General features: G+C 41.1%; 42 protein-coding genes. 34 read left to right on the forward strand and 8 right to left on the reverse strand.

Features of this window, described 5'->3' with window-relative positions:
* The first annotated feature begins 249 nt into the window (after nt 1-249).
* Nucleotides 250-1332, forward strand: coding sequence for an alanine racemase (gene alr, locus ACPEH5_RS16035; protein WP_042848858.1), 1083 nt, complete (start codon nt 250-252; stop codon nt 1330-1332).
* Between the two features lie 65 nt (nt 1333-1397).
* Nucleotides 1398-2594 carry an aromatic amino acid transaminase gene (locus tag ACPEH5_RS16040; RefSeq protein ID WP_042848857.1) on the forward strand — a complete coding sequence of 399 codons (1197 nt, stop codon included), beginning with the start codon at nt 1398-1400 and terminating at the stop codon, nt 2592-2594.
* A 516-nt stretch (nt 2595-3110) separates the two neighbouring features.
* On the opposite strand, the gene uvrA is transcribed toward ACPEH5_RS16040, so the two are convergent.
* The gene (gene uvrA / locus ACPEH5_RS16045; protein ID WP_042848856.1) at nt 3111-5945 is read right to left on the reverse strand and encodes an excinuclease ABC subunit UvrA; all 2835 of its coding nucleotides are present in this window, start codon (nt 5943-5945) and stop codon (nt 3111-3113) included.
* Nucleotides 5946-6405: 460 nt separating this feature from the next.
* Between uvrA and ACPEH5_RS16050 the strand changes: the two genes are divergently transcribed.
* Nucleotides 6406-6930, forward strand: a complete 525-nt coding sequence (locus tag ACPEH5_RS16050; RefSeq protein WP_042848855.1) for a single-stranded DNA-binding protein — start codon at nt 6406-6408, stop codon at nt 6928-6930.
* Nucleotides 6931-7175: 245 nt separating this feature from the next.
* Here ACPEH5_RS16050 and ACPEH5_RS16055 read toward each other — a convergent pair whose 3' ends face one another.
* Together ACPEH5_RS16055 and ACPEH5_RS16060 are read right to left on the reverse strand one after the other, a co-directional pair.
* Complete coding sequence (locus tag ACPEH5_RS16055; RefSeq protein WP_042848854.1) at nt 7176-7583, reverse strand: helix-turn-helix domain-containing protein; 408 nt, start codon at nt 7581-7583, stop codon at nt 7176-7178.
* Between the two features lie 238 nt (nt 7584-7821).
* Nucleotides 7822-8994 (reverse strand): MFS transporter, encoded by a 1173-nt coding sequence (locus tag ACPEH5_RS16060; protein WP_042848852.1) that lies wholly within the window; start codon nt 8992-8994, stop codon nt 7822-7824.
* Between the two features lie 346 nt (nt 8995-9340).
* Here ACPEH5_RS16060 and ivbL point away from each other — a divergent pair, with 346 nt between their 5' ends.
* From ivbL to ACPEH5_RS16080, 4 genes are all read left to right on the forward strand, one after another.
* Nucleotides 9341-9430: an ilvB operon leader peptide IvbL gene (gene ivbL / locus ACPEH5_RS16065; RefSeq protein ID WP_105880933.1), complete on the forward strand. Its 90-nt coding sequence runs from the start codon at nt 9341-9343 to the stop codon at nt 9428-9430.
* 103 nt (nt 9431-9533) lie between these two features.
* Entirely contained in the window at nt 9534-11231 is a 1698-nt protein-coding gene (gene ilvB, locus ACPEH5_RS16070; protein ID WP_042848851.1) for an acetolactate synthase large subunit, read from the forward strand.
* A 2-nt stretch (nt 11232-11233) separates the two neighbouring features.
* Entirely contained in the window at nt 11234-11518 is a 285-nt protein-coding gene (ilvN, locus tag ACPEH5_RS16075) for an acetolactate synthase small subunit (protein WP_042848850.1), read from the forward strand.
* Between the two features lie 199 nt (nt 11519-11717).
* A complete protein-coding gene (locus tag ACPEH5_RS16080; RefSeq protein ID WP_042848849.1) occupies nt 11718-12380 on the forward strand; it encodes an alanyl-tRNA synthetase in 663 nt (220 codons plus the stop codon).
* Here ACPEH5_RS16080 and ACPEH5_RS16085 read toward each other — a convergent pair.
* Nucleotides 12377-12934 carry a helix-turn-helix domain-containing protein gene (locus ACPEH5_RS16085; RefSeq protein ID WP_042848848.1) on the reverse strand — a complete coding sequence of 186 codons (558 nt, stop codon included), beginning with the start codon at nt 12932-12934 and terminating at the stop codon, nt 12377-12379. The genes ACPEH5_RS16080 and ACPEH5_RS16085 overlap by 4 nt on opposite strands.
* Nucleotides 12935-13144: 210 nt before the next feature.
* Here ACPEH5_RS16085 and ACPEH5_RS16090 point away from each other — a divergent pair, with 210 nt between their 5' ends.
* Complete coding sequence (locus tag ACPEH5_RS16090; protein WP_206227517.1) at nt 13145-13897, forward strand: sulfite exporter TauE/SafE family protein; 753 nt, start codon at nt 13145-13147, stop codon at nt 13895-13897.
* Nucleotides 13898-14090: 193 nt separating this feature from the next.
* Entirely contained in the window at nt 14091-15287 is a 1197-nt protein-coding gene (locus ACPEH5_RS16095) for an MFS transporter (protein ID WP_048608645.1), read from the forward strand.
* Between the two features lie 45 nt (nt 15288-15332).
* Here the strand turns inward: ACPEH5_RS16095 and ACPEH5_RS16100 are convergent, their stop codons facing one another.
* A complete protein-coding gene (locus tag ACPEH5_RS16100; RefSeq protein WP_166685919.1) occupies nt 15333-17021 on the reverse strand; it encodes an ArnT family glycosyltransferase in 1689 nt (562 codons plus the stop codon).
* Nucleotides 17022-17683: 662 nt separating this feature from the next.
* Here ACPEH5_RS16100 and ACPEH5_RS16105 point away from each other — a divergent pair.
* The 3 genes from ACPEH5_RS16105 (at nt 17684) to ACPEH5_RS16115 (ending at nt 21897) form a co-directional block, all read left to right on the forward strand.
* A complete protein-coding gene (locus tag ACPEH5_RS16105; RefSeq protein ID WP_240133553.1) occupies nt 17684-19030 on the forward strand; it encodes an NCS2 family permease in 1347 nt (448 codons plus the stop codon).
* A gap of 260 nt (nt 19031-19290) precedes the next feature.
* Nucleotides 19291-20940: a Na+/H+ antiporter gene (locus ACPEH5_RS16110; protein ID WP_048608641.1), complete on the forward strand. Its 1650-nt coding sequence runs from the start codon at nt 19291-19293 to the stop codon at nt 20938-20940.
* A 57-nt stretch (nt 20941-20997) separates the two neighbouring features.
* Complete coding sequence (locus ACPEH5_RS16115; protein WP_187550701.1) at nt 20998-21897, forward strand: carboxylate/amino acid/amine transporter; 900 nt, start codon at nt 20998-21000, stop codon at nt 21895-21897.
* Here the strand turns inward: ACPEH5_RS16115 and metR are convergent.
* A complete protein-coding gene (metR, locus tag ACPEH5_RS16120) occupies nt 21782-22738 on the reverse strand; it encodes an HTH-type transcriptional regulator MetR (protein ID WP_042848842.1) in 957 nt (318 codons plus the stop codon). The genes ACPEH5_RS16115 and metR overlap by 116 nt on opposite strands.
* 108 nt (nt 22739-22846) lie before the next feature.
* Between metR and metE the strand changes: the two genes are divergently transcribed.
* On the forward strand, nt 22847-25120 hold the full coding sequence (gene metE / locus ACPEH5_RS16125; RefSeq protein WP_166687283.1) for a 5-methyltetrahydropteroyltriglutamate--homocysteine S-methyltransferase: 2274 nt from the start codon (nt 22847-22849) through the stop codon (nt 25118-25120).
* Between the two features lie 172 nt (nt 25121-25292).
* Nucleotides 25293-26984 (forward strand): carboxylesterase family protein, encoded by a 1692-nt coding sequence (locus ACPEH5_RS16130; protein ID WP_259672176.1) that lies wholly within the window; start codon nt 25293-25295, stop codon nt 26982-26984.
* 61 nt (nt 26985-27045) lie between these two features.
* On the opposite strand, the gene ACPEH5_RS16135 is transcribed toward ACPEH5_RS16130, so the two are convergent.
* Nucleotides 27046-27435, reverse strand: a complete 390-nt coding sequence (locus tag ACPEH5_RS16135) for a YidB family protein (protein WP_048608635.1) — start codon at nt 27433-27435, stop codon at nt 27046-27048.
* 392 nt (nt 27436-27827) lie between these two features.
* Between ACPEH5_RS16135 and ltnD the strand changes: the two genes are divergently transcribed.
* From ltnD to tatC, 17 genes are all read left to right on the forward strand, one after another.
* Complete coding sequence (gene ltnD / locus ACPEH5_RS16140) at nt 27828-28736, forward strand: L-threonate dehydrogenase (RefSeq protein WP_042848839.1); 909 nt, start codon at nt 27828-27830, stop codon at nt 28734-28736.
* Nucleotides 28733-30010, forward strand: a complete 1278-nt coding sequence (gene otnK, locus ACPEH5_RS16145; protein ID WP_042848838.1) for a 3-oxo-tetronate kinase — start codon at nt 28733-28735, stop codon at nt 30008-30010. Before ltnD ends, otnK begins: the two co-directional genes overlap by 4 nt.
* Entirely contained in the window at nt 30003-30644 is a 642-nt protein-coding gene (locus ACPEH5_RS16150; RefSeq protein ID WP_042848837.1) for an aldolase, read from the forward strand. The genes otnK and ACPEH5_RS16150 overlap by 8 nt, the downstream gene beginning before the upstream one ends.
* A gap of 10 nt (nt 30645-30654) precedes the next feature.
* Nucleotides 30655-31434 (forward strand): 2-oxo-tetronate isomerase, encoded by a 780-nt coding sequence (gene otnI, locus ACPEH5_RS16155; protein WP_042848836.1) that lies wholly within the window; start codon nt 30655-30657, stop codon nt 31432-31434.
* Nucleotides 31435-31446: 12 nt separating this feature from the next.
* The gene (locus ACPEH5_RS16160) at nt 31447-32214 is read left to right on the forward strand and encodes a DeoR/GlpR family DNA-binding transcription regulator (protein WP_042848835.1); all 768 of its coding nucleotides are present in this window, start codon (nt 31447-31449) and stop codon (nt 32212-32214) included.
* A gap of 63 nt (nt 32215-32277) precedes the next feature.
* On the forward strand, nt 32278-33237 hold the full coding sequence (gene denD / locus ACPEH5_RS16165) for a D-erythronate dehydrogenase (RefSeq protein ID WP_042848834.1): 960 nt from the start codon (nt 32278-32280) through the stop codon (nt 33235-33237).
* Nucleotides 33238-33247: 10 nt separating this feature from the next.
* On the forward strand, nt 33248-34624 hold the full coding sequence (locus ACPEH5_RS16170) for a GntP family permease (protein ID WP_042848833.1): 1377 nt from the start codon (nt 33248-33250) through the stop codon (nt 34622-34624).
* A gap of 290 nt (nt 34625-34914) precedes the next feature.
* Complete coding sequence (gene udp, locus ACPEH5_RS16175) at nt 34915-35673, forward strand: uridine phosphorylase (RefSeq protein WP_042848832.1); 759 nt, start codon at nt 34915-34917, stop codon at nt 35671-35673.
* A 277-nt stretch (nt 35674-35950) separates the two neighbouring features.
* Nucleotides 35951-36733, forward strand: a complete 783-nt coding sequence (locus tag ACPEH5_RS16180; RefSeq protein ID WP_166685925.1) for a tyrosine-protein phosphatase — start codon at nt 35951-35953, stop codon at nt 36731-36733.
* A 149-nt stretch (nt 36734-36882) separates the two neighbouring features.
* Nucleotides 36883-37413 carry a DedA family protein gene (locus tag ACPEH5_RS16185; protein WP_042848830.1) on the forward strand — a complete coding sequence of 177 codons (531 nt, stop codon included), beginning with the start codon at nt 36883-36885 and terminating at the stop codon, nt 37411-37413.
* A 112-nt stretch (nt 37414-37525) separates the two neighbouring features.
* Nucleotides 37526-38881 carry a DNA recombination protein RmuC gene (gene rmuC / locus ACPEH5_RS16190; protein WP_048608629.1) on the forward strand — a complete coding sequence of 452 codons (1356 nt, stop codon included), beginning with the start codon at nt 37526-37528 and terminating at the stop codon, nt 38879-38881.
* 75 nt (nt 38882-38956) lie between these two features.
* Nucleotides 38957-39712 carry a bifunctional demethylmenaquinone methyltransferase/2-methoxy-6-polyprenyl-1,4-benzoquinol methylase UbiE gene (gene ubiE / locus ACPEH5_RS16195; protein ID WP_042848829.1) on the forward strand — a complete coding sequence of 252 codons (756 nt, stop codon included), beginning with the start codon at nt 38957-38959 and terminating at the stop codon, nt 39710-39712.
* 1 nt (nt 39713) lies between these two features.
* Entirely contained in the window at nt 39714-40367 is a 654-nt protein-coding gene (locus ACPEH5_RS16200) for a ubiquinone biosynthesis accessory factor UbiJ (RefSeq protein WP_042848828.1), read from the forward strand.
* The gene (gene ubiB, locus ACPEH5_RS16205; protein ID WP_042848827.1) at nt 40354-41988 is read left to right on the forward strand and encodes a ubiquinone biosynthesis regulatory protein kinase UbiB; all 1635 of its coding nucleotides are present in this window, start codon (nt 40354-40356) and stop codon (nt 41986-41988) included. The genes ACPEH5_RS16200 and ubiB overlap by 14 nt, the downstream gene beginning before the upstream one ends.
* A 113-nt stretch (nt 41989-42101) precedes the next feature.
* Nucleotides 42102-42383, forward strand: coding sequence for a twin-arginine translocase TatA/TatE family subunit (tatA, locus tag ACPEH5_RS16210; RefSeq protein ID WP_042848826.1), 282 nt, complete (start codon nt 42102-42104; stop codon nt 42381-42383).
* Between the two features lie 3 nt (nt 42384-42386).
* Nucleotides 42387-42929, forward strand: coding sequence for a Sec-independent protein translocase protein TatB (gene tatB, locus ACPEH5_RS16215; protein WP_042848824.1), 543 nt, complete (start codon nt 42387-42389; stop codon nt 42927-42929).
* Between the two features lie 3 nt (nt 42930-42932).
* Nucleotides 42933-43694: a Sec-independent protein translocase subunit TatC gene (tatC, locus tag ACPEH5_RS16220; RefSeq protein WP_042848823.1), complete on the forward strand. Its 762-nt coding sequence runs from the start codon at nt 42933-42935 to the stop codon at nt 43692-43694.
* Between the two features lie 81 nt (nt 43695-43775).
* On the opposite strand, the gene rfaH is transcribed toward tatC, so the two are convergent.
* Nucleotides 43776-44270 (reverse strand): transcription/translation regulatory transformer protein RfaH, encoded by a 495-nt coding sequence (gene rfaH / locus ACPEH5_RS16225; protein WP_042848822.1) that lies wholly within the window; start codon nt 44268-44270, stop codon nt 43776-43778.
* A gap of 164 nt (nt 44271-44434) precedes the next feature.
* Between rfaH and pepE the strand changes: the two genes are divergently transcribed.
* The 3 genes from pepE to fre all read left to right on the forward strand — a co-directional run bounded on the left by pepE (nt 44435) and on the right by fre (nt 47457).
* Complete coding sequence (gene pepE / locus ACPEH5_RS16230; protein ID WP_042848821.1) at nt 44435-45160, forward strand: dipeptidase PepE; 726 nt, start codon at nt 44435-44437, stop codon at nt 45158-45160.
* A 112-nt stretch (nt 45161-45272) separates the two neighbouring features.
* Entirely contained in the window at nt 45273-46745 is a 1473-nt protein-coding gene (ubiD, locus tag ACPEH5_RS16235) for a 4-hydroxy-3-polyprenylbenzoate decarboxylase (protein ID WP_048608622.1), read from the forward strand.
* A 10-nt stretch (nt 46746-46755) separates the two neighbouring features.
* On the forward strand, nt 46756-47457 hold the full coding sequence (gene fre, locus ACPEH5_RS16240) for an NAD(P)H-flavin reductase (RefSeq protein ID WP_131680254.1): 702 nt from the start codon (nt 46756-46758) through the stop codon (nt 47455-47457).
* Nucleotides 47458-47613 lie beyond the last annotated feature (156 nt).

Raw genomic sequence — 47613 nt, forward strand, 5'->3', positions numbered from 1 at the left:
CGCGGTGTTGGCTTCATTCCCTAATCCTAGTCACATACTTATGTATGCTCCTAGGCTTAGCTCAATCGCCGCCTAGCGACAACCCAAACTATTTAGGCATTAGAGTTAGAGTATTAAAATTAAATGATCCATAAAAATAATATCGAATGGAAATTGATATTTTTTAGCGTATAACAAATAGAGAATATATTGAGCTGCCAACGTGCAGCTTAATTTTTGGCCAAATTAGAGAGAAACAACGAGGAAATAATGAAAGCGGCAACCGCATTGATAAACCGCCGCGCTCTGCGACACAACTTGCAACGGGTGAAAAGCATCGCTCCAAATAGCCAATTGATTGCAGTTGTTAAAGCAAACGCTTATGGTCATGGATTAGCTGGAGTCGGTATCGCAGTTCAAGAGCTGGTGGATGGCTTTGGCGTAGCGAGGCTCAATGAAGCTTTATTGCTCAGGCAGCATGGTATTACTAAACCTATTGTTTTATTAGAAGGTTTCTTCGAGCAATCTGACTTGCTTGTGATGGCTGCACAGCGTATCGATACTGTTATCCACTGTGTAGAGCAACTGGCAATGTTGGAAGCGGCCGACCTTCCACACCCACTGAAAGTTTGGATGAAGCTAGATACGGGAATGCATCGTCTTGGCGTGCTACCAAAAGATGCAGAAGGTTTTTACCAACGGCTGCAACGTTGTAAAAATGTTAAGCTTCCTATCAATATCGTCAGTCATTTTTGCCAAGCTGATGCTCCACTCCTTTCTACAACCGCAAATCAGATAGCTTGCTTTAAACAGTTTATAGCAGGCAAAGACGGTGAAAAATCCATCGCTGCATCCGCAGGGATCTTACTCTGGCCAGAAGCGCATTATGATTGGGTAAGACCGGGGATCATGATGTACGGGGCATCCCCACAAGAGGGGAAAAGTGCAGATAGTTTCGGTTTATTACCAGTGATGACATTAAAGTCATCTTTAATTGCGGTTAGGGAGCATTTTGCTGGTCAGTGCGTCGGTTATGGTGAAACATGGTGTAGCGATAGGGATACACGGTTGGGGGTTGTCGCAATCGGCTACGGTGATGGTTATCCGCGTAATGTCCCTTCTGGCACGCCAGTGTTAATTAATGGACGAAAAGTGCCAATTATTGGGCGTATTTCTATGGATATGACTGTCGTGGATTTAGGGCCAAATGCCGAAGATAAAGTGGGGGATGACGTTATTTTGTGGGGCAATGGTCTACCAGTTGAAGAAATTGCCGCACAAACAGGCATCATTAACTATGAGTTACTCACAAAATTAACCTCACGAGTTGCGATGGAATATGTAGACGAATAGTTAGCAAAGGGTTATTTTCAAATAACAAAACGAAATAATGCTAAATAATGATTAGGAGATGTCCTGTGTTCCAACATGTTGATGCGTATCCGGGCGACCCAATTTTGTCGTTGATGGATGAATTTAATAAAGACACTCGTGAAAATAAAATTAACTTGAGTATCGGTCTTTACTACGATGGTGAAGGTAAAACGCCTGAACTGGGTACTGTTGGTACTGCGAAAGCTACATTAAACAAACTCCCTGCCAGTGCGTCGTTGTATTTGCCGATGGAAGGCTTGAAAGATTACCGCCTTGAACTGCAAAAACTAGTATTTGGCGAAGATTGCCCACTGATCGCTCAAGAGCGTATTGCAACCGTGCAAACTATTGGTGGTTCTGGCGCATTAAAAATTGGTGCGGATTTCCTACACCAGTACTATCCTGATTCAGAGGTTTGGTGCAGCGACCCAACTTGGGAAAATCACGCGTCTATTTTCTCCGGTGCTGGCACAAAAGTTCACTATTACCCGTATTTCGATGAAAAAACCAAAGGTGTTAAATTCGATGAAATGTTGGCAACGTTCAAAAAATTGCCTGCAAATAGCATCATTTTAATGCACCCATGCTGCCATAACCCAACGGGTTCTGACTTAACGCCAGCCCAATGGGATGAAGTTACTAAAGTGGCGATTGAACATAAACTAATCCCATTCTTGGATATCGCTTACCAAGGTTTTGCCGAAGGTATCAACGAAGACGCCTACGCGATTAGAACTATGGTCAAAGCAGGGTTACCTGTATTTGTTAGCAACTCATTTTCTAAAATCTTTGGTATTTACGGTGAGCGTGCGGGTGGGTTATCAGTTATTTGCGAAAACCCAGATGAGCGTGACCGTGTATTAGGTCAGCTTAAAGCAGGCGTGCGCCGTCTATATTCAAGTCCTCCATCAAATGGTGCCAAAATTGTGGCTGCCGTATTGACCAACAGCGCAGAAAAAGCGAAATGGTTAGCGGAAGTGGAAGAAATGCGTTTACGTATTTTAGATATGCGTACAGTGCTGGTTGATGAACTGAAGAAAGCTTTACCTGAGCAAAACTTTGACCATTTGTTAAAACAACGCGGTATGTTTAGCTATACGGGTTTTTCACAACAACAGGTTACTCGCCTAAAAGACGAATTTGCAGTTTATCTAGTGGGAACTGGCCGTGTTTGTATGGCTGGGGTCAATCGTCATAATGTGAAACGTATTGTCGAAGCATTTGCTGCGGTTAGCCAATAGTTATTTACCCATAAAGAAAGTTATTCAATAAACGCAGGCTGAGCCCTGCGTTTTTTTTATCTTTTATCTGTAATAACAGCCATTACCTGATCACTGAGACGAAAAATAGTGTCCCATATATGAGTAGTTCTTAAGTATTTCTGAATGTTATCATTAATGGGTTCAACATTTAAGACAGTATCCCCAGTTAAGGTCCCTTGACGTTCTTGTGCGACCCGATTCGATGATGTGAGATCGATAACACCATGTAACTTTAGCGTTGCGGTATCAATAACGGCAGCCTCACATGAAATAGATGTCAAAAAATAAAATAAGTATGAGCTACCCCGTCAGAAACCGGTTCTAATAGCTATCCACTGAAAGCCATATGCGATTTAGGTTCATTGTTGAGGGCGGATGAACAATAAACTGATTTAATTGATATTATTGTATTAATAACTAGTTATTCGTTAGGTTAGAAAGAATACAGATGATATGAAGGGAAAGCCATGGCGGCTTTCCCTGTGCCTTTAGTTTTTAATAACCGCGCTCTAAAATAGGCTTTAAAAACCTTGCAGTATGTGATTTTTCACACTCAGCGACTTCTTCAGGAGTGCCGGAAATTAAAATTTCACCACCACCACTACCACCTTCAGGGCCTAAGTCGACAATCCAATCTGCCGTTTTAATCACATCAAGGTTATGTTCAATGACAACGATGGTGTTTCCTTGGTCACGTAACTGATGTAAAACAGCTAATAACTGTTGAATATCAGCAAAATGCAGACCCGTTGTTGGTTCATCTAAAATATAAATAGTTTGCCCAGTACCCCGTTTAGATAGCTCTTTGGCGAGTTTTACTCGTTGGGCTTCACCACCGGATAATGTGGTCGCGGATTGGCCAAGACGAATATAGGATAAACCTACGTCCATCAGGGTTTGTAGCTTACGAGCGAGTGCTGGGACGGCATCAAAAAATTCACGAGACTCTTCGATTGTCATATCGAGGACTTCATGAATACTTTTCCCTTTGTATTTGATTTCTAACGTTTCACGGTTATAGCGTTTGCCTTTACATTGGTCGCAAGGGACATACACATCAGGCAGAAAGTGCATTTCTACTTTAATGACCCCATCACCTTGGCATGCCTCACAGCGCCCACCTTTGACGTTGAAACTAAAGCGCCCCGGGTTGTAACCACGTGTTCTTGACTCAGGAACACCGGCAAATAGCTCACGAATTGGTGTAAACACCCCCGTATAGGTGGCAGGGTTTGAACGAGGCGTACGGCCAATAGGGCTTTGGTCAATATCGATAACTTTATCGAAATGTTCTATACCTTCTACATCCAAATAAGGGGCTGGAGTAATGGTTGTTGCACCATTTAGTTGGCGTTGAGCTATAGGGAATAAAGTATCGTTAATTAGTGTTGATTTACCAGAGCCTGATACCCCTGTGATACAAGTAAATAGACCAACAGGGATTTTTAGCGTCACATTTTTTAGGTTGTTACCCTTAGCACCAAATACAGTGAGTATTTTGTCTTTGTTAATAGGGACACGTTGCTGAGGGATTTCTATTTTACGCTCACCACTTAAATACTTACCGGTTAAAGAGTCAGGGTTCGTGACAATATCATTTAATGTGCCTTGAGCGACAACTTGCCCACCATGTACACCGGCCCCAGGCCCAATATCAATCACATGATCAGCGGCGCGAATGGCATCTTCGTCATGCTCTACGACGATAACAGTATTACCAAGATTACGCAGGTGGATTAACGTTTCGAGTAAGCGGTCGTTATCACGCTGGTGTAAGCCGATTGAAGGTTCATCAAGAACATACATCACCCCGACTAAACCAGCCCCAATCTGGCTTGCCAAACGAATACGCTGAGCTTCCCCACCAGACAAGGTATCCGCAGAACGTGAAAGACTAAGGTAATTAAGCCCCACATTAACTAAGAATTTCAGCCGCTCGCCAATTTCTTTTAATACTTTTTCTGCGATCTGCGCACGTTGACCCGTGAGTTTTAGATTTTGGAAAAACGCCATTGCGTGGCCAATGCTGTAATCAGCAATTTCAGGTAATGTTGTATTCTCAACAAAAACAAAGCGCGCTTCTTTACGCAAACGGGTTCCGTGACAAGAAACACAAGGGCGATTGCTTATGTATTTGGCGAGTTCTTCACGTACCGCAGTGGATTCTGTTTCTTTATAACGGCGCTCCATATTATTGAGCACCCCTTCAAATGGGTGACGACGAACAGTGACATCGCCACGGTCGTTACGATATTTAAATTCGATCGTTTCTTTGCCTGAACCGTATAAAATAATTTTTTGGATAGCAGGACTTAATGAACTGTATGGCGCTTCTGCGTCAAATTTATAATGTTCTGCTAATGACATTATCATTTGAAAATAATAAAAATTACGGCGATCCCAGCCACGAATAGCCCCGCCAGACAGGGATATTTCTGTATTTTGGATAACCCGTTCAGGGTCAAAGAACTGCTGAACACCTAAGCCATCACAACTTGGGCAAGCCCCCGCTGGATTGTTAAAGGAAAACAGCCGTGGCTCAAGTTCCATCATGCTGTAACCACACACCGAACAGGCAAAATTAGCAGAAAAAACCAATTCTTCTGCACTTGGGTCATCCATATCGGCAACAATAGCACTACCACCGGAAAGCTCGAGTGCGGTCTCAAAGGATTCGGCTAAACGTTGGGCGATATCATCACGAATTTTAAAGCGGTCGACAACAACCTCAATCGTGTGTTTTTTTTGTAATTCGAGCTTTGGAGGATCAGAAAGATCGCAGACTTCGCCATCAATTCTTGCTCGGATATAACCCTGTGTTGCTAAGTTATCAAGTAACTTAACGTGCTCGCCTTTGCGTTCTTTAACGACAGGAGCCAATAACATCATCCGGCGGTCGGTAGGCTGCGCTAGTACATTGTCAACCATTTGGCTAACTGTTTGTGCTGCTAGTGGTATGTCATGATCAGGGCAACGAGGTTCACCGACACGAGCAAATAATAAACGTAGATAATCATGAATTTCAGTGATTGTCCCGACAGTTGACCGTGGGTTATGTGAAGTCGATTTTTGTTCAATCGAAATGGCTGGAGATAGCCCCTCAATATGGTCGACATCCGGTTTTTCCATTAAAGAAAGAAACTGGCGTGCATAGGCGGATAGGGACTCAACATAGCGGCGCTGACCCTCGGCATATAGGGTATCAAAAGCTAAAGATGACTTCCCAGAGCCAGACAAACCCGTAATAACAATCAGTTTGTCACGAGGGATAACGAGATTGATGTTTTTCAGATTATGCGTGCGTGCGCCGCGTACTTCGATATTATCCATTTACCACTTCCCGGATGATTTGATATTGAACAATCGCAAGCGATCATTATCACATAATTATGGCTGAATGGATATACAGTACTTGCCATATTTTTCTACTACTCCTATTTAAATTCTTAGTGCTGTTGGTTGTGCTTGGCTAGGTAGTTACATACTTATATATACATTTGTAATGCCTTCGCTTGCCGCCTAGCTATGAATTAAACAGTCTAGAGTGGGGAGTTTTAGTCTTAAAAATGTACAATTATACATAAGCTCAAGGGAAGAACGAATTTGTCGAAGGGGAAACGGTGAATTATTTTGTGTCTATACTGAAATTGCACTCAGAAATTACACTAAAATTTGGAAAGTGTTTCGCAAGTTCGAGGGGGAGTTTCAATTTCGTGGTGCAAATCAGCGAGGTCGTGGTAAACTTCTCGGCTAATCCAGAGATTAAAATTCAATGCATCAGGAGTAATAAATGGCCAGCAGAGGCGTAAATAAAGTAATTCTTATCGGTAACCTAGGACAAGATCCAGAAATCCGTTATATGCCTAACGGTGGGGCTGTGGCAAACCTGACTCTGGCAACTTCTGAAAGTTGGCGCGATAAGCAAACCGGCGAGATGCGTGAAAAAACAGAATGGCACCGCGTGGTTATTTTCGGCAAATTAGCTGAGGTTGCGGGTGAATATTTAAAAAAAGGTTCACAAGTCTACATCGAAGGTTCTTTGCAAACCCGTAAATGGCAAGATCAAAGCGGTCAAGACCGTTACACCACTGAAGTTGTTGTTAATATCGGTGGTTCAATGCAAATGCTAGGTGGTCGTGGTGGTGATTCGTCATCACAAGGGCAAGGCGGTCAGGGGGGTTGGGGTCAGCCTCAGCAACCACAAGCTCAAGCTGCTCAACAATTTAGTGGCGGTGGTGCGCCAGCTCGTTCACAAGCACCAGCACCACAAACTAATGAGCCACCAATGGATTTCGATGATGATATTCCATTCTAATTATCAATATAATTAGAAGAATATATTAAATATAATGAAGGCTTCCTTGTGAGGCCTTTATTTTTATCTTAATAAATTAAATAATAACTTTAAACCTTAAGAGATTATTAATTTTAAATTAAGAGTTTCTTAAATTAATATTTTCTTAAGGTAATAATAGAAAAAGCTCCAGTAATTAACTTACATGGAGCTTTGTATTGAAGGTTGAATAAAAGAATATACAAATTTTATTTTCATATTGCGTATCAGGCAACTTTGGGTTCCAGTAGTAAAGGGTCATTTTGGCTTTCACCGGAAATTCGGTAAATTGACGGTGATGTACCTAAATATGCTCTGAACCGCTTTGCAAATGATTGCTGGGAGTCGAATTGGTATTTTAGTGCTATATCAATAACTTGAAGGTCGGTCGTGCAGAGGTCCTTTGCTGCTTCACATATCCGCCTTCGGCGAATATATTCACCTAAAGGTATCCCAACAACTTTGCGAAATACCCTCTGTAAATGCCACTTCGTATATCCCGATTTTAGTGCAATATCGTCGAGTAATAGACGATTGGTTAAGTTCATTTCAATCCAAACTAATATCTCATTGACAACTGTAGATTGAAATTCCGTGTATTTCCCTTGGTAGGGAACAGTAATTTCTTTATACATAATATTTTCCTACTAGTTACTTTTTAATCATATCTCTGATTATGTAAATTACCAATAAATAAAAGATAAACAGATATAAATACAGGCTGTTAATTTGTGAAATAACAATAATGCAAAATTTTAATTAGTACTCAACCAGTGTTGTTTGACTTATGGTGATATATTTATGGAGCAACAAACTATCATGAACTTGTTTTTACACCATAAGCACAGAATTAAGATGTGAGTATTAAATGGTTTATTGGTGCGTTGGAATATATCTTTTTAACTGCCAAAAACCGACCAAAATTGCGATGGATATAACAACGGATAAGATATTCATCACTTGCCACCCTAGAGTGAAAAACAACATACCCGCAGCTAAGCTGCCAATTCCCCCAAAAAAATAAATAAGAAAATCCGTCATTCCTTGTACTTTGGCACGTTCATGTATTTCATAGGTGTGTGGTAGCAGGTTGGTCGTGCTGATAAGAATTAAATTCCATGCTACACCGACAAAAATACCCGCGAAAAGGTAGTTATAAAAATGGTTAGCGAGTAAGTTCATGACAGCAGATAAAATTAATAAAACAATACCGCAGAAAATAATGCGTTTTGCGCCTAAATGATGAATTAATGTGCCCGTAAAGAATGATGGAGCGAACATGCCAAGTACATGAAACTGAAATACAATTGCAATTGAAGAAAAGGGGAAATCATGTTGCTTCATAGATAAAGGAATTGAGGCAAAAGTAAAGACAACAATGGCGTAACCTGCAGCACTAACAATTGCAATCAGCATTAAAATTGGCTGTAAATACAAATCCTTATAGCTACGTTTAACTAAGGTTTTGTCTGTTGTGGACTTAACAGCCTTCTTCAAGGGGACAATTAATAATAAAAGAAAAGCGATAAGATAAATGATGCCTAATGTGATAAATGGGCCAGCAAAAGGGTATTCTGCAAAAAATCCTTGGGTGGTAACCGCTAGGGTTGGGCCAATTAACGCAGCAGCAATGCCCCCACTCATAACAAGCCCAATAGCTTTAGCTCGCAAAGAAACAGGAGCTTCCTCGATTGCCGCAAAACGAAATTGTTGTGCAGTGCCTATTGCAATACCAGTGAAAAATAGCCCGATAGAAAAATAAATTAAGCTACTTTCTAAAACGCCAAGTATAGATAACCCAGCACCAATTAACCCGCCAATGTTGCCAATAATAAATCCTATTTTTCTTGAGTATCTTTGCATTACATAGGCAATTGGGATGGTTGCGAGGATCAAACCAATATACTGGCTTAATAATGGGAGCGTTGCGTAAGTGGGGTTTGTTGCCAATTTTTCTCCAACCACGACAGCAACAGAAAGTACAATGGCATTTCCGGTTATAAACAATGCAAGCGTCGTTGTTAACCACCAAACGGATTTTGGCATAAGCCCTCTCTCAACTAAAAGTTATTAAAATCAAGTAATAAGATATTTTTAATAGGGTAATTCTGTAGAATATTACATAAGGTACTACTTCAAGTTGACTTTAAGTCAAGTCTTAATGCAGGGTAAAAAAGGAAAATTTAATCAAAATTTAATTCTGAGTTTATTGATATACCCAGTTTATTCGTTGGTTTAGGAGGAGTGTGATGTATATCTCATTTGAGATTAGTAGAAATTAAAACGCAAAAAAATGATTGTCATCATCAGAAATTTATGTTTTCTTAAAGAAAGCAAGAACAATAATCAAATAAGTTAAACCAAATAAACTAAACAGGAAAACCCCGTGAACATGACTTTTAATCACTCAAACCTACTACTAACCGCGCCATGTGCCGCGGTGGTCGTGCGTGTGGTGGTGGTCGTGGGCTTAGCGCCGTAACGGGTACAAATCAACGCAGATTTAGAAACCCCGCCGGCGCAAACCGAGCGGGGTTTTTTATTACCTTCCGCTTGGGGTCGCAGGCTAGCAAAGGATAATTATGATGAGCGGATCGGGCACTACATCACCACATAAAACCTGTTTTACAGGGGCAGAGTTAATCGTCTATTTATTAGAAAAACATGGTATTACTATTGTTTCGGGCATTCCTGGCGGGGCGGCTTTACCGTTCTATGATGCTTTAGGGAAAAGTAAGCAAATTCAGCATATTTTGGCTCGTCATGAGCAAGGTGCGGGGTTTATTGCGCAAGGGATCGCGCGTACTACAGGGAAAGCGGCCGTTTGCATTTCTTCAAGTGGTCCGGGCGCGACCAACTTAGTGACCGCCATTGCGGATGCAAAACTGGATTCTATCCCGCTAGTTTGTATTACAGCTCAAGTTTCCTCATCAATGATTGGGACCGATGCATTTCAGGAAGTTGATACCTATGGTATTTCTATTCCTGTCACTAAACATAATTATTTAGTTCGTTCTATCAATGAATTACCTCAAGTTATTTGTGATGCTTTTCGTATAGCAGAGTCAGGGCGTCCGGGACCTGTTTGGATTGATATTCCAAAGGATGTTCAAACTGCCACTATTGAACTGACTGAAATACCAGAAGTATTACCGAAAGATAAAGCGCCAGCATTTGATATGGAAAAAGTTCTGCAAGCAGCTGAAATGATTAATAATGCGAAGCGCCCAGTACTATATTTTGGTGGTGGGGTTATTAGTTCTGATTCAACAGAAACAGCGATTGCGTTTGCGGAAAAAGCCTCATTACCGACGACGATGACCTTAATGGCGCTTGGCACTATCCCTATGCGACACCCATTATATTTAGGTATGTTAGGCATGCATGCTGCTGCTAGCACAAATATGGTCATGGAAGAGTCTGATTTATTAATTGTTATTGGCGCACGCTTTGACGATAGAGCAATCGGGAAGGCAGAGAAGTTTTGCCCTAACGCAAAAATCATTCATGTGGATATCGATAAAGCGGAAATTAGTAAAATTAAACGACCAGATATCGCCATTCACGCAGATGCAGGGCAGATCTTGGAATTATTATTACCTTTAGTTGAACGTAATGAACGTACTGAATGGGTTAATCAAGTTAGTGAATTGAAAAATAAATACCCATTGGATCTCCGCGAGGCAGACAACCCGTTAAATCATTATGGATTAGTTCTTTCTACTGCGCGGGCTGCGGGTGAAGATGCGATTATCACAACTGATGTTGGGCAACACCAAATGTGGGCAGCTCAGGCTTATCCATTATCGCGCCCTCGCCAATGGCTGACTTCTGGTGGTTTAGGCACCATGGGGTTTGGTTTACCAGCGGCGATTGGAGCCGCATTAGCCGAGCCAGACAAAACGGTTGTTTGTTTTTCGGGTGATGGCAGCTTGATGATGAATATTCAAGAGCTGGCGACAGCCGCCGAGCACCAATTAAATATAAAAATTGTTTTGATGAATAACCAAGCGTTGGGAATGGTACATCAACAACAGGATCTGTTCTTTGAGAATCGTATATTTGCGGCAGCTTATCCTTATCAAACTGATTTTATTAAGATAGCGGCAGGTTTTGGCTTACAAACGTGTGATTTAAATAATGAAGAAGATCCTGAAATGGCACTGGAAAGGGTGATGAATACCAAAGGCCCTTGTTTGATCCATGTTTTAATTGATGTTAACCAGAAGGTTTATCCAATGGTTCCACCAGGCGCAGCTAACATTGATATGATTGGAGCTTAATTATGGCATTTGAACATCACCCAATAGCTTTAGAGTTAATTGTTCGTAACCATCCCGGCGTGATGTCACATATATGTGGCTTATTCGCACGCAGAGCTTTTAACGTTGATGGCATTCTTTGTATGCCAATTAAAAATAAAGATGAAAGCCGGATATGGCTGCTGGTGCAAAAAGACGAGCGTCTATCACAAATGATTAATCAAGTTGAAAAGCTTGAAGATGTGAGAGAAGTTCGTTTCAGTGACGATTTACGTCTCTTCGAAACCATGCAGAATTATTTGCAGTAATGCTTATCAGCATCTTTTTTAATAGCCTACACAATGCGTGTGGGCTTTTTTTATCATGATTAATTTTCAACGTAGTATCATAAATAAGGGTTTCCTAAAGCGAACAAAGGTGGTATAAATTTAAGCGGTTATAGAAATAGTTTAGGGAATGAAAAGCGAATACATTCTGCTAAATTGAATAATAAAAGGTACGAAAGTTATGCAGAACAACATTTATCTCACCAATACTTACCAATATGAAGTAGAAACAGTTCTATTAAAACAAGGTAGTGACGAGGAAGGGCACTGGGTTGCACTACAAGATAACATTTTCCATCCACAAGGTGGTGGGCAACCCGCCGATACTGCTTGGGTTAATAATGAGCCCGTTCGTATTAAGAAACACCTGAACGGTTTGATTGTTGCTTATCTCCCTGATGGGATAAATTTAAATTTAGAGAGCACCGTTGTTGCAGCCATTGACGGAGAAAAACGTCAACGATATGCCGCACTGCATACCGCTGGGCATTTGTTAAACTGGGAATTACGGCGTTTTGGCTGGCTTGCACAAAAAGGGCATCATTTTCCTGATGAATCTCGAGTCGAGTTTTGTATGATGGATGGTGAGGTTGTGCCGTTTGAAAAACTGGATAGTCAATATATTGAAGATATTGTTAATCAAAGCATTAGCAGTGGCCGGAAAGTTGAAATAAAACAAAACGACGAGCTGAGGATCAGTTATATCGACCAAACTGAAGAAATGCCATGCGGAGGAACGCACGTTGGTTCATTGGATAGCATTACGCATTTTTCAATTAAGTCGATGAAATATAAAAAAGGGACGTTGCGCATTAGCTATGATGCACAACATGCCTCGGTTTAAACACCTTCGCTGATATGGGAGTAAGTCATGACTACAGTCGCTTGTAATTCTCCCTCTATGCATAAATAAGAATGTGGAAAATCACCGCTAAATGCATAAAAATCGCCTGCTTCTAGAATGATGTTTTGATCGTTATGCAAACGCAACATTAGTGAACCTGAATTCACCATAATGTGCTCATGGGTTCCACTCATATGCGCAGGGCTATTAATAATAGCCCCTCTTTTCATGGTTAATTGCCAGATTTCGGAGATATTCCCCATACTAATACGGAATTTAAATTGCTGTGAATATTCCTCTTCACTCGAGGACCCTTTGACAAAGTAGGGATAAGCTTCATGTTGGCGTGTAAATAAATCGCTAAGCGGAAAACGCAGCGCGATGGCAATCGATTCTAATGTATCAATACGTGGGTTTGAATCGCCGGATTCTAATTTGGATAATGCGGCTTTTGAGATCCCAGATAGGCGAGATAGTTCATTCAACGAAAGGTTTCTAGCTTGCCTAAGTAAACGGATCTTTTGACCAATTTTTATATTAATTTTTTTATCCACAATATGGCTTTCCCTAAATTCCAATTCATTATGCTAATTCTACATGACTCAGTAGAACTAATCACATATTCTCCATCTTATATTGTATTTAAAGAGGTTATTTTATTTTTTGATATAGTTTTAAAATTTACCCACAAAAAAATAAGGCTATTTAATCTGTCCTAAAAAATTTATAGTGAGAGTATCAAAAATTTTAGGAGTTAAATCAGTATGCCGTTTGGGTTATTAACGCCAGAGATGGCGATTTGTTTTGTGACTTTACTTTTCGCTTATTTGGTTTTTGGTATGGCGGGGTTTGGCTCAGCTCTTATCGCAACTCCTGTGCTGGCTATGTATTTGCCCTTAAGTATGATTGTCCCAATATTAGCGCTAATTGATTTAACTGCGGCCATTTTAAATTTATTTAGAGATGGGAAAAAAGCCGATTATCAAGAGATAAAATGGATAATTCCACTAATGGTAATAGGAAGTTTAATTGGAGCCGCTATTTTATTAAAAACGCGACCGGATATTTTAGTATTATTACTGGGTTTGTTCGTGATCGGTTATGTATTAAACACTTTCTTCTCCAAGAAAGTGAAAACACCATTTTCCAAAGCACTTGTTGTTCCATTCAGTTTAATAGGCGGTATTTTCAGTGCCTTATTTGGTAGTGGTGGGTTTATCTATGCGATGTATTTATCGAGCCGAATTGAAGATAAACAACGTTTTCGTATCACTCAGATGACACTGATTGGCTTTAGTACTCTTACCAGAGTAACCATATTCTTGGTTATGGGTGTTTATCTAAATATTGATATTTTATTGATTGCTTTGGCATTTTCCCCGGCAATGTTAATCGGTATTTGGGCGGGTAGGCATATTACCTTAAAAATTTCCCGTGAAGCATTTTTGAAAATTATTAATATTGTTATTTTAGTCTCAGGAATCGCATTGTTATATCGATATTTTTTTGTTCTTTAGTTCATCTAAGGCATTAAAATAAATAATACAATCTGCTTTTGTAGAGATAAATAGCGGAATATATTAGTCATGCTACAATTGATGAGCTAACTATAGTTTTCATTAGTGGCTTATTGGTTTTTTATTTTAAATAGTTATTTATTCATGGAGTTAAAACCTGTTTCTTTTGAAGAGGAAACGAGTTAAGTTCAAAATGAGCTCTGATAATCAGTTTTTGCAAAATTGTCGTCGTTCCCCGTTTTTCGCTATTTTTACGATCACCATGAGTATTGCTGTTATTGGTATCGTGATCGGGTTAAGTATACCGATGGTCGCGCTTAGGTTACATAATTATGGTGTCAATGAATTGTATATTGGCATTATTTCCGCAGCACCTGCGTTAGGGATGTTTTTAATCGCGCCTGTAGTCCAACGTATTGTGTTATGGTCAGGTAAGCGAAAGGCCATGTTATTGGCAACCATCATTTCTGCTGTGAGTTTATTGCCATTACTCAGTACCTTACCGCTGTGGTTATTATTTCCTTTGCGGCTCGTTACTGGTTTGGCTAGTGGTGTGATGATTTGTTTAGGGGAAACGTGGATCAATGAACTATCCCCAGAAAATAAGCGGGGCCGCATATTGGCGATTTATACGACTGTCTTTACAGTGAGCCAATTACTCGGGCCATCATTTATTGCTTATTATGGCGTGGAAGACAAATCACCATTATTAATTTGTACATTGATCCATTTAATTTCGGTGGCGTTATTTCTTTTGATGGATCAAAAAGTTGGTGATCATTCCGCAGAGGCTGCCGCGAAGTCTAATTTCTCTATTATTCAGTTTGTAAAAATTGCCCCAGGTATTTGCGGTGGGATTTTATTTTTTGCTTTTTTTGATGGCACTATTCTATCTATGTTTCCAATCTATGGGATGGGGATGGGCCACACAGAGGCTGTTGCTGCATTAATGATTAGCGCAATTTTAGCCGGTGATGCGATTATGCAACTGCCGTTTGGCTGGCTAGCTGACCATATGAATAGAGAAAAACTGTATCGAATTTGTGGTGTTGTGACATTAGGTGCAAGTTTTTTACTCCCTTTTTTGATAGACCAACCTTATCTTATTTGGGGGTTGTTGTTTGTTTTAGGGGCAACAGCAGGGGCAATTTACACCATCGCATTAGTCCAGATAGGCCAGTATTTTAAAGGGAATGAATTAATTGTAGCGAATGCTGCCGCCGCTATGCTGTGGGGGATCGGTAATTTATCTGGGCCGCTGTTAGGGGGCATTGCTACATCTATTTCACCTTCAGGCCTACCAGTGTTACTGATTTTATCTGCGGCTATCTTTTTATGGTTTACTCGTGAGAAGTACAGTGCTCAATCTATTGAACAATTAACAAATTAATTAATTTAGCGGTGCACTACAGGTAGGGAGTACACCGCTTATCGATTACTCAATAGCTTTATATACCACTAAGTTTTCACGATCTTCATCTGGCCTATGATTGTGCCAAAATAACTTCATACCTTGTGGGGCCGGTTTAATTTCTTTTGATAGTACAATTAACCAACGGCATTGTGCGGGGCGCTCAAAACGATCTTGGCGTTGGTGTAAGATACCAGTGTAATAATAGAGCATGGGTGCTTCTGATTCGCCAATATTATCTGAAGCCATACAGTCAGTTGCAGTAAATTGGCCTGCTAAGTGTTGATCTAAATCGACAAAAACTCCCTCAAAACCTTTAGTGTAATCAACCCATCCGAGAAATAAGGTTAAAATCACGCCCCAGACGCAACATAGCCCAAGTAACCAATTTTTCATCATCTGAAATGCAGGTGAAATAGGGTTAGCGATGATTTTATTACGTAAAAACCAAACTAAGGTAATGACTAAGCCACTCACAAAAGCCACTGAGGAAAATGGCATCTGGTAGCTCATCGGTAGCCAGCGACTAAAAGGGCTGAGCCATTCTTGCTGGTGGCCTGTTAATGCTATTAGGTAACAGGCCCAAAGAAATAGAATCAGTAATGACCAGAATATTGCCGCGAAATATGAAATATAACGTAAAATTTTCGCTGGAGCAGCTAAGAGTGTTTGTGTTGCTAAAATCGCCATTGGGGCAATAAATGGGAGCAAATACAAGGCACGACCTGAAGCTGAAAGCTGCAAAAAAACAATGCCTAATAAAGGAAATAGGGTGAGTAAATATTGGTTTTGATTGAATAACCGCTTGATAGGGTGCCTTAAAAAATATGCTGTAGCTAGTAGACCCGAAGGAAAGGCGAACAATAAAACGGCAGCTGGAATACGTGTTAAATTGGCTTTTGCACCTAATTTTTCGACAGAAAACCCGAAAAAGCGACCAATATTGTTTTCCCAAAACCACACCATAAATAAGTCAGGATGCTGCAAGTATAAATGGATAGGCCAAGGTAAAATAGCAACAAGGGCGATTAACCCTGCGGATAAACTGAATAGCCAGAATTGCTTGGTTCTACATTGGCGAATAAAAATAGGGGATAAAATTAAGCAAATCCATAAAACGCCGGGGATGAAAACCCCTTTTGAGAGCATTGTGATTACCGTCCCTAGGGATAACCAAAGGCTAGACATCAACAGTTTCTGTTGCTGTATTAGCCCGAGTAACCCATAAAGGCCGATAGTTGCCCCAGCCATAAGAGCAACATCTGTGAACATATCATGGCTGTGGCGCAGAACCCCTGGGGCACAGGCATAGAGTGCGAAAGCTAACCAAATGCGTGTATCCGTAAAGTCTTTAGCTTGGAAAAAGCGGCGCGCTAAGCATAAAAAGAAAGCGAAATTGAGCGCTGAAAACAGCAAAGTTGCACTACGAGCTGCATCATAAAGGGGCATAAAACCAGAAAATAAATGGGATGTAATAGTAGCAACCCAATAATAAAGCGGAGGTTTTTCCATGAATGGTTCACCCGCATTTGTTGGGACTAACCATTCATTAGTTTCATACATGGTTTGAATAATGCCAAAACTATAATTTTCATCTTGCTTCCAAGGGCTATGGCTATATATTCCCGGTAATAAATACATTGCGAGGAAACAAATAAAAAGTAGTAAAACACCCCGTTGTAAAGTGATTATTGATGTATTCTTATTTGACATTTTAATATGTTTTTTGTGTTCGTTATTATAAATAAATCAGAATTATAACTATGGTTGACAATAATTGAGTGTATATATATATGAATTATATTCACTCCATGTATGTTTTATTTTCTCAATAAAAACAACGTAAAAAAGCATGTTTAATGGTTTGTATGAAAATTATTCTACCATAAATAAATATTTTTTAAGTTGTTCGTTTTGTAAGAAAATATTCTGTGATTATACCAAGAAAAATAATCACTCTCTTTAAACAAACGCTATATGAAAAGTAATTAGTTATTTTTACTTAAAATAACTACGATGAAAATAAAGGGAATTTTAGAAAGTCCGTTTAAGGCTCAGAGGGGAATAGATATTTTTTATCCTTAAGGAAGTACTTAGCAAAAAAACTGATAAGCCTTTGTTGAATACGAAAGGGGGAATATCAGGGGGATATGCTAAAAACACTTGATCATTAGCCCGTTTTAGAACGATAATTGCCCTCCTCACAATACGTTTTATTCTAATTTCAAAGCCAAACGATTGCGTAACTGTTTTTATAGAGAATTTATTCTCAATTGGTTTTATTTTTTGAAAACGTAATCGTTTACGTCAACGTATGCGTTAGGCTTCAGCACTATTTGAGAGTATTCGTTTACTATTAACAGCAGAGGTACACCATGTCAGGCCAACAGGCGTCATCCAACTGTAAATTGGATTCATTTTTTAAGATAACAGCACGCGGGTCTTCAGTTCGCCGTGAAATCATTGCAGGGCTAACTACATTCTTAGCGATGGTTTATTCTGTCATCGTTGTGCCTAGTATGCTGGGGCAGGCTGGTTTCCCTCCAACCGCTGTTTTTATTGCAACATGTTTAGTGGCGGGGTTTGGTTCTTTGCTGATGGGGCTATGGGCAAATTTGCCAATGGCCATCGGCTGTGCGATTTCATTGACAGCTTTTACTGCATTTAGCTTAGTTTTAGGGCAAAAAATTAGTATACCCGTGGCACTAGGCGCCGTTTTTCTAATGGGGTGTTTATTCACCATTATCTCTGTTACAGGTATTCGTAGCTGGATCTTACGTAATATGCCAATGGGGATTGCCCATGGTACAGGGATAGGTATTGGTTTGTTTTTATTGCTAATCGCAGCAAATGGTGTTGGTTTAGTGATCAAAAACCCAAATGCAGGTTTACCCGTCGCTCTGGGGGAATTTACCTCTTTCCCTGTGTTAATGTCACTCGTTGGGCTAGCGGTTATTTTTGGTTTAGAAAAACGTCGTGTTCCGGGCGGCGTTCTACTGGTGATTATCGCTATTTCAATTATTGGGTTGATTTTTGACCCCGCTGTCCAATATCAAGGTTTCTTTAAATTACCATCATTGGGTGACGATGGGCTATCTCTAGTATTTAGTATGGATATTATGGGGGCTTTACAACCCATGGTATTACCAAGCTTGCTTGCGTTGGTGATGACAGCTGTTTTTGATGCAACAGGGACAATTCGTGCTGTTGCGGGGCAAGCTAACCTTTTAGATAAAGATGGGCAAATTATTGATGGTGGTAAGGCGCTAACTGCCGACTCAGTGAGTAGTATTTTTGCTGGTGCGATCGGTGCATCTCCTGCCGCAGTCTATATTGAATCAGCAGCAGGAACCGCAGCGGGTGGTCGTACAGGGTTAACGGCTGTGGTTGTTGGGGTACTCTTCCTCTTAATTTTATTTTTATCACCATTATCTTATTTAGTGCCTGCTTATGCGACAGCACCTGCGTTGATGTATGTGGGCCTGTTGATGCTAAGTAATGTCTCTAAACTTGATTTTGATGACTTTGTTGATTCAATGTCAGGTTTACTGTGTGCGGTGTTTATTGTTTTAACTTGTAATATTGTGACTGGTATTATGCTTGGTTTCGCCGCATTGGTGATTGGCCGTATTTGTGCGGGTGAATGGCGTAAACTGAATGTGGGAACTGTGATTATTGCGGTGCTTTTAGTGGTATTTTATGCCTCAGGATTAGCTATTTAAGGTTCATAATATTTAAATAAGGCGATCTTATCGCCTTATTTAACGTTTTATATCGATTAATCGCAAAATGGTAATTTTTTCCCCGAAAAATAATTGCTAAGGATAAAATAGATATAAGGCGGTGAACCAAGTGGAAGTCCATAGTTTCCACTCGTTACTGGCTCGATTTGAACAATCATGGTCTGGACGGTGCTATCTCTTACTATGCGGCGGCAGGCAAATTTTAGACTTTGGTCGTCTGGTTAATCAGTAAGGGCAACATGGAAATTTTCTTTACTATTTTGATTCTGATTTTAGCGGTCTCTATTTCTGGAGTTGCCGTTAAAGTTTTACCTATTCGAATTCCGCTTCCCCTCATTCAAATTGCTATCGGTGCATTACTTGCATGGCCTCAATTTGGCTTGCATGTCACTTTTGACCCTGAACTATTTATGGTTCTACTGATCCCACCTTTGCTGTTTGTTGATGGTTGGAAGACACCAACACGTGAATTTTTCCAAAATGGCCGAGAAATTTTTATTTTAGTGTTGGTTTTGGTGTTAGTGACTGTAATCGGCATTGGCTATTTAATTTACTGGTTAATGCCGGGTATACCTTTAATTGCCGCTTTTGCGCTTGCCGCGGTATTGTCACCTACAGATGCCGTAGCGTTATCTTCCATTGTTGGGAAAGGGCGAATTCCTAAGCGGATGATGAGCGTACTTGAAGGTGAAGCTCTGATGAACGATGCTTCCGGTCTGGTTGCATTAAAATTTGCCGTCGCAATTGCGATGGGCACGATGGTGTTTAGCACTTCAGGTGTCACCATTGAGTTCTTCAAAGTCGCTGTGGGTGGTTTACTGTCGGGGATTATCGTTACTTGGCTATACAGTAAATCATTGCGCCTTATGAGCCGTTGGAGTGGCGACGACCCAGCAACACAAATTGTGTTTATGCTCTTGTTACCATTCGCATCATATATGATCGCAGAGCATATTGGTTTTTCAGGTATTTTAGCGGCAGTTGCAGCAGGGATGACCATCACAAAATCAGGTGTGATCCGTAACGCTCCATTAGCGATGAGGTTACGAGCAGATAGCGTTTGGTCAATGCTTGAGTTTGTCTTTAACGGTTTAGTTTTCATTATGTTAGGGCTACAGTTACCGGGTATCTGGGAAACGTCAGTTATCCAAGCAGAACTTGACCCTAGTGTAGAAACGTGGATGCTATTTGCAGCGGTAGCCGTGATTTACTTTGCTTTATTGTTACTCCGTTTCTGCTGGCTGTGGCTAATGAAAAGGTTTAGCCGGTTGTTCTTAAAGAAAAAACCACTGCAATTTGCCAATTATACTGTGCGTGAACTCTGGCTTGCTTCCTTCGCAGGGGTTCGTGGGGCAATTACTTTAGCGGGTGTGCTTTCAATCCCTCTATTTTTAACCGATGGCTCTCCATTCCCTGCTCGTTACCAGTTAATTTTTATTGCTGCGGGGGTGATTCTATTCTCTATTTTTGCTGGGGTTATCGCTTTACCCTTATTACTGCGTAATTTTAAAGTGGGTGATAAGGATGCCGATGCTAACGAAATTCGTATGGCTAAAGCCGCAATGGCTGAAGTCGCGATTGTCAGCTTAAATAAAATGCAAGAGCGTTTATCTGCGGATGTCGAGGAAAAGCTAGATTCCGAAGATATTAGCGAGGTGGCATCCCGTGTGACGGGGTATTTAAGGCGCCGAACGGCTGGGCAGGATGAAATAGAACACAGCTTGCAGATTGAAGACTTGGAGCGTCGTTTCCGTTTAACCGCGCTTCGTGCGGAACGCGGTGAGCTCTATCACTTACGTGCGACGAAGAAAATCAGCAACGAAACGCTACAATCTTTACTGGTTGACTTGGATTTATTGGAAGCTGTATTGATCGAAAAAGAGCATTAAGGCTAAAAAACGAGTATTCTACTCACACCCCTTAAGTTTGAGACAAAATACAGCATTATGTGGTTACTTGTTATTACGACGCTGCTTTGGGCAGCGTCTTTTAGTCTTATAGGCGAATACCTTGCTGGCCAAGTTGACAGTTGGTTTTCGGTATTGGTGCGTGTTGCACTTGCTTCGTTAGTTTTCTTACCTTTCTTACGTTGGCGTCAATTTAGCGTCAAGGTGATTGCTCTGTATATGGCGGTAGGTGCTTGCCAACTTGGGGTGATGTATCTTTTTGTATTCCATGCCTATCAATACCTAACGGTAGCTGAGTTTTTACTTTTTACGGTATTAACGCCGTTATATGTGACGTTGATTTATGATTTGTTAGAACGACAACCACTCCGTAAAGGTTACTTATTTAGCTCACTACTCGCTGTAATTGGTGCTGCTATCATACGTTATGATCACTTAAGTGAATCTTTTTGGTTAGGTTTACTCTTCGTGCAGTTAGCAAATATCTTTTTTGCTATTGGGCAGGTAGGTTATAAGCGGTTGATGGAAATACACCCTATTCCTCAACATCAGGCATTTTCATGGTTTTATCTGGGCGCTACGCTAGTTGCACTGATTGGCTGGTTGTTATTTGGCAATAAATCAATGATGCCAACGACAACGCTTCAATGGGGGGTATTATTGTGGCTTGGCATTGTGGCGTCAGGAATTGGCTACTTTATGTGGAACTATGGTGCCACAAAAGTTGATGCTGGAACCCTTGCTATAATGAATAACATGATGGTTCCAGCAGGGTTATTAGTGAATTTTGCTATTTGGCAACAGCACCCCGATTGGTTGAGCTTTACCATAGGATCGAGCTTGATAATTGCTTCTCTTTGGGTGCATAGGCGTTGGATCCTTTCGCGCCCTTTACATAAGACAAGTTCTCCACAGCATGATCCGTCGCGGTCGCAGTAAAAGCCTCAATGGCTGGCTGGCGCTGCTCCCCCTCACGGCAAGCAGCGTACAGTCGGCTCCATAAACCACTCCCCAGTGTTTTTGTTTTAATCAGACCTTGTTTTTCAAAGGAATCAACCGCCCAGTGAGGGAGCGCTGCTATCCCCATTTTTGCTGCAACCATTTGAATTAAAATTAATGTGTTATCTACATTTTTTACATTGGGTGAGACCCCAGCTGGTTGTAAAAAATGACGCCAAACATCAAAGCGATCCCGTTGTACTGGGTAGATGAGCAGGGTTTCGTCTGCCAAGTCATGGGGCTCAATATACGGCTTTTTGGCTAACGGATGGTCATTGGAGACAATCAGTTTCACTTCATAGTCAAACATAGGTGTGTAGTGTAGGCCTTGCTCCGCCAATATGTCAGATGTCATCACGATATCTAATTCCCTTGAGAGTAACTCCGGCTGGGGGTCGAAAGTGACACCTGATTTAAAATCAACGCTGACTTGTGGCCAAGTTTGCCGAAATTGTTGCAAAGCAGGGGTTAACCACTGAATACAGCTGTGACACTCAATGGCAATACGTAATGCACAAACGCCAGGTTCATTACATACGCGGATCGCATCTTTCACTAATGGCAAGACTTGCTGTGCGAGTTGCAGCAAAACTTCGCCTTGTGGTGTGAAACGTAATGGTTGGCTTTTGCGAATAAATAGCCGAAAACCTAGTCTGTGCTCTAAATCACTAAACTGGTGAGACAGGGCCGACTGTGTCTGGTGCAAGTGGGTCGCCGTTGCAGCTAATGAACCGTATTGGCTGAGCGCTTGCAATGTTTTTAAGTGTTTTAATTCGATCATGAAAAACCTTCACCGTGATAATGAATAATTTGCGCTTGTGCTTTATACAGTACCTGTTGATTATAGATGTGTAAACATCTAGACGGCTAAATATTTTAAGGGGTCAATATGTCTGTTATAAATCATACGCTTGGGTTTCCACGTGTTGGACTAAAAAGAGAATTAAAACGTGCACAAGAAGATTATTGGGCAGGCAAGATTGACCAAGCTGCTCTATTAGACGTCGGTCACGTATTACGCGTTCGCCATTGGGAACAACAAAAAAATGCGGGAGTTGAGCTATTACCTGTTGGTGATTTTGCTTGGTATGACCAAGTACTGACAACCAGCTTACTATTAGGAAATGTGCCTCCGCGTCACCAAAATGAAGATGGTTCAATTGACTTAGATACACTATTTCGTGTCGCTCGTGGTCGTGCACCAACGGGAACACCAGCCCCAGCAGGGGAAATGACTAAATGGTTTAACACCAACTACCACTATATCGTGCCAGAATTTCAAAAAGGGCAAAAGTTCGCATTATCATGGACGCAATTATTTGACGAAGTGGATGAGGCATTAGCGTTAGGTCATAAAGCAAAACCTGTGATTATTGGCCCTATAACTTACCTATGGTTAGGGAAAGTTAAAGGTGGAGCCTTTGACCGTTTATCATTGCTAAATGAATTATTGCCTGTTTATCAGGAAATTCTTTCACGTCTCGCAGAAAAAGGTATTGAATGGGTACAAATTGATGAACCTGCTTTAGTGTTAGATTTACCTGCGCAATGGCAAGAAGCGTATCAACAGGCTTATCAGGCGCTATCGGGTAACACAAAATTGCTGTTAACCACCTATTTTGATGGTATTAGCCACCATTTAGATTTAATTAAAAGCCTCCCTGTTCAAGGCTTACATGTTGATGTTGTGGCAGGCGCTGATGATATTGAAGAGCTACATAAAGCGCTACCCGCAGATTGGGTATTATCACTCGGTATTATCAATGGGCGTAACGTATGGAAGGCCGATTTAGGTGAAAAATTCTCACGGGTGAAACCGTTATTAGGTCAGCGTAATTTGTGGGTTGGCACCTCATGTTCATTACTGCATAGCCCCATTGACCTGAATGATGAAACCCGTTTAGATACAGAAGTGAAAAGTTGGTTTGCTTTTGCAATACAAAAATGTGAAGAACTCGCTTTACTGACAAAAGCGCTAAATCAACCAACAGAAAATCATATTGCTACACTAGAAACATATAGTGCGCCAATCCGAGCTCGCAAAACATCAACTAGGGTGAATAACGCGGCGGTAGCACAACGTTTAGCGGCTATTCGTGATGGTGATACACAACGTAGTAGCCCGTATTCGCAGCGTGCACAGCGTCAACGTGAGCGCTTTAACCTGCCATTATGGCCAACAACAACCATCGGCTCTTTCCCTCAAACCAGTGAAATTAGAACATTACGCTTAGATTTTAAAAAAGGTAATGTGGATAAAACTTATTACCGCACCAATATTAGCGAGCACATTAAACAAGCGATTAAAGAACAAGAAATTTTAGATATTGACGTGCTAGTTCATGGTGAAGCAGAACGTAATGACATGGTTGAATATTTTGGTGAACATTTTGACGGCTATGTTTTCACCCAAAATGGTTGGGTGCAAAGCTATGGCTCGCGCTGTGTGAAACCCCCTGTCATTATTGGCGATATTAGCCGCCCAGAGGCGATTACAGTGGAATGGGCAAAGTATGCTCAATCGTTAACAGAAAAACCGGTTAAGGGGATGTTGACAGGCCCTGTGACGATCCTCTGTTGGTCTTTCCCTCGTGAAGATGTTAGCCGTGAAACGATTGCGAAACAGATTGCGTTAGCATTACGTGACGAGGTTGATGATTTACAAAAAGCGGGGATTGGCATTATTCAAATTGATGAGCCTGCCTTACGAGAAGGTTTACCACTGCGCAGAGACGAGTGGGCAGATTACTTAAAATGGGCGGTTGATGCATTCAAACTCAGTGCTGCAGTTGCACAAGACAATACTCAAATTCATACCCACATGTGTTATTGCGAGTTTAATGACATCATGGATTCCATTGCTGCATTGGATGCGGATGTGATCACCATTGAAACATCACGTTCGGATATGGACTTGCTAGACGCATTTGAGACTTTCCATTATCCAAATGAAATTGGGCCTGGGGTGTATGATATTCACTCACCAAATGTGCCAAGTGTGGAATGGATTGTCGCGTTGCTGAGAAAAGCGGAAAAACGTGTTCCTGTTGAACGTTTATGGGTTAACCCTGACTGCGGATTAAAAACCCGCGGTTGGTCAGAGACTCGTCAAGCCTTAGCCAATATGGTTCAAGCAGCAAAACAACTGAGAAGTGAGCACTAAAAATAAAGTCAGTAAGTGACAAAGGGCAGGGGGAACCTGCCCTTTTTTATAAAATTAGCACAAAATTTAACTTTAATAATTTAAAAATGCGGTTATATATTTCAGTTACTCTTTGTTGATAATAAAACTAAATGTGAATGCGATTTTTTGCCAAATTAATAGGGAAAACAATATGTTTAAAATACCAATGAAAAAATCATTGTTACAAACAAGTACAGCGGTATTTTTATTAATTTCTATTTGGAGTTCATCGGCTTATGCTATTGACCACATTATTGAAACAACAAATGGAAAAGTCCAAGGTAGTACACAACAGTCGTTAGTCACATGGACTGGTATTCCTTATGGTAAAGCTCCTCAAGGGGAGTTGCGCTGGAAAAAACCAGAACCAGTGAGCCAGTGGTCTGAAACGTTTGATGCGACTAAGCCTGCTCAAAATTGTATTCAAACTAGCCAATCAGGGGCGATAGGTACTGAAGATTGTTTGAATCTTAATATCTATAGGCCTGACGATAATCAGAAAAACCTCCCTGTTTTGTTTTACCTACATGGTGGAAATAACCAAACAGGGACTTCAGCCGAATTTAACCCTCAGTTGGTTGCAACGGAACTAAATGCAGTGATCGTTACCGTCAACTATCGTCTTGGCGCACTCGGTTTTAACCCTCTTCAAGCACTTAACACAGGGGATAAGATAGAAGACTCTGGAAACTACGCGTTATTAGATATTAAGCTTTCATTGGATTGGGTAAAAGAAAATATTGCTGCATTTGGTGGAAACCCAAATAACATTACCGTCTCCGGTTTCTCTGCGGGGGGACGAGATGTTATGGCAATGCTGATCTCCCCAATATTTGAGAACTCATTCAATAAAGCGATTGTATTTAGCGGAGGAATGACAACGGCAAATAAAAACCAAGCAGAACAAATTTTTGCTGACCGATTAGCCAAGTTAGTGGTTCGAGATAATAAAAAACCAACACTAGATTTAGCGAAAGCGTGGCTTTTAAGCGGCTCACCAGATGTTAAAGCGTATCTTTATCAACTCCCAGCCGCAGACCTAGCGACGTTATTTGGCGATGCTGGCATTAGAATGTCACAGTTTCCACACCTGTATCGGGATGGGGTAGTACTACCTAAAAATGGTTTTGAAACAAACGCATATCACTCAGTCCCCATTATCATGGTCACTGGGCAGGGGGAGTTTTCTTTATTTGCTCGAGGTGATAAGCGCTTTGCGGGGGCAATAGCAGATGGCTCATTAGCGACGAATACTCGCCTTTTGAATCAATATGATTTTGCGAATAAATATGGCAGTTTGTTTTATAGCCTGTTTAATGTGAATCAATCGGCCCAAAAGATGTACCCTCATTACAAGGCACCGATTTATGGTGTGGAATTTAGTTTGGGCAGTGATGAAGTTGTGACGGGCAGCCAACTTGCCCCATTAGGTTCTTTCCATGGTATTTTTTTGGCACTGTGGGATAAAACAAAGTTTAGCCCGTTCACTCAAGAATTGGTTAAATTAGAGGGGACGAAAGATGTCAGACAGAAATTTAATGGCTACTTAGCTAATTTTTTATTGAATGGTGTACCATCGAATAAAGGCCAAATTGAATGGAAGCCTTGGTCACCAGAAAATGAACAAGCAGGGGAATCATTACTTGTTATTAATGCAAATAAAATAAAATCAATTATTTATATGAGTAATAAACCATATCAATACGATGATGTTGTTGCTTTGATTGAGCAAGATAATACGGTAACCCCAGAAGAGAAACAGCAAATAATAACGCAAGTACTTAATGGGCGTTGGTTCAGTGAGCCTTTAGATAAACAGTTTTCTCACAAAGAAACGCAATAGCGTTTTGCTGTCCATAAAATGGTTGATAAGCCTAAAATAAGGTTTATCAACCAGCTAACGCTTAACCAAAGAGTTTTGATTTCAGAAGGTTCATACCAATGGAGGCAAGATCCAAGTTTTCTGGAATTTCTCCATTTGGTGTCGCATTATCGACGAGTTGCGGAAGGTATTTTGCCACTAAATCTGAAGTTGACTGTGCATCAAGGCCGACACTTTGAGCGAGTTCTTGGATATTAACATTGCCAAATACTTGCATTAGCTGGTTATTATCGATAGGCAAGTTCTCACCTTCACTAATCCAAGATGCAATAACACCGCCTAACCCTTGCTCGTTAAACTTTTCAACAACACCGCTTAAGCCCCCTTGGTTTTCAAGCCAATCGATGACTGATTGAAATTGTTGCATTTTATCGCCAGCAACCATTCCCATTACTTGTTCAAATAAACCCATTTTAACTCCTCACAATATGTCAGCTAATGCTTAACAGCTATAGATATAACCCTAGTATGGAACATGACACTAAAAAAGTAGCGGGTTATTTTGGTCGATTTAGCCTTAAGGTCAATAAAAATAACGTACTGAGGACAACTTAGCCTAAAAATATATTTTTCAGCATATTGTAGTGGGACAAATAAACACAACCAGCATCACATTTTTTATCACATTATCCTGTGAATGTCTTTGTAGTGATGTTAAATCATTAACTTATTGTTATTCAGGTGGTTATGTCTATTTTGTTTATTTTTTATATTATTCTTAATGTGACGTTAGTCATGTGTTTGTGAATTTTATTGTGTGAAAATTCACAACAGTCACGAAGATTAACAACATCAGGGGTCATTATGGGAAATTTCGTTAATAATATTGGCGTTATTGGCCTTGGTTCCATGGGAATGGGGATAGCCCAATCTTTAATAAAAAATAATATTTCTACCTATGGATTTGATTTAAACCAAGATGCTTGCCAACGCCTTCTTCGCACAGGGGCAAAAGGCGTTGGGCAAGATGCAGCAGAATTTGCTCATCTCATTGATGCTTTATTACTGGTCGTTGTTAATGGTCGTCAGGTTGAGGCTATTTTATTTTCGGGTGAAAAACCACTCGTGGAGCAGCTACGTCCAGGCACCATCATTGTTTTACACAGCACCTTAGCGGCTGAGCAAACCAAAAGCATTGCTCAACGCCTTGCTGAATACCAGTTACCTCTGGTCGATGCGCCGATTTCAGGGGGCTCCATTAAAGCAGCGGATGGCAAGTTAACCGTTATGGCATCAGGAGCACCTGTATTATTTGAAAAACTATCACACGTGTTCGAAGCAATTTCTGAACGTCTATATCGTGTGGGTGACGAAGTCGGTTTAGGTTCAACAGTAAAAACGATCCACCAGTTATTGGCTGGAGTGCATATTGCGGTTGCTGCGGAAAGCATGGCCTTAGCATCCAAAGCGGGTATTGACCTAGCGGTAATGTACGACATTGTGACTCATGCGGCTGGGAATTCATGGATGTTTGAAAACCGTATGCAACATGTATTAGACGGTGATTATACCCCGAAATCCTCCGTCGATATTTTTGTGAAAGATTTAGGGTTAGTAATGGAAACGGGGAAGGCGCTAAATTTCCCATTACCACTGGCAGCCACAGCTCACCAAATGTTTATTTCAGCTAGCAGTGAGGGGTTTGGGCAGCAAGATGATAGTGCTGTGATCAAAACATTTAAAGGTATTACTTTACCGGAGAAAAAAGCATGACAGTGAAGTTAGGTGTGATCGCCGATGATTTTACCGGTGCAACTGATATTGCAGGTTTTATGGTGCAAAACGGTTGGAAGGTAGTTCAATTATTGAATGAACCTGATGAAAACACAGTGATACCACAAGGTGTTGATGCAATTGTTGTTAGCTTGAAAAGTCGTTCTTGCCCAGTGGATGAAGCAGTCAATGCCTCAGTGAATGCATGCAATTGGTTGAAGAAAAAAGCCCAGTGCCAACAAATTTTCTTTAAATACTGCTCGACATTTGACTCGACAGAAAAAGGAAATATCGGCCCAGTCACTGATGCATTGATGAAACAACTCGGTACGACTCTCGCATTAGTTTGTCCTGCGCTGCCCGTTAATGGTCGAACCGTAGTTCATGGCCACTTGTTTGTTAATGGTCAATTGCTCAATGAAAGCGGTATGCAGCACCATCCAGTTACGCCAATGACTGATGCAAATTTATTACGGGTGATGGAAAAACAGTCAAAAGGTAAGGCGGGTTTAATCAAACTTGCTGACATCCAACAAGGTAGCGAAGCCGTTAAGTCACAATTAACTGAATTAGCCCAACAAGGGGTGAACTATGCCATTGTTGATACCTTGACGATGGATGATCTGTTACCTATCGCACAGGCAGTAAAGACTATGCCTCTATTGACCGGGGGGTCCGGTTTAGGCGCCGCATTAGCAAACATTGATAGCCAATGTGCATGGGGTGAAAACAGCGCTCGAGGTGAAAAGCCAACGGGAACAACTCGGAAAACGGTGATTTTATCAGGTAGTTGCTCGGTTATGACTAATAAGCAAGTACAGGCTTATCAAAAAGTTGCCCCAGCAAAGGCCTTAGATGTTGGTGAATGTTTAGCTAACCCTGAGTATGCAAAGTTGTTAGCTACTTGGGTACAAGAACAGCAAGGTGGAGGGTTAGCACCTTTATTATATGCCACTCAACCACCTGAATTACTGAAAAAAACGCAAGAAAAATACGGTGCAGCAGAGTCCAGCGCAGCAGTTGAAAATGTGTTTGGAGAGGTTGTGAAGTTACTTCAATCACAAGGGTATGACACCTTTATTATTGCTGGTGGTGAAACCTCAGGGAAAGTAGTTCAAAGCCTAGGTACAGAACAATTAAGTATTGGTTCACCAATCGCCCCTGGTGTTCCATGGGTACAAGATTTAGCAAGCGGTAGCTGGTTAGCGCTGAAATCAGGTAATTTCGGCCAAGAAAATTTCTTCCAGTTTGCACAGGAGATGTTTAATGAGTGATGAAAAGGCGCTGCGCCAAGAACTAGTCGATTGGGCTAAGTCAATGTTTAACCGTGGATATAGCAGCGGTGGTGCAGGAAATATTAGTGCTCGGTTACCTGATGGGTGCATTATTGTAACACCCACAAATTCAAGCTTTGGTGATTTAGACCCAAACAGATTGAGCAAATTAGATGCCGAAGGTAACTGGATAGACGGTGATAAACCAACGAAAGAAGTGTCTATGCATATGGCGATGTATTTACAACGCCCTGATTGCCAAGCGGTTGTCCATCTTCATTCCCCTTGGTTGACCGCATTATCTTGTTTGCCGGGGTTGGATACTAAAAACTGCTTACCGCCAATCACCCCTTATTACGTGATGCGAGTAGGTAAATTACCATTAATTGAGTACCTACCTCCGGGGGATGACCGTATTGGTGAGGAAATTGCCAAATTGGCACCGACCCATAACGCGGTATTGTTATCGAATCATGGCCCCGTAGTGGGAGGGAAAACATTAAGACAAGCATTCTTTAATACTGAAGAATTAGAAGATACTGCTCGTCTGTACATCACCTTACGCCCACACGGCTTTACAACATTAACGCAAGAGCAAGTTGAGCAGCTCGAAAGTCGTTATCCACAAAAGTAAGGAAACAGAAATGGCTAAATTTGCGGCAAATTTAAGCATGATGTTTAACGAAGTGCCTTTTATGCAACGTTTTGCAAGTGCAGCGAACGCAGGGTTCAAAGGTGTTGAGTATCTTTTCCCTTACGAAGAAGATGCTAATGCGATTGCCGGTGAACTCAAAAAATACAATTTAACTCAGGCTTTATTTAATATGCCAGCAGGTGACTGGGGAGCGGGAGAGCGCGGTATGGCTTCTATTCCGGGTCGTGAGGCTGAGTTTGCTGAAGGCGTACAAACTGCATTGAAATACGCGAAAGCGTTGGGCTGCAAGCAAGTGCATGCAATGGCGGGTAAAGTGGATGAAAACTTCACACTTGAGCAGCAAAAAGCGTGTTTTATCAAAAACATTCAACATGCTGCGGATGTTATGGCAGAACACGGTATTCGTGTACTGATCGAGCCGATTAATACTCGTGATATGCCGGGGTATTTTTTAACGACTCAAAAGCAAGCCGAAGCGCTATTACCTGAAATTAACCGTGAAAATGTCTTTATCCAGTTAGATTTATATCACTGCCAAATTATGGAGGGTGATTTATTGAAAACGATTGAGCGTTTATGGGGCAAGTTTAGTCATATTCAAATAGCGTCAGTGCCATATCGCCATGAACCGGATAGTGGCGAAGTTAATTATCCATGGATTTTTAAAAAATTAGATGAAATGGGTTACGAAGGTTGGTTAGGATGTGAATATCACCCTGCTGGCCGTACCGAAGATGGGTTAGGCTGGTTAAAACAAGCAAATTCATAATGAGGAAAACCTATGCTTCCTTCTGAGCGTCGTGATTTTATTTATCGTTATGTGCATGAGCACCAAACTGTTTCAATTAGTGATTTAGTTGAGCTAATGAATGTTTCGCATATGACAGTACGACGTGATATCCGCATGTTGGAAGAAAAAGGGAAAGTAACCAGTGTTAGTGGTGGCGTTAAATTAAATGATGCACTACGCCAAGAGCTCCCTTGGAGTGAAAAAGCACGGTTGCATCACCGTCATAAACGTGAAATTGGGCAGTTTGCTAGCTCATTAGTTGAAGATGGGCAAGTTGTGTATCTCGATGCTGGGACGACGACCTTTGAAATTGCACGAGTACTCGGTGAGCGTTTTAATTTAACTATTGTCACTAATGATTTTTCTATCATGCAGTATCTGATGAATAAGTCACAGTTAAACCTGTATCACACCGGGGGGCAGGTCGATAAACGTAACCATTCTTGCGTAGGCAATACCGCGGCAATGATGCTGCAAACGTTAAATGTGGACATTGCGTTTATCAGTACGAGTTCATGGGATATACAGCATGGGGTTTCGACCCCACATGAAGAAAAAGTTCAGATAAAACAGACTCTACTTGATGTTGCTCGCCGTTGCGTGCTGGTTTCAGATAGTAGTAAGTTCGGCAAATATGGCATGTTCCGTGTTTGTCCATTGAATCAATTGCACGACATTATTTGCGATGACCAACTGCCAACGGATGTCGTGCAACGGATAACAGAACAAAACATAAAACTTCATTTAATCAAGACATAAAACATAAATAATCTTACCTAGAACTGCATAGCCAGTTAAAAGGCTATAGCAAGGAGAATTACAATGAAAGTTATTATTACTGGTGGCGCAGGCTTTCTGGGCCAGCAGCTAGCCGCTGCTTTGCTTAAAAATACTCAGGGCTTAAATTTTGACCACCTTGTTTTAGCCGATATTCAGTGCCCTACAGCACCCATTGAGGATGCACGAGTCAGTTGTGTTGCGTTAGATTTAACACAGCCAGGTGCGGCCGATAAACTGATTGATGCGCAAACTGATGTGGTTTTCCACCTAGCAGCTATCGTCAGTAGCCACGCTGAAAGTGATTTTGACTTGGGTATGAAGGTTAACTTCGAAGCAACTCGCCAATTATTGGAAGTTGCACGTGCCAAAAACCCAGCAATCAAATTTATGTTCACCAGTTCGCTAGCAGTGTTCGGTGGAGAATTACCTGAGGTGATCACTGATTTATGTGTGGTTAATCCTCAATCTTCTTATGGCGCCCAAAAAGCCATGTGCGAGCTGATGGTCAATGATTATTCACGTAAAGGTTATGTGGATGGGCGTGTTATGCGTTTACCAACCATTAGTATCCGTCCAGGTGTGCCAAATAAAGCCGCTTCTTCATTCGCGAGTGGCATTATTCGTGAGCCATTAAATGGGATTGAAAGTGTTTGCCCTGTCTCTCCTGATCTCGCTTTATGGTTATCCAGCCCTGAAACAGTTATCAATAATTTTATCCATGCTGTCAGTATTCCAGCAGAAAAATTTGGTAAATCGCGCACAGTCAATCTACCGGGGATCACCGTTACTGTACAAGGCATGATTGATGCACTGCGTGAAGTTGCAGGGCAAGACGCTGTTGATCTTATCCGATTTGAACCAGATGAAGCTATTAATCGTATTGTGGCTAGCTGGCCGGGTAAATTTGATATCAGCCGTGCTTTGGAACTTGGCTTCCGTGCAGATGGCTCTTTCAGTGATGCGATACGCTCGTTTATCACTCACCATGGCGCATCCAAGTAGGAGATAAACTATGTCCTATATTCCTGTTATTGGCCTCGCGGTGGCCATATTTGTCCTGATCTTTTTAGTATTACGAACGCGTGTTCATGCGCTGTTAGCGATGCTAATTGCTGCTGCAATCGCAGGTATTTCTGGTGGATTGACAGCAGCAGAGACAGTGACAGTAATTACGAAAGGCTTTGGGTCAACACTCGGTAGCATTGGTATTGTTATCGGACTCGGGGTAATGATGGGAAGGGTATTGGAAGTTTCCGGTGCCGCTGAACAGATAGCCTATAGCTTTATCAAATGGTTAGGTAAAAAACGCGAAGAGTGGGCATTGGCAATTACTGGTTATATTGTCAGTATCCCTATCTTTGTTGATTCTGCTTTCGTCATCTTATATCCATTGGCAAAAGCACTGGCAAAAAACGGTAAGCGCAGCATCTTAACATTAGGAGTTGCACTTGCTGGTGGGCTCGTTGTTACACACCATACTGTTCCGCCAACACCAGGTCCTTTAGGCGTTGCAGGTATTTTCGGTGTTGATGTCGGGGCGATGATCCTTGCTGGGATGAGCCTTGCTCTCCCCTGTGTTATTGGTATTGTTTTTTACGCAAAATGGTTAGGCACTAAATATCCTGAGTTTATGCCAGATGAAACGGGCAGCGAAGATTTAAAAGAAGTTCATGCCCGTTACATGGAAGAAAAAGCAAATAAACCATTACCAAGCTTATTTTTATCATTATTACCGATTATCACGCCAATTTTGCTGATCTTTATTAATGCAATTAATGGCTTGATTTTGAAAACAGCACCATTCCAAGGTATGGAAGGCAATTGGTATTTCCAGACTTTTGAATTCTTAGGTGCGCCGATTATTGCTTTATCAATAAGTGTATTGATCTCTGTATACACATTAATGCCAAAAGCAACGAAAGAAGAAGTCATTGACCGTATGGAAGAAGGCTTGCAATCGGCGGGGATCATCCTATTAGTTACTGGTGCTGGTGGTGCATTAGGTGCGGTGTTACGTGATAGCGGAACAGGGAACATTCTTGCTGAGCATGTTGCTAACTTGCCTATTACACCTGTATTAATTCCGTTTATTATCGCGACATTGGTTCGTTTGATCCAAGGCTCTGGTACAGTTGCAATGATCACAGCAGCATCTATTTCTGCGCCGATCATTAGCCAAATACCCGATATTAACTTATTAGTTGCGGCGCAAGCGGCAACAATGGGGTCTCTGTTCTTCGGTTATTTCAACGACAGCCTATATTGGGTTGTGAACAGAATGATGGGAATAAAGGACGTTAAACAACAAATTATTGTTTGGTCTATCCCTACCACTATTGCGTGGGGTATAGGTTTAGTTGGTGTCCTTATCCTTGATGTAGTTCTCTAACATAGCGTTATTATTTTTAGTTCTGCCAAATAATCAAAGCGCCCAGCTATTAGGGGCGCTTTTTGTGGTTATGACAAACTTTCATCTATACTGGTATCAACGGATTTTAAATAGACATAGCGCAAATGTTAATTTGTGATAAATGTCACTAAATAATGAAATCAAGTTTTTATTGTTTTCATTAAAAGTGACGCTTATCACTAAAAGTTAATGGTTTTCTCGCTATATTACTAGTTACGATTAATCAGTGATGACTGATTTAATGATGCCATTGTGTAAAGGAGTTTGAAATGTCTGACGTTTTCCACTTAGGTTTAAAGAAAAGTGACTTACAGGGTGCAACTGTAGCGATTGTTCCTGGGGACCCTAACCGTGTTGAAAAAATTGCACGTCTGATGGATAACCCTGTACACCTTGCATCATTGCGTGAATATACCTCTTGGCGTGGTGAGCTCGATGGAAAAGCGGTTATTGTGTGCTCAACAGGTATTGGCGGCCCGTCAACATCTATTGCGGTTGAAGAACTCGCTCAGCTAGGCATTCGTACTTTCTTACGTATTGGTACAACAGGCGCAATCCAAGAAGATATTAATGTTGGTGATGTGTTAGTCACAACAGGTGCAGTACGCTTAGACGGTGCTAGCCAACACTTTGCGCCATTAGAATATCCAGCAGTTGCAGATTTTAATTGTACTAATGCTCTTTACGCTGCGGCAAAAGATGCAGGTGCGACAGTACATGTTGGGGTGACGGCTTCTTCAGATACCTTCTACCCAGGCCAAGAGCGTTACGATACTTATACCGGCCGTGTTATGCGCCATTTCAGAGGTTCAATGAAAGAGTGGCAGGACATGGGGGTAATGAACTATGAAATGGAATCGGCGACATTGCTCACTATGTGTTCCAGTAGCAAAGGCTTACGTGCAGGTATGGTTGCAGGCGTTATTGTTAACCGGACCCAGCAAGAAATTCCAAACGAAGCGTTACTGAAAAAAACGGAAGGTAACGTACTAAGCATTGTCGTTGAGGCTGCTCGTCGTCTGCTATAGTCAATAATTTACTGGCTCGCTTACTGAAATTTCACTCGGTTGTGGATGTAAAGTAGGCGAGCTTAGTCTCCGCACTTTCTTCCTGTATTCCCTCATTTATATTTTTCCTATAAATTTAGTAATTGCTAACAATTTACAGTGAATAATCTGATCCCCCTTATTTCGTAGATCTGTTATTGTCATAAAAACAATTATCAATATTATGTGCCCTCAAATTATTCAGGATGCATTTATTTTTGTGAACTGAATAAAAGCTGTGGGGCTAAAAGGAATTATTATGTCGACAACACCTTATCTTCACCCTTCAGTACTTCCTCTTAAAGGGGGGATTAACTTCCGCGATCTTGGCGGGAAAAAACTTCCTAATGGCAGCAAAATTAAACCTGGTATGCTATTTCGTTCGGGGTCATTAGACCGCTTAACTCAAGAAGATGAATCCGTTTTACATTCACAAAATCTTTTTCAAATTATTGATTACCGTGATGAAGCTGAAATTTTAGATAAGCCTGATGTGATCTGGGAAGGGGCTCATTATATTCATGCGCCAGCGAATCCTTTAGCTAAGGAGGTTTCGGCTAACTTAGATAAACTGACCCCAGAAATATTAGAACAATTTGACCCACAAGCTTTTATGTTCCGTCTGTATGAATTATTACCGTTGAATAACCCAGCTTATCATCAACTGGTGAACTTACTGCAACAACCAGAGAAAGGTGGAATAGTCCAACATTGCGCTGTCGGGAAAGACCGTACCGGCGTTGGTTCAGCATTAGTCCTCTTTGCGCTCGGGGCCGATTTGGAAACCGTTATGGAAGATTATTTATTGACCAACGAAACACTAGCACCTTATCGCAAACATCTTTTAGCAGAGCATGCAAAAACGATGAATGAAAACATCGTTAAAAAGTTTGAGTATGTTTATTCCGTGCGCGAAGACTTTCTAATGACTGCCTTAAAGAGTATTGAAAGTCACTATGGCAATGTTGATAAATGGCTAGAGAAAGATTTTGGATTGGGGGCTGGCCAGCGGGAAGCACTGCAAAGTCATTTTCTTGATTGATCTATCTTAAGTGACGACGAGTTGTGGAAATTGCGCCTTATAAATTCCATAACTCGGTTAATTGATAAGGATTTTTTGCTTCGTTTAACCTTGATTTATCACATTTTCGTTACTGTAATAAAGTAAATCAATGATGATAGGGGATTGCTTTGACGCTTAATGAAATCGTTACCCTTGTAACCGACTTTACTCGTGAAAATGAAATATGGGCTCTTCCTATTATTTTCTTTCTCGCGTTTGGTGAGTCATTAGCATTTTTATCACTACTTTTACCTGCAACAGTCATTTTATTAGGGTTAGGCGCTTTAATTGGTGAAAGTAATATTACATTTTGGCCAATATGGCTTGCTGCCGCTTTAGGGGCATTTTTTGGGGATTGGCTCTCTTATTGGTTTGGTTTTCATTATAAAGAGAATGTTCGCAAAATGTGGCCGATTTCCCGTAACCCGCAAATGATAGATAAAGGGCATCGTTTTTTTGACCGCTGGGGGGTATGGGGGATTTTCTTTGGGCGATTTTTTGGCCCTCTACGTGCGGTTGTTCCCCTTGTGGCAGGGATTTGCGCGATGCCACAGCGTCATTTTCAACTGGCAAATATTGCTTCTGCGATGATCTGGGCATTTGGCATTTTGGCACCGGGTGCACTCGGTCTGAAGTGGTTTGCAAGTTGGGTAGGCTAAGCAAAGCTTGCGAAATGCTTCGCAAAATTTTCTCAGTATATGTAATTACCTCTGGACACTTATACAGTATCCAATTACCTTACACTGGGTTTTGTAAAGTAAGGGTGTAATCGTGGATACCTCTCTTTTATATGCAGTTATTGGTGTGTTGAGTGGCATTTTAGTGGGTGGCTTAGCAACGTGGTTTTCTATTGCTCAAAAAATAGCTCACAAAGATCAAGAGCTACAACAAATCAATCGGCAATTGGCGGCAAGTGACGAAAAAAGTATTCATCTTGCTCAATGGAAAGCAGAGTACGACAGGCTTGACCAAGAATTGCGCACACAACGGGATATCAATCGGGAACAAGAAGCCGAACTTCGTGAAGTCATTACCCGTTTTGAACAAAATCAGCTCGCAAATGAAGAAAAACAACGTATTTTACAAAACAGTGAACAACGATTGACTGCGCAGTTTGAAAATTTAGCAAACCGTATTTTTGAACAAAATGAACGTAGGGCGTCGGAACAGCAACAAAAAAGTTTATTGGCAATGTTATCGCCTTTTCGTGAACAACTAGAAGGTTTTCGCCAACAAGTTCAACAAAGTTTTGGTGAAGAAGCGAAAGAAAGGCATACCTTAGCGTATGAAATAAGGCAGTTGCAGCAGCTTAACAATCAGATGACCAAAGAAGCTGTTAACTTAACCCGGGCACTTAAAGGGGATAATAAAATTCAAGGTAATTGGGGGGAAACTATCCTCACTCGCATTCTTGAGGTTTCCGGTCTGCGGGAGGGAAGCGAGTTTGAAACCCAAGTCAGTGTCAATACAGGTTATAATACTCGCTATCAACCCGATGTTATTATTCATCTTCCTGAAGGTAAAGATGTGGTTGTTGATGCAAAAATGTCATTGGTTTCCTATGAACATTATTTCAATAGCGAAGACCCGCACGAACAACAACAAGCGCTAAAAAATCATGTTGCATCCATACGCAACCATATGCGTATGTTGAGCCGAAAGGATTACCATCAGTTACCCGGAATACGCTCTTTAGACTATGTTCTAATGTTTATTCCTATTGAACCTGCGTATTTGCTTGCTTTAAAGGAAGCTCCTGAACTACTTGATGAAGGAATAAAACAGAATATCATGTTGGTTTGCCCGTCCACGTTATTAGTGGCTGTGCGAACTATCAATAATATTTGGCGCTATGAGCGACAAGGGCAAAATGCCCAAGAAATTGCAGAAAGAGCTGCAAAAATGTATGACAAACTACGCTTGTTTGTGGATGATATGCAGGTTTTAGGCTCCAGTCTTGATAAAGCGAATAATACTTACCTGTCGGCAATGAAACGTCTTGCACAAGGGCGAGGTAATTTAATTAGTCAGGCGGAAAGTTTTAAAGAGCTAGGGGTAGAAATTAAACAACCTATCGCGCCTCAACTTATTGAGCGCTCAGAGGCATCTAATTGTGCGGAATCTTAGACTTCTGATAGGGTTTTACCTCAAAGACTGTTACACTTCTAACAAAAGTTTGAACTATCAGCAGGCATAAGAGAAATGACTGAACCAACTAAAGAAACCATTGATTTTGGTTTCCGTACTGTCGGCAAAGAAGATAAAGCCGGTCTAGTAGCGAATGTTTTTCACTCTGTAGCATCAAAGTATGACTTAATGAATGACTTAATGTCATTTGGTATTCATCGTATCTGGAAACGTTTTACTATTGAAGCAAGTGGTGTCCGCCGTAATCAGCGTGTACTTGACCTTGCTGGTGGAACAGGTGACTTAACCGCTAAGTTTTCGCGTCTTGTGGGCGAAAAAGGTGAAGTCATACTTGCTGATATCAATGACTCAATGTTGAAGATGGGGCGCGAAAAATTACGTGATCTTGGCATTGTTGGTAATGTAAATTATGTTCAAGCTAATGCTGAAGAACTTCCATTTCCAGATGACCACTTCGATTGCATTACTATCTCTTTTGGTTTGCGTAACGTTACGGATAAAGACAAAGCACTGCGTTCGATGTTTCGTGTTCTAAAACCGGGTGGGCGTCTATTAGTATTAGAATTTTCAAAGCCTATTATTGAGCCATTGAATAAAGCGTATGATGCGTATTCATTTCACATATTGCCTCGTATTGGTCAGGCAATTGTGAACGACCCAGAAAGCTACCGTTATTTAGCGGAATCCATTCGTATGCACCCTAACCAAGAAACACTTAAAGGGATGATGGAAAACGCCGGGTTTGAGCAAGTCTCTTATACCAATATGACTGGTGGGATTGTTGCATTGCATAAAGGGTTTAAATTCTAAGATGGAAGCACCATCAACACATACCGAAAATCAAAATACAGTTTTGTACTCTTTGATAACAGCATTGATGGAAACCTCACTTAACCATATGTTGTTCAAAGAAAAAGTATTACAGCCTGCTAGGGTACGTTTAGCAGGCAAAGTGATGGCTATTGAGCTTAAAGAACTCAATAAAACGCTAACACTTATTTTTGCTGAAAATCATGTTGATGTATTAAGCGAATGGGTTGAACCCGCAGACTGTACAATTAAAACATCATTATTTACTTTAATTAAATTGAAAGATAAACAGCAGTTATCTCAGCTAATCAATCGTGGTGACATCGTGATTGAAGGGGATATGCAGATTGTTCAGCATTGGTCCTCATTGCTCGATTTAGCAATTTGGAACCCGGCACATTATCTTTCACCTTATATTGGTGATGTCGCTGCTGAAGGGCTTAGTAAACTCTTGAATAAAGGCGTTTGCTTCGCATCTCACTTAGTTAAAAGGCAAAAAACGTATGTGAAAGACGCATTAATTGAAGAATGGAAAATGGCACCTAGCCAACTCGAACTTGCTCATTTTAATGACAAAGTTGAGGAAGTAGAACATTCAATTAATACGCTCGAACAAAGGTTAAGTCTGTTGGAGGAGAAGAATGACACCCGGTGAAATAAAACGACTTTACTTCATTATTCGGGTTTTTCTCTCTTATGGACTAGATGAGTTAATCCCCAAAATTAAGCTTACGTTACCGCTAAGAATTGGGCGTTTAGGTTTTTTTTGGATTAGAAATCAGCACAAAGATAGGCCATTAGGCGAAAGGCTTCGCCTTGCATTACAAGAGCTAGGGCCCGTATGGATCAAGTTTGGGCAAATGTTATCAACCCGTCGTGACCTTTTCCCGCCAGCAATCGCAGACCAACTTTCATTGCTACAAGATAAAGTCGCTAGTTTTGATGGGAAATTAGCCCGAGGTTACATTGAGGATTCTCTTGGTGGGCCGCTAGAACAGTGGTTTGATGACTTTGATGAGCAAGCCTTAGCTTCAGCTTCAATTGCTCAGGTTCACACTGCGACGCTAAAAGAAAATGGCAAAGATGTTGTTATCAAGGTAATTCGCCCTGATATTCTGCCTATCATTAAAGCCGATATTAAGTTGATGTACCGTATTGCTAACTGGGTTCCTTTACTACCTGATGGTAGGCGTTTACGGCCCAAAGAAGTAGTGCGTGAATATGAAAAAACGTTAATTGATGAGCTAAACCTACTACGTGAATCGGCCAATGCGATCCAGCTACGCCGTAATTTTGAAAATAGCTCCATGCTTTACATTCCCGAAGTTTACCCAGACTATTGCCGTGAAAACGTTATGGTCATGGAACGTATTTATGGCATCCCCGTATCAGATATTACAGCGCTAAAAGCTCAGGGTACAAATATGAAGCTGCTAGCAGAGCGGGGGGTAAAGGTTTTTTTCACCCAAGTTTTTCGAGACAGTTTCTTCCATGCAGATATGCATCCCGGAAATATCTTCGTTAGCTATGAGCACCCTGAAGACCCCCTGTACATTGGTATCGATTGCGGGATAGTGGGTTCACTAAATAAAGAAGACAAACGGTATCTTGCAGAAAACTTTATTGCCTTTTTCAACCGTGACTACCGCAAGGTTGCTGAACTACATGTTGATTCAGGATGGGTGCCTCTTGATACAAATGTGGAAGATTTTGAGTTTGCTATTCGTACAGTTTGTGAACCTATTTTTGAAAAACCATTGGCCGAAATTTCATTTGGGCATGTTTTATTAAACTTGTTTAATACTGCACGTCGTTTCAATATGGAAGTACAACCACAGTTGGTATTATTACAGAAAACATTACTGTATGTGGAAGGGCTTGGGCGTCAGTTATACCCTCAGCTTGACTTGTGGAAAACGGCAAAACCATTCTTAGAAGATTGGGTTCACAGCCAAGTGGGGCTACCCGCCATTACTCAGGCATTGAAAGAAAAAGCGCCTTACTGGGCAGAAAAGATGCCTGAAATTCCTGATTTAATATATGGCGCATTGCGACAACATAAGTTTTTACAATCGAATATAGACCAGTTAACACAACAGTTGAAAAGTCAGCGCAATAAACAGCGTAAATCCCATTATCTTCTAGGTGTGGGGGCGACTTTTATTTTGTGTGGTAGCTTATTTTTTATTTCTGATTTTACACGGCTTGCGGTCGTATTTATGGCGGCGGGTGCCCTATCTTGGGTAATTGGTTGGTGTAAAGCGGGCGATAATTAAGTAAACTTTGTTTTGCGACAAGTTTATAAGGCTGTGAACATTTCCGTATTTAGTGTTGGTTGTATATAATAGATATAACAACAATTGATCCCAAAACTATAGAGGTATTAACAATGGAATCAACTATTGCAATGGCTGCTTTCGGTAGTCCTTGGCAACTAATCATCATTGCTTTGCTTATTATTTTAATTTTCGGCACCAAAAAATTACGTTCATTAGGTTCTGATTTAGGTGAATCACTTAAAGGTTTCAAGAAAGCGATGAGTGATGATGAAAAGGCAAAAGTTGAGCAAGATAAGCAAGATGCCGACTTTGCGACTAAGAACATTACTGAACAACAGGCTTCTGAAAAAAAAGAAAGCCCAGTTGAGAGCAAAAACAAAGAGCAGGGTTAAACCGTGTTTGACATAGGTTTTAGTGAGCTGTTGCTTGTTACAGTTATTGGTCTTGTAGTCTTAGGTCCTGAGCGCTTACCAGTGGCAGTGAGAACTGTCGCTGGGTGGATACGTGCTATGCGTTCAATGGCAGCGAATGTACAAAATGAGTTATCACAAGAGCTGAAATTACAAGAGCTGCAAGACACTCTGAAGAAAGTAGAAGAGAAAGCTAACTTAGAAGCGCTTTCCCCGGAACTTAAGCAGTCCATGGAAGAGCTGCGTACAGCAGCACAGTCATTGAAAAGCGGCTATCAAGCAACAACCAGCGATATCGAAACAGAGTTAAATAAAGCAAAAGAGATCACTGACAGTTATGATAGTGCTGTTAAGGATGCTGAAAACAAGGCCCCAGAGGCCCAAGAATCAGATCCTGACCCTGAGCATGCAGCTAAGATGGCAGCGGTTGTTGAGGATAAAACACCTGAAGCTCCTACAACAGTGAAAACGGCTGAGCCGCTCGATGCTAAAGTAAAGAACTCTAATCAAACTGAAAGTGAAAAATAACACATGGCTGTAAATGATACACAACCACTTATTAGCCACCTCATTGAACTCCGTAAACGGCTAATGAACTGTTTAATTACAGTTTTGATCGTTTTTGCTGCGCTCGCTTATTTTTCAAATGATATTTACCGGCTGGTAGCAGCCCCTTTGATTGATAAGTTGCCAGTGGGCTCTCAAATGAGTGCGACGGATGTGGCGTCAACTTTCTTTACCCCTATTAAACTGACGATGATGGTTTCGGTTTTTGTATCGATACCAGTTATTCTCTATCAAATTTGGGCATTTATAGCGCCGGCCTTATACAAGCATGAACGCAAACTCATGTTGCCTTTGCTTGTTTCAAGTAGCTTTTTGTTTTATTTAGGGATGGCATTTGCTTACTTTGTTGTTTTCCCATTAGCTTTTGGCTTTTTTGTAAAAACAACACCAGACAGCGTTAACTTTATTCCGGACATCAGTAAATATCTTAGTTTTGTCATGACATTATTTATGGCTTTTGGTGCTGCATTTGAGGTACCAATTGCAATTATTTTACTGTGTTGGACTGGGGTAACTACACCTGAATCATTAAAACGTAAACGTCCATATATTTTGGTTGGGGCATTTGTTGTAGGGATGTTTTTAACCCCACCAGATGTCCTTTCTCAGACTTTACTAGCAGTCCCAATGTATTTGCTATTCGAGTTGGGGGTATTACTGTCTAACTTTTATGTCGGCAAAGGTCGAGGTCGACAAGAAGAAGGTACTGAGGAAGAAGAGTCGTAAGTAGGTTTTAGGTCATATTAGGCTTAATGACAGCCCATAGAGAACCCTTCATTGTTGAAGGGTTTTTTATGAGCACGATTTTTAGTCAGTTGATTTTTTAAATTGAGTATTATCAACAATTTTAGGGACACTTTTGTTCAATATATTCAGTAGAAGAATTGAACGATATTCTCCATTTGGCTCATCAAAGATAGCTTGAACTCCCGCAAAAACACCCTCAGTAATTGTGACTTGATCTCCATGTTTTGGCATATCAGGGGCTATGGAATGACTAATAGGGTTTTGTTGTAATAACTTAATGATTTCATCAGGGACTTCAGCGGGTAATTGGCCAAACCGAATAAAATGGCTGACCCCACGAGTTGATTGGATAGTCGTAGTATGAATTTCGTTGTGATCAAACTTTACGAACAAGTAATTAGGGAATAAAGCTTCTTGCACCTTAGTTCTTTTTCCTCTGACCACTTTTTCCATTTCTGTCATGGGCGTCATACAGATAACACTCTGCCTATTTAGATGCTCAATAGCACGCTCAATTTGCCCTCGTTTGCAATAAAGCAGATACCACTTTTCCATTTTTCGAATCTCGCATGACAAAATTATGTTTATGATAACAAATTACGACATAACAGTGTGACTATTGAGTAGCAGCACAATATTATTGGTATTCTGAAGCTTATATTAATCGAATATGGACTTTAGGTAACTGTAATATAAAAAGCAAATCAGTAGGAGACATGATGGATATCTTTTTGTTGAGTAATGGTAAGCTGCCAGGTAACCCTGTATGGCTAAGCTATGCTCTACCTCGTATCAAAGAAATGATTACACGTAAAAATGTAAAGTCAGCTGTTTTAGTTCCTTATGCGATCCTTCGTGGCTCACATGATGAAAGAGCAGAGCAACTATCGGAAGCTTTAGGGATAAATGTTACTTCCATTGAGCATTTTGCGAGCCCAGTAGAGGCGATTGAACAAGCTGAGTGTATCTTAGTGAGTGGTGGCAACACTTGGTGGCTCAACAAGTGTTTACATGAAAATGGCTTGGTTGTTGCTATTCAGCGCGCTGTTAAAGAACGAGGAGTCCCTTACATAGGTTGGAGTGCGGGGTGTAACGTTGCGACTCCAAGTATTCGTACTACTAATGATATGCCCGTAAGTAATGCTGTAATTATGCCTTCTCTAGGGTTATTCCCTTTACAAATCAACCCCCATTATATTGATGCTCATATTTCTGGGCACATGGGCGAAACGCGTGATGAAAGGTTGCAAGAATTTTGTGTAATTAATCCTCATGAGGTTGTTGTTGCTCTGCGAGAAGGGAGTGGGATGCAGATCAAAGGTAATGAACTTCATTATTTCAGTGGAAAAGATCAAGGTTTTAAACTATTTCAGCACAACAAAACATTCTCAGAGCAGTTTGATACATTATTATTAGAAAAATTAGTCCCTTTTGATTGCCAGTAAAATGGTATACTTGACCAGAAAAAGATTGATTATTAAGTGTTTTAGGCAGTAACTTGTAACCTTGGCCGGACGTCTTATAATGGGACTCCCTCTGTAACAGTAAAAGAAGATAATGAAATATCGTGACCTTAGAGATTTCATCGCGCAGCTTGAAAAGCAGGGCGAACTAAAACGTATTACAATGGAAGTCGATCCCTACTTGGAAATGACTGAAATTGCAGATCGTACACTAAGAGCAGGGGGACCGGCCCTATTATTTGAAAATCCCAAAGGTTATAACATGCCTGTCCTATGCAACTTGTTTGGGACGACAAAACGCGTTGCTATGGGGATGGGGCAAGAAGATATCAAAGCCTTACATGATGTAGGTAAATTGCTCGCATTTTTAAAAGAGCCTGATCCTCCGAAAGGTTTTCGTGACCTTTTTGATAAGCTACCAAAATTCAAACAAGTATTGAATATGCCAGCAAAGCGCTTAAGTTCAGCGCCTTGTCAGGAACAAATTTGGGCCGGTGATGACGTAGACATCACCAAAATACCCGTTATGCATTGTTGGCCAGAAGATGCGGCACCGTTAATAACATGGGGGCTAACTGTCACCAAAGGGCCATATAAAGAAAGGCAAAACTTAGGTATTTATCGCCAGCAAGTACTTAGTAAAAACAAAGTTATCATGCGTTGGTTGTCTCATCGCGGTGGTGCTCTTGATTTTCAAGAATGGTGCCAAGCTCATCCAGGTGAAAAATTTCCGGTAGCCGTAGCATTGGGGGCTGACCCGGCAACAATTTTAGGGGCGGTAACCCCTGTGCCTGACACGTTATCAGAATATGCATTTGCAGGCTTATTACGTGGTAATAAATCAGAGGTCGTAAAATGTATATCTAATGACCTCGAAGTTCCGGCGGGTGCCGAAATTATTCTTGAGGGCTATATTGAACCGGGTGAAATGGCACCTGAAGGGCCTTATGGTGACCACACAGGTTATTATAATGAGATAGATAACTTCCCTGTGTTTACTATTACTCATGTGACTCAGCGCCGCGATGCAATTTATCATTCAACTTATACAGGGCGGCCACCTGATGAACCAGCGGTACTTGGTGAAGCCTTAAATGAAGTTTTAGTACCTATCCTACAAAAGCAATTTCCAGAAATTGTCGATTTTTACCTTCCACCTGAAGGTTGTTCATACCGGCTTGCTGTCGTAACAATGAAAAAACAATATGCGGGGCATGCAAAAAGAGTAATGATGGGAGTCTGGTCATACCTGCGCCAATTCATGTACACTAAATTTGTTATTGTTTGTGATGATGATATTAATGCGCGTGATTGGAAAGATGTTATCTGGGCAATTACAACCCGAATGGACCCTGCCCGTGATACCGTTATGATGGAAAATACGCCGATAGACTACTTAGATTTTGCTTCACCTGTATCAGGGTTAGGTTCAAAAATGGGGCTTGATGCAACCAATAAGTGGCCAGGTGAAACGGATCGCGAATGGGGACGTCCTATTGTTATGACAGATAACGTAAAATCCCGTATTGATGACATTTGGGAACAATTAAATATTTTTGAAAAATAAGAGGGGAACCATGGCAACTCTAAGCTGTAAAGTTACATCTGTCGAATCGATTACGGATACGGTTTATCGGGTTATATTGTTGCCAGATGGTCCTTTTCATTTTAAAGCAGGTCAATATTTAATGGTCGTAATGGACGAAAGAGACAAACGACCATTTTCAATGGCTTCTACCCCAAAAAATAAAGAAACGATTGAATTACATATCGGAGCTTCTGAAATCAACCTGTATGCTATGGCTGTTATGGACAGGATTTTAGAACAAAAACGCATCGATATTGATATTCCTCACGGTAAAGCTTGGTTTCGCGAAAACAGCAGCAATGGCATGATTTTAATTGCAGGGGGGACAGGGTTCTCTTATACCCACTCAGTACTGCTTGCTGCATTAGCTGAAAATCCTAATCGTGACATTACTTTCTATTGGGGAGGGCGTCAGTTGGAGCACCTGTATGACCTTGGTGAATTACAAGCACTGAGTGAAAGCTACCCTAATTTGAAAATCACCCCTGTTGTAGAGCAACCTGATGAATTATGGCGTGGTAGAACAGGCACTGTTCTCAGCGCAGTGTTAGAAGATTTCGGTGATTTATCCAGTCATGATATCTATATTGCAGGGCGTTTTGAAATGGCGAAAATTGCTAGGGATCGTTTCTGTAATGAACGCAATGCTAGGGCCGAGCAGTTGTTCGGTGATGCTTACGAATTCATTTAACCCGTCCTAGTTCAAATTGTAGGGGTGTTGGCTTCGCTCATTCGCCCTAGTCACATACTTATGTATGCTCCTAGGGTCTTATTCACTTGCCGCCTACCTACAATCTGAACTATGAGGGTTAAACTCGTCTGGTATCTGCATGAAATCAGGTTAGTT

The sequence above is a fragment of the Providencia sp. NPDC089933 genome (assembly GCF_049545585.1).
Lineage (GTDB): Bacteria > Pseudomonadota > Gammaproteobacteria > Enterobacterales > Enterobacteriaceae > Providencia > Providencia huashanensis.

Excerpts from the sequence above, each read along its gene's own strand:
- alr (WP_042848858.1), top strand. The coding sequence starts at position 250 with ATGAAAGCGGCAACCGCATTGATAAACCGCCGCGCTCTGCGACACAAC.
- uvrA (WP_042848856.1), bottom strand. The coding sequence starts at position 5,945 with ATGGATAATATCGAAGTACGCGGCGCACGCACGCATAATCTGAAAAAC.
- ACPEH5_RS16050 (WP_042848855.1), top strand. The coding sequence starts at position 6,406 with ATGGCCAGCAGAGGCGTAAATAAAGTAATTCTTATCGGTAACCTAGGA.
- ACPEH5_RS16055 (WP_042848854.1), bottom strand. The coding sequence starts at position 7,583 with ATGTATAAAGAAATTACTGTTCCCTACCAAGGGAAATACACGGAATTT.
- ACPEH5_RS16060 (WP_042848852.1), bottom strand. The coding sequence starts at position 8,994 with ATGCCAAAATCCGTTTGGTGGTTAACAACGACGCTTGCATTGTTTATA.
- ivbL (WP_105880933.1), top strand. The coding sequence starts at position 9,341 with ATGACTTTTAATCACTCAAACCTACTACTAACCGCGCCATGTGCCGCG.
- ilvB (WP_042848851.1), top strand. The coding sequence starts at position 9,534 with ATGAGCGGATCGGGCACTACATCACCACATAAAACCTGTTTTACAGGG.
- ilvN (WP_042848850.1), top strand. The coding sequence starts at position 11,234 with ATGGCATTTGAACATCACCCAATAGCTTTAGAGTTAATTGTTCGTAAC.
- ACPEH5_RS16080 (WP_042848849.1), top strand. The coding sequence starts at position 11,718 with ATGCAGAACAACATTTATCTCACCAATACTTACCAATATGAAGTAGAA.
- ACPEH5_RS16090 (WP_206227517.1), top strand. The coding sequence starts at position 13,145 with ATGCCGTTTGGGTTATTAACGCCAGAGATGGCGATTTGTTTTGTGACT.
- ACPEH5_RS16095 (WP_048608645.1), top strand. The coding sequence starts at position 14,091 with ATGAGCTCTGATAATCAGTTTTTGCAAAATTGTCGTCGTTCCCCGTTT.
- ACPEH5_RS16100 (WP_166685919.1), bottom strand. The coding sequence starts at position 17,021 with ATGTCAAATAAGAATACATCAATAATCACTTTACAACGGGGTGTTTTA.
- ACPEH5_RS16105 (WP_240133553.1), top strand. The coding sequence starts at position 17,684 with ATGTCAGGCCAACAGGCGTCATCCAACTGTAAATTGGATTCATTTTTT.
- ACPEH5_RS16110 (WP_048608641.1), top strand. The coding sequence starts at position 19,291 with ATGGAAATTTTCTTTACTATTTTGATTCTGATTTTAGCGGTCTCTATT.
- ACPEH5_RS16115 (WP_187550701.1), top strand. The coding sequence starts at position 20,998 with ATGTGGTTACTTGTTATTACGACGCTGCTTTGGGCAGCGTCTTTTAGT.
- metR (WP_042848842.1), bottom strand. The coding sequence starts at position 22,738 with ATGATCGAATTAAAACACTTAAAAACATTGCAAGCGCTCAGCCAATAC.
- metE (WP_166687283.1), top strand. The coding sequence starts at position 22,847 with ATGTCTGTTATAAATCATACGCTTGGGTTTCCACGTGTTGGACTAAAA.
- ACPEH5_RS16130 (WP_259672176.1), top strand. The coding sequence starts at position 25,293 with ATGTTTAAAATACCAATGAAAAAATCATTGTTACAAACAAGTACAGCG.
- ACPEH5_RS16135 (WP_048608635.1), bottom strand. The coding sequence starts at position 27,435 with ATGGGTTTATTTGAACAAGTAATGGGAATGGTTGCTGGCGATAAAATG.
- ltnD (WP_042848839.1), top strand. The coding sequence starts at position 27,828 with ATGGGAAATTTCGTTAATAATATTGGCGTTATTGGCCTTGGTTCCATG.
- otnK (WP_042848838.1), top strand. The coding sequence starts at position 28,733 with ATGACAGTGAAGTTAGGTGTGATCGCCGATGATTTTACCGGTGCAACT.
- ACPEH5_RS16150 (WP_042848837.1), top strand. The coding sequence starts at position 30,003 with ATGAGTGATGAAAAGGCGCTGCGCCAAGAACTAGTCGATTGGGCTAAG.
- otnI (WP_042848836.1), top strand. The coding sequence starts at position 30,655 with ATGGCTAAATTTGCGGCAAATTTAAGCATGATGTTTAACGAAGTGCCT.
- ACPEH5_RS16160 (WP_042848835.1), top strand. The coding sequence starts at position 31,447 with ATGCTTCCTTCTGAGCGTCGTGATTTTATTTATCGTTATGTGCATGAG.
- denD (WP_042848834.1), top strand. The coding sequence starts at position 32,278 with ATGAAAGTTATTATTACTGGTGGCGCAGGCTTTCTGGGCCAGCAGCTA.
- ACPEH5_RS16170 (WP_042848833.1), top strand. The coding sequence starts at position 33,248 with ATGTCCTATATTCCTGTTATTGGCCTCGCGGTGGCCATATTTGTCCTG.
- udp (WP_042848832.1), top strand. The coding sequence starts at position 34,915 with ATGTCTGACGTTTTCCACTTAGGTTTAAAGAAAAGTGACTTACAGGGT.
- ACPEH5_RS16180 (WP_166685925.1), top strand. The coding sequence starts at position 35,951 with ATGTCGACAACACCTTATCTTCACCCTTCAGTACTTCCTCTTAAAGGG.
- ubiE (WP_042848829.1), top strand. The coding sequence starts at position 38,957 with ATGACTGAACCAACTAAAGAAACCATTGATTTTGGTTTCCGTACTGTC.
- ACPEH5_RS16200 (WP_042848828.1), top strand. The coding sequence starts at position 39,714 with ATGGAAGCACCATCAACACATACCGAAAATCAAAATACAGTTTTGTAC.
- ubiB (WP_042848827.1), top strand. The coding sequence starts at position 40,354 with ATGACACCCGGTGAAATAAAACGACTTTACTTCATTATTCGGGTTTTT.
- tatA (WP_042848826.1), top strand. The coding sequence starts at position 42,102 with ATGGAATCAACTATTGCAATGGCTGCTTTCGGTAGTCCTTGGCAACTA.
- tatC (WP_042848823.1), top strand. The coding sequence starts at position 42,933 with ATGGCTGTAAATGATACACAACCACTTATTAGCCACCTCATTGAACTC.
- rfaH (WP_042848822.1), bottom strand. The coding sequence starts at position 44,270 with ATGGAAAAGTGGTATCTGCTTTATTGCAAACGAGGGCAAATTGAGCGT.
- pepE (WP_042848821.1), top strand. The coding sequence starts at position 44,435 with ATGGATATCTTTTTGTTGAGTAATGGTAAGCTGCCAGGTAACCCTGTA.
- ubiD (WP_048608622.1), top strand. The coding sequence starts at position 45,273 with ATGAAATATCGTGACCTTAGAGATTTCATCGCGCAGCTTGAAAAGCAG.
- fre (WP_131680254.1), top strand. The coding sequence starts at position 46,756 with ATGGCAACTCTAAGCTGTAAAGTTACATCTGTCGAATCGATTACGGAT.